This window comes from Micromonospora andamanensis (assembly GCF_016863495.1).
Taxonomy (GTDB): Bacteria; Actinomycetota; Actinomycetes; order Mycobacteriales; family Micromonosporaceae; genus Micromonospora; species Micromonospora andamanensis.
The window spans coordinates 57145-113774 of record NZ_BOOZ01000008.1 but is presented as its reverse complement, the minus strand read 5'-3'; the positions used below and the strand labels follow the sequence as shown (position 1 = coordinate 113774).

Annotated in this window: 52 protein-coding genes (1 of these 52 running past the window's edge); 24 read left to right on the top strand and 28 right to left on the bottom strand. The window is 71.8% G+C overall.

Annotated features, from left to right (window positions below):
• From Van01_RS10340 to Van01_RS10325, 4 genes are all read left to right on the top strand, one after another.
• Positions 1 to 126 carry the end of an ABC transporter permease gene (locus Van01_RS10340; RefSeq protein ID WP_204004962.1) on the top strand. 1155 nt of this gene lie to the left of the window's left edge, so only the last 126 of its 1281 coding nucleotides appear in the window; the start codon falls outside the window, past its left edge; the stop codon is at positions 124 to 126.
• A 15-nt stretch (positions 127 to 141) separates the two neighbouring features.
• Complete coding sequence (locus Van01_RS10335) at positions 142 to 846, top strand: cytidine deaminase (protein ID WP_204004960.1); 705 nt, start codon at positions 142 to 144, stop codon at positions 844 to 846.
• Positions 847 to 1022: 176 nt separating this feature from the next.
• Positions 1023 to 2303 (top strand): thymidine phosphorylase, encoded by a 1281-nt coding sequence (locus Van01_RS10330; RefSeq protein ID WP_204004958.1) that lies wholly within the window; start codon positions 1023 to 1025, stop codon positions 2301 to 2303.
• 106 nt (positions 2304 to 2409) lie between these two features.
• Positions 2410 to 3090, top strand: coding sequence for a DUF4272 domain-containing protein (locus tag Van01_RS10325; protein WP_204004955.1), 681 nt, complete (start codon positions 2410 to 2412; stop codon positions 3088 to 3090).
• On the opposite strand, the gene Van01_RS10320 is transcribed toward Van01_RS10325, so the two are convergent.
• The gene (locus Van01_RS10320) at positions 3087 to 3947 is read right to left on the bottom strand and encodes a putative RNA methyltransferase (protein WP_204004952.1); all 861 of its coding nucleotides are present in this window, start codon (positions 3945 to 3947) and stop codon (positions 3087 to 3089) included. The genes Van01_RS10325 and Van01_RS10320 overlap by 4 nt on opposite strands.
• A gap of 58 nt (positions 3948 to 4005) precedes the next feature.
• Here Van01_RS10320 and Van01_RS10315 point away from each other — a divergent pair, with 58 nt between their 5' ends.
• Positions 4006 to 5085: an adenosine deaminase gene (locus Van01_RS10315; RefSeq protein ID WP_204004948.1), complete on the top strand. Its 1080-nt coding sequence runs from the start codon at positions 4006 to 4008 to the stop codon at positions 5083 to 5085.
• A gap of 18 nt (positions 5086 to 5103) precedes the next feature.
• On the opposite strand, the gene Van01_RS32945 is transcribed toward Van01_RS10315, so the two are convergent.
• Positions 5104 to 5475, bottom strand: coding sequence for a hypothetical protein (locus tag Van01_RS32945; RefSeq protein WP_239098972.1), 372 nt, complete (start codon positions 5473 to 5475; stop codon positions 5104 to 5106).
• A 433-nt stretch (positions 5476 to 5908) separates the two neighbouring features.
• On the opposite strand from Van01_RS32945, the gene Van01_RS10305 reads away from it, so the two are divergent.
• The 4 genes from Van01_RS10305 to Van01_RS10290 all read left to right on the top strand — a co-directional run bounded on the left by Van01_RS10305 (position 5909) and on the right by Van01_RS10290 (position 10853).
• On the top strand, positions 5909 to 9379 hold the full coding sequence (locus Van01_RS10305) for a sensor histidine kinase (RefSeq protein ID WP_204004942.1): 3471 nt from the start codon (positions 5909 to 5911) through the stop codon (positions 9377 to 9379).
• Positions 9376 to 9780, top strand: coding sequence for a roadblock/LC7 domain-containing protein (locus Van01_RS10300; RefSeq protein WP_013731521.1), 405 nt, complete (start codon positions 9376 to 9378; stop codon positions 9778 to 9780). Before Van01_RS10305 ends, Van01_RS10300 begins: the two co-directional genes overlap by 4 nt.
• A 100-nt stretch (positions 9781 to 9880) precedes the next feature.
• Positions 9881 to 10258: a DUF742 domain-containing protein gene (locus Van01_RS10295; RefSeq protein WP_091634396.1), complete on the top strand. Its 378-nt coding sequence runs from the start codon at positions 9881 to 9883 to the stop codon at positions 10256 to 10258.
• A gap of 1 nt (position 10259) precedes the next feature.
• On the top strand, positions 10260 to 10853 hold the full coding sequence (locus Van01_RS10290; RefSeq protein WP_155215169.1) for a GTP-binding protein: 594 nt from the start codon (positions 10260 to 10262) through the stop codon (positions 10851 to 10853).
• A 95-nt stretch (positions 10854 to 10948) separates the two neighbouring features.
• Here Van01_RS10290 and Van01_RS10285 read toward each other — a convergent pair whose 3' ends face one another.
• The 3 genes from Van01_RS10285 to Van01_RS10275 form a co-directional block, all read right to left on the bottom strand.
• Positions 10949 to 12169, bottom strand: coding sequence for an ABC transporter substrate-binding protein (locus Van01_RS10285; RefSeq protein WP_204004939.1), 1221 nt, complete (start codon positions 12167 to 12169; stop codon positions 10949 to 10951).
• Between the two features lie 171 nt (positions 12170 to 12340).
• A complete protein-coding gene (locus tag Van01_RS10280) occupies positions 12341 to 14689 on the bottom strand; it encodes a transposase (RefSeq protein WP_204004937.1) in 2349 nt (782 codons plus the stop codon).
• Between the two features lie 40 nt (positions 14690 to 14729).
• Positions 14730 to 15743 carry a SatS C-terminal domain-containing protein gene (locus Van01_RS10275; RefSeq protein WP_204004933.1) on the bottom strand — a complete coding sequence of 338 codons (1014 nt, stop codon included), beginning with the start codon at positions 15741 to 15743 and terminating at the stop codon, positions 14730 to 14732.
• Between the two features lie 79 nt (positions 15744 to 15822).
• Here Van01_RS10275 and Van01_RS10270 point away from each other — a divergent pair, with 79 nt between their 5' ends.
• The gene (locus Van01_RS10270) at positions 15823 to 16164 is read left to right on the top strand and encodes a PadR family transcriptional regulator (RefSeq protein WP_204004930.1); all 342 of its coding nucleotides are present in this window, start codon (positions 15823 to 15825) and stop codon (positions 16162 to 16164) included.
• Positions 16165 to 16167: 3 nt separating this feature from the next.
• On the opposite strand, the gene Van01_RS10265 is transcribed toward Van01_RS10270, so the two are convergent.
• The 10 genes from Van01_RS10265 to deoC all read right to left on the bottom strand — a co-directional run bounded on the left by Van01_RS10265 (position 16168) and on the right by deoC (position 27866).
• Positions 16168 to 16839 (bottom strand): permease prefix domain 1-containing protein, encoded by a 672-nt coding sequence (locus Van01_RS10265; RefSeq protein ID WP_204004927.1) that lies wholly within the window; start codon positions 16837 to 16839, stop codon positions 16168 to 16170.
• Between the two features lie 66 nt (positions 16840 to 16905).
• The gene (gene cydC / locus Van01_RS10260) at positions 16906 to 18693 is read right to left on the bottom strand and encodes a thiol reductant ABC exporter subunit CydC (protein ID WP_204004912.1); all 1788 of its coding nucleotides are present in this window, start codon (positions 18691 to 18693) and stop codon (positions 16906 to 16908) included.
• A 58-nt stretch (positions 18694 to 18751) separates the two neighbouring features.
• The gene (gene cydD, locus Van01_RS10255; protein WP_204004896.1) at positions 18752 to 20428 is read right to left on the bottom strand and encodes a thiol reductant ABC exporter subunit CydD; all 1677 of its coding nucleotides are present in this window, start codon (positions 20426 to 20428) and stop codon (positions 18752 to 18754) included.
• A complete protein-coding gene (gene cydB, locus Van01_RS10250; RefSeq protein WP_204004880.1) occupies positions 20425 to 21432 on the bottom strand; it encodes a cytochrome d ubiquinol oxidase subunit II in 1008 nt (335 codons plus the stop codon). The genes cydD and cydB overlap by 4 nt, the downstream gene beginning before the upstream one ends.
• A 10-nt stretch (positions 21433 to 21442) precedes the next feature.
• A complete protein-coding gene (locus tag Van01_RS10245; RefSeq protein WP_204004877.1) occupies positions 21443 to 22699 on the bottom strand; it encodes a cytochrome ubiquinol oxidase subunit I in 1257 nt (418 codons plus the stop codon).
• A gap of 115 nt (positions 22700 to 22814) precedes the next feature.
• Positions 22815 to 23720, bottom strand: a complete 906-nt coding sequence (locus Van01_RS10240; protein WP_204004874.1) for a M56 family metallopeptidase — start codon at positions 23718 to 23720, stop codon at positions 22815 to 22817.
• Between the two features lie 9 nt (positions 23721 to 23729).
• Complete coding sequence (locus tag Van01_RS10235) at positions 23730 to 24215, bottom strand: BlaI/MecI/CopY family transcriptional regulator (RefSeq protein WP_204004871.1); 486 nt, start codon at positions 24213 to 24215, stop codon at positions 23730 to 23732.
• A 411-nt stretch (positions 24216 to 24626) separates the two neighbouring features.
• The gene (locus Van01_RS10230) at positions 24627 to 25451 is read right to left on the bottom strand and encodes an aldehyde dehydrogenase family protein (protein ID WP_204004868.1); all 825 of its coding nucleotides are present in this window, start codon (positions 25449 to 25451) and stop codon (positions 24627 to 24629) included.
• Positions 25444 to 26901, bottom strand: a complete 1458-nt coding sequence (locus tag Van01_RS10225; RefSeq protein ID WP_204004865.1) for an aldehyde dehydrogenase family protein — start codon at positions 26899 to 26901, stop codon at positions 25444 to 25446. The genes Van01_RS10230 and Van01_RS10225 overlap by 8 nt, the downstream gene beginning before the upstream one ends.
• A 5-nt stretch (positions 26902 to 26906) precedes the next feature.
• Positions 26907 to 27866: a deoxyribose-phosphate aldolase gene (gene deoC / locus Van01_RS10220; RefSeq protein ID WP_204004862.1), complete on the bottom strand. Its 960-nt coding sequence runs from the start codon at positions 27864 to 27866 to the stop codon at positions 26907 to 26909.
• Between the two features lie 134 nt (positions 27867 to 28000).
• Here deoC and upp point away from each other — a divergent pair, with 134 nt between their 5' ends.
• Complete coding sequence (gene upp, locus Van01_RS10215) at positions 28001 to 28633, top strand: uracil phosphoribosyltransferase (protein ID WP_204004858.1); 633 nt, start codon at positions 28001 to 28003, stop codon at positions 28631 to 28633.
• Positions 28634 to 28811: 178 nt separating this feature from the next.
• Entirely contained in the window at positions 28812 to 29486 is a 675-nt protein-coding gene (locus tag Van01_RS10210) for a GOLPH3/VPS74 family protein (protein ID WP_099847592.1), read from the top strand.
• Positions 29487 to 29564: 78 nt separating this feature from the next.
• On the opposite strand, the gene Van01_RS10205 is transcribed toward Van01_RS10210, so the two are convergent.
• Positions 29565 to 31253 (bottom strand): phospho-sugar mutase, encoded by a 1689-nt coding sequence (locus tag Van01_RS10205; protein ID WP_204004855.1) that lies wholly within the window; start codon positions 31251 to 31253, stop codon positions 29565 to 29567.
• Between the two features lie 48 nt (positions 31254 to 31301).
• Positions 31302 to 33431 (bottom strand): serine/threonine-protein kinase, encoded by a 2130-nt coding sequence (locus tag Van01_RS10200; RefSeq protein WP_204004852.1) that lies wholly within the window; start codon positions 33429 to 33431, stop codon positions 31302 to 31304.
• A 204-nt stretch (positions 33432 to 33635) separates the two neighbouring features.
• Between Van01_RS10200 and Van01_RS10195 the strand changes: the two genes are divergently transcribed.
• Together Van01_RS10195 and Van01_RS10190 are read left to right on the top strand one after the other, a co-directional pair.
• Positions 33636 to 35219: an acyl-CoA mutase large subunit family protein gene (locus Van01_RS10195; RefSeq protein WP_204004834.1), complete on the top strand. Its 1584-nt coding sequence runs from the start codon at positions 33636 to 33638 to the stop codon at positions 35217 to 35219.
• Positions 35220 to 35752: 533 nt separating this feature from the next.
• Positions 35753 to 37012, top strand: a complete 1260-nt coding sequence (locus Van01_RS10190) for an amidohydrolase (RefSeq protein WP_099847589.1) — start codon at positions 35753 to 35755, stop codon at positions 37010 to 37012.
• Here Van01_RS10190 and Van01_RS10185 read toward each other — a convergent pair.
• Entirely contained in the window at positions 36969 to 37940 is a 972-nt protein-coding gene (locus Van01_RS10185) for a DUF4349 domain-containing protein (protein ID WP_204004831.1), read from the bottom strand. The genes Van01_RS10190 and Van01_RS10185 overlap by 44 nt on opposite strands.
• A 120-nt stretch (positions 37941 to 38060) precedes the next feature.
• Here Van01_RS10185 and Van01_RS10180 point away from each other — a divergent pair, with 120 nt between their 5' ends.
• From Van01_RS10180 to Van01_RS10170, 3 genes are all read left to right on the top strand, one after another.
• Entirely contained in the window at positions 38061 to 38693 is a 633-nt protein-coding gene (locus Van01_RS10180; RefSeq protein ID WP_099852291.1) for an MBL fold metallo-hydrolase, read from the top strand.
• A gap of 4 nt (positions 38694 to 38697) precedes the next feature.
• Positions 38698 to 39621 carry a serine/threonine-protein kinase gene (locus Van01_RS10175; protein WP_204004828.1) on the top strand — a complete coding sequence of 308 codons (924 nt, stop codon included), beginning with the start codon at positions 38698 to 38700 and terminating at the stop codon, positions 39619 to 39621.
• A 98-nt stretch (positions 39622 to 39719) separates the two neighbouring features.
• Positions 39720 to 40457, top strand: coding sequence for an SCO6745 family protein (locus Van01_RS10170; RefSeq protein ID WP_204004825.1), 738 nt, complete (start codon positions 39720 to 39722; stop codon positions 40455 to 40457).
• Between the two features lie 93 nt (positions 40458 to 40550).
• Here Van01_RS10170 and Van01_RS10165 read toward each other — a convergent pair whose 3' ends face one another.
• Complete coding sequence (locus tag Van01_RS10165; protein ID WP_093406228.1) at positions 40551 to 41006, bottom strand: gamma-glutamylcyclotransferase; 456 nt, start codon at positions 41004 to 41006, stop codon at positions 40551 to 40553.
• Between the two features lie 106 nt (positions 41007 to 41112).
• On the opposite strand from Van01_RS10165, the gene Van01_RS10160 reads away from it, so the two are divergent.
• Positions 41113 to 42516: an NAD(P)H-quinone dehydrogenase gene (locus Van01_RS10160; RefSeq protein WP_204004822.1), complete on the top strand. Its 1404-nt coding sequence runs from the start codon at positions 41113 to 41115 to the stop codon at positions 42514 to 42516.
• On the opposite strand, the gene Van01_RS10155 is transcribed toward Van01_RS10160, so the two are convergent.
• Positions 42450 to 43118 (bottom strand): DUF998 domain-containing protein, encoded by a 669-nt coding sequence (locus Van01_RS10155; protein WP_204004819.1) that lies wholly within the window; start codon positions 43116 to 43118, stop codon positions 42450 to 42452. The two genes, Van01_RS10160 and Van01_RS10155, sit on opposite strands and share 67 nt — an antisense overlap.
• Positions 43119 to 43245: 127 nt before the next feature.
• On the bottom strand, positions 43246 to 43854 hold the full coding sequence (locus tag Van01_RS10150) for a DedA family protein (RefSeq protein ID WP_204004806.1): 609 nt from the start codon (positions 43852 to 43854) through the stop codon (positions 43246 to 43248).
• 497 nt (positions 43855 to 44351) lie between these two features.
• Here Van01_RS10150 and thrS point away from each other — a divergent pair, with 497 nt between their 5' ends.
• A complete protein-coding gene (gene thrS / locus Van01_RS10145; RefSeq protein ID WP_204004790.1) occupies positions 44352 to 45572 on the top strand; it encodes a threonine--tRNA ligase in 1221 nt (406 codons plus the stop codon).
• Between the two features lie 59 nt (positions 45573 to 45631).
• Here the strand turns inward: thrS and Van01_RS10140 are convergent, their stop codons facing one another.
• On the bottom strand, positions 45632 to 46078 hold the full coding sequence (locus tag Van01_RS10140) for a DoxX family protein (RefSeq protein WP_204004787.1): 447 nt from the start codon (positions 46076 to 46078) through the stop codon (positions 45632 to 45634).
• 86 nt (positions 46079 to 46164) lie between these two features.
• Between Van01_RS10140 and Van01_RS10135 the strand changes: the two genes are divergently transcribed.
• Positions 46165 to 46749 carry a TetR/AcrR family transcriptional regulator gene (locus tag Van01_RS10135; RefSeq protein WP_204004784.1) on the top strand — a complete coding sequence of 195 codons (585 nt, stop codon included), beginning with the start codon at positions 46165 to 46167 and terminating at the stop codon, positions 46747 to 46749.
• A 25-nt stretch (positions 46750 to 46774) separates the two neighbouring features.
• Here the strand turns inward: Van01_RS10135 and Van01_RS10130 are convergent, their stop codons facing one another.
• Entirely contained in the window at positions 46775 to 48214 is a 1440-nt protein-coding gene (locus Van01_RS10130) for a GuaB1 family IMP dehydrogenase-related protein (RefSeq protein WP_204004781.1), read from the bottom strand.
• Between the two features lie 14 nt (positions 48215 to 48228).
• Complete coding sequence (locus Van01_RS10125; RefSeq protein WP_204004777.1) at positions 48229 to 48825, bottom strand: LysE/ArgO family amino acid transporter; 597 nt, start codon at positions 48823 to 48825, stop codon at positions 48229 to 48231.
• A 71-nt stretch (positions 48826 to 48896) separates the two neighbouring features.
• Between Van01_RS10125 and Van01_RS10120 the strand changes: the two genes are divergently transcribed.
• Positions 48897 to 49793, top strand: a complete 897-nt coding sequence (locus Van01_RS10120; RefSeq protein ID WP_204004774.1) for a LysR family transcriptional regulator ArgP — start codon at positions 48897 to 48899, stop codon at positions 49791 to 49793.
• Positions 49794 to 49808: 15 nt separating this feature from the next.
• Here the strand turns inward: Van01_RS10120 and Van01_RS10115 are convergent, their stop codons facing one another.
• Positions 49809 to 51560 carry an acetyl/propionyl/methylcrotonyl-CoA carboxylase subunit alpha gene (locus tag Van01_RS10115; protein ID WP_204004759.1) on the bottom strand — a complete coding sequence of 584 codons (1752 nt, stop codon included), beginning with the start codon at positions 51558 to 51560 and terminating at the stop codon, positions 49809 to 49811.
• A 187-nt stretch (positions 51561 to 51747) separates the two neighbouring features.
• On the opposite strand from Van01_RS10115, the gene Van01_RS10110 reads away from it, so the two are divergent.
• The gene (locus tag Van01_RS10110) at positions 51748 to 52707 is read left to right on the top strand and encodes an ATP-binding cassette domain-containing protein (protein WP_204004756.1); all 960 of its coding nucleotides are present in this window, start codon (positions 51748 to 51750) and stop codon (positions 52705 to 52707) included.
• A 17-nt stretch (positions 52708 to 52724) separates the two neighbouring features.
• Positions 52725 to 53480: an ABC transporter permease gene (locus Van01_RS10105; protein WP_204004740.1), complete on the top strand. Its 756-nt coding sequence runs from the start codon at positions 52725 to 52727 to the stop codon at positions 53478 to 53480.
• A 192-nt stretch (positions 53481 to 53672) separates the two neighbouring features.
• Here Van01_RS10105 and Van01_RS10100 read toward each other — a convergent pair whose 3' ends face one another.
• The 3 genes from Van01_RS10100 to Van01_RS10090 all read right to left on the bottom strand — a co-directional run bounded on the left by Van01_RS10100 (position 53673) and on the right by Van01_RS10090 (position 56079).
• On the bottom strand, positions 53673 to 54326 hold the full coding sequence (locus Van01_RS10100) for an O-methyltransferase (protein ID WP_204004736.1): 654 nt from the start codon (positions 54324 to 54326) through the stop codon (positions 53673 to 53675).
• Positions 54327 to 54336: 10 nt separating this feature from the next.
• Positions 54337 to 54993, bottom strand: a complete 657-nt coding sequence (locus Van01_RS10095; RefSeq protein WP_204004733.1) for a Maf family protein — start codon at positions 54991 to 54993, stop codon at positions 54337 to 54339.
• Between the two features lie 84 nt (positions 54994 to 55077).
• The gene (locus tag Van01_RS10090; RefSeq protein WP_239098977.1) at positions 55078 to 56079 is read right to left on the bottom strand and encodes a S8 family serine peptidase; all 1002 of its coding nucleotides are present in this window, start codon (positions 56077 to 56079) and stop codon (positions 55078 to 55080) included.
• Between Van01_RS10090 and Van01_RS32940 the strand changes: the two genes are divergently transcribed.
• The gene (locus tag Van01_RS32940) at positions 56029 to 56190 is read left to right on the top strand and encodes a hypothetical protein (protein WP_239098980.1); all 162 of its coding nucleotides are present in this window, start codon (positions 56029 to 56031) and stop codon (positions 56188 to 56190) included. The two genes, Van01_RS10090 and Van01_RS32940, sit on opposite strands and share 51 nt — an antisense overlap.
• Positions 56191 to 56630 lie beyond the last annotated feature (440 nt).

The following is a 56630-nucleotide window of genomic DNA, read 5'->3' as shown; positions in this document are numbered from 1 at the left end:
AACAGTGTGATCCCCGGCCAGTTCCTGGCCATGCTGCCCTACCTGGCGACGATTCTGGCCGTGGCCGGGCTGGTCGGCCGGGTACGGGCACCGGCCGCCGACGGCAAGCCGTACATCAAGGGCTGACCCAGGGAGCGGACCATGGAAATCGACTGGGAGCGGCTGCGGACCGCCGCCACCGAGGTGATGCGGCACGCGTACGTGCCGTACTCGAAGTTTCCGGTCGGCGCGGCGGCGCTCGTCGACGACGGCCGGGTCGTGGTCGGCTGCAACGTCGAGAACGCCGCGTACGGCGTGGTGCTCTGCGCCGAGTGCGGCGTGGTCTCCTCGCTGCACGCCACCGGCGGCGGTCGGATCGTCGCGCTGTCCTGCGTCGACGCCACCGGCGAACCGCTGATGCCGTGCGGACGCTGCCGGCAGTTGCTGTGGGAGCAGGGCGGACCGGAATGCCTCGTCGAGGCCAAGGGCGGCCCGCTGCGGATGGCCGAACTGTTGCCGCACGCCTTCGACGTGGCCGACATCGAGGCGGTCACCGGGGAGCGGCCGGTACCTGTGGTGCCCGACCGGCTGGCCGCCTGGCGGGGCCGGGGCACCGTCTTCGTGCACCCCGATCTTTCCGACGGCCAGCAGGTCTGGACGGCCTACTGGGAGCGCTCGGCCGGTGACGACGCGGGCGCCGAGACCGGGGTGCTGGAGGAGGGCCCGAGCTGGGACGACCCGGCGGAGGCGATCGGCTGGGGGTTGGCGCGGACGCCCCGGGTGGTGGTGGTCGACGCGTCCGGCACGATCTTCTGGGCGGGTGAGGGTGAGCCGCCTACGGAGATTCCGGTTCGGTGGTCTTCTTGATCTTTGGTTGCGGTTGGGGCCGGGGCCGACCGTACCCGGCTCCGGGCGGTCAGGCTTGATCCCTCCGCCGGGCACGGTCGGCCCCGGCCCGTCGTGGTCACCGGCCGCGCGACGGTCACGGCGGGATGGGCGCGACGTACGACTTTGCATTGCAGACGACTAGGGAAGATCTTCTGATGAGTGGGTTTGCGGCTGTTGATGTCATTCGGGTCAAGCGTGACGGGGGGGTGTTGTCGGACGGGCAGATCGACTGGGTGGTGGACGCGTACACCCGGGGGGTGGTGGCCGACGAGCAGATGTCGGCGCTGGCCATGGCGATCCTGCTCAACGGCATGACCGGCCCCGAGATCGCCCGCTGGACGGCCGCGATGATCGCCAGTGGCGAACGGCTCGACCTGTCCGCGGTGACCCGGCCGACTGTCGACAAGCACTCGACAGGCGGGGTCGGTGACAAGATCACTCTGCCGCTCACCCCACTCGTCGCGGCCTGCGGGGCCGCGGTCCCGCAGCTGTCCGGGCGCGGGCTCGGGCACACCGGCGGCACGCTGGACAAGCTGGAGTCGATACCGGGTTGGCGGGCGGCGCTGAGCAACGAGGAGTTCACCGCGCAACTGCGTGACGTCGGCGCGGTGATCTGCGCTGCCGGCTCGGGGCTCGCCCCGGCCGACCGCAAGCTGTACGCGCTGCGTGACGTCACCGGAACCGTCGAGGCCATCCCGCTGATCGCCAGCTCGATCATGAGCAAGAAGATCGCCGAGGGCACCGGCGCGCTGGTGCTTGACGTGAAGGTGGGCTCCGGCGCGTTCATGAAGTCGGTCGACGACGCCCGGGAGCTGGCCCGGACCATGGTGGAGCTGGGCGGTGCACACGGGGTGAAGACAGTCGCCCTGCTCACCGACATGTCCACCCCGCTGGGACGGGCCATCGGCAACGGCATCGAGGTGACCGAGTCGGTGGAGGTGCTCGCCGGTGGTGGGCCGGCCGACGTGGTGGAGCTGACCCTGGCGCTGGCCCGGGAGATGCTCGACGCGGCCGGCCTGCCGGACGCCGACCCCGCCGCCGCGCTGCGCGACGGTCGCGCGATGGATGTCTGGCGGTCGATGATCCGGGCGCAGGGCGGCAACCCTGACGCGCCGATGCCGGAGGCGACCGAGGTCGAGGTGGTCCGGGCCGACACGGACGGTCACGTCGCGGCTGTCGACGCGTACGCCATGGGGGTGGCCGCGTGGCGGCTCGGCGCGGGTCGGGCGCGCAAGGAGGACCGGGTCAGCGTGCCGGCCGGCGTGCTGCTGCACAAGCGTCCGGGTGACCCGGTGCGTGCCGGGGATCCCCTCTACGAACTGCGGGCCGAGCGGGCGGAGCTGATCCCGGCGGCGCTGGCGGAGGCGGCTCGGGCGGTGACCGTCGCGGCCCGACCGCCGGCCGCGACGCCGTTGGTGATCGAACGCGTCGAGTGACGAAACCCCGGTCCCGCCCATGGTGTCGGAGCGTGAGGGCCGCTATTCTCGCAGGCCAGGGGGGACCGTCGGCGTCGAGCCAATGTGACCAGACAGGGATGTTGCCGTGATCGTGCCTGCCCCTGACCCCCGCGAGGTGCGTGAGGCGAGCCTGGACGAACTGTCCCGGTTGCGGCTGCCGCTGCCGCCACCGCAGTTCCCGCTGGTCTGGGAGCCGGGTGATGACATCGAGTTGCGGCCGACGGCGGAGATCGAGGCGCGGATCGCGGTGCTGCACCTGATCCTGGCCCGGTGCTTCGGCATGCCGCCCCAGGCCGCGATGAGCTGGCTGCTCGCCTCGCATCTGGTGGAGATGGTCACGCCGCCGGAGTTCCAGTTCGTCACCGGGGCCAAGGGCGACCACCGCTCCTTCGTGCTGCACCATGACGCGCTGTTCTCCCTGGCCTGGGTGCTCGGCCTGACCAAGCAGCTGGATCCCACGATGCCGGCCGACGACCGGCTGGTGGAGCGGCTGCCGCACATCGCCGAGGGGGAGACCTTCCGGCAGTGGCGGTCCCGGATCCTGGCCGCGCCGCAGCACCCGGCGGACGCGGCGGCCCTGCTGGACCTGCACTACTGCCTGGACTGGTCGTACCTGGAGGTGAGCCGCGCCGGCCGGTCCCTGCCGGGTCTGGTGGACGCCAACGCGATAGGTCAGCGGCGGTGGGCGCTTGAGTGGGCGGTGATCCTGCGCGGGCCGTACCACGACGAGCCCCCCGGTTGGGAAGAGGTCGACCTCTCCACCTAGGCCGGGCGGTACGTGCCGAGCCGGACCGCCACTGTCACCCGGGCCGGCTCGCCGAGGGTGTGGATCCGGGCGGCCAACCCCGCCGGGTCGGTGTGCCAGGCGCTCGGACCCATGCCGACCAGGGTGGCCACCTCGCTGCCGGAGAGCGCCAGCTCCTGCCGGTGCACTGTCGTCGACTCCTCGGTGAAGTGCCCGGCCAGGCTGGCCGCCACCCGGTCCGCCTTGGCCGGATCAACCCGGAGCAGGCCGAGTGCGGCGACAAGTTCGGTGAGATGGTCGGTGGCCGGGGTCACCACCAGCAGCCGCCCGTCGGGGGCGAGCACCCGGCGGAACTCGGCACCGTTACGGGGTGCGAAGACGTTGAGCACCAGCGCAGCCGAGGCGTCCGCCAGCGGTAGTCGCTGCCAGGTGTCGGCAAGCGCGGCGGTGACCCGTGGGTGGGCGCGGGCGGCCCGACGTAGCGCGGGTTTGGCGATGTCCAGCGCGAGACCCACGGCCGTGGGCACGGCCGTCAGCACCGCCGCGAGGTGCCGGCCGGTGCCCGCGCCCGCGTCCACCACCAGGGGGTACGCGTCGTCGGACGCCGGGGCGGCGTCGGCGAGGGCGGTGGAGATGACGTCGTAGTGACCGGCAGCCAGGAAGTCCGCCCGGGCGGCGACCATCTCGGCGGTGTCGCCGCTGTGCGGGGCACGACCGGTGAGCAGGTTGACGTAGCCCTGCCGGGCGATGTCGAAGCTGTGCCGACGCGGGCAGCGCAATGCGTGGCTGGTGCCGGCCGGGGCGAGGTGGAGCCCTTCGCCGCAGACCGGGCACCGCAGCCGTTCGACCACCCGTGGGTCCGGTCCTGCTGCGTTCACCTGGCCATTGTCCCTACCGGTCAGGTGCCGGCGCAGTGGCGGGGACTAGGGTCGACCCATGACCACGAGTCTGCGGTACGAGGACATCGTCAGGGCACCGAAGGCATTGCTGCATGATCACCTGGACGGCGGCCTGCGCCCCGCGACGATCATCGACCTGGCCGCGGAGGTCGGTCACGAGCTGCCCACCACCGACCCGGCGGAGCTGGGGCGCTGGTTCGTGGCGGCGGCCGACTCGGGTTCGCTGGAGCGGTACCTGGAGACCTTCGCGCACACGGTCGCCGTCATGCAGACCGCCCCCGCGCTGCGCCGGGTGGCCCGGGAGTGTGCTCTCGACCTGGCCGCCGACGGGGTGGTCTACGCCGAGGTGCGGTTCGCCCCGGAGCAGCACCTGGAGCAGGACCTCACCCTCGACGAGGTGGTGGAGGCGGTGCTGGCCGGCTTCGTCGAGGGCAGCACGCTCGCGGCCGAGGCCGGCACGCCGATCCGGGTCGGCACGCTGCTCACCGCGATGCGGCACGCGGCCCGTTCGCAGGAGATCGCCGAGCTGGCCGTACGACACCGTGATCGCGGTGTGGTGGGCTTCGACATCGCCGGTGCGGAGGCGGGTTTCCCGCCCACCCGCCACCTGGACGCCTTCGAATACCTCCAGCGGGAGAACTTCCACTTCACCATCCACGCTGGTGAGGCGTTCGGGTTGCCCTCCATCTGGCAGGCGATCCAGTGGTGCGGCGCCGACCGCCTCGGCCACGGCGTACGCATCGTCGACGACATCACCCCGGGCTCGCCGTCGCAGCTCGGCCGGCTGGCCGCGTACGTACGGGACAAGCGGATCCCGCTGGAGCTGTGCCCGTCTTCGAACGTGCAGACCGGCGCGGCCCCGTCGATCGCGGAGCATCCGATCGGGCTGCTGCGGGACCTGCGCTTCCGGGTGACCGTCAACACCGACAACCGGTTGATGAGCGGCACCTCGATGTCCCGGGAGATGGCACTGCTCGTCGACGCGTTCGGCTACGGCTGGCGCGAGATGCAGTGGTTCACGATCAACGCGATGAAGTCCGCCTTCATCCCGTTCGACGAGCGACTGCGGATCATCGACGACGTGATCAAGCCGGCGTACGCGAAGCTGCTGGGCTGACCCACGCGCGGCCGGTGGTCAGCCGGTCTGCGGCGGATGGCCGGCGGCGAGCAACCGGGCCACCCGGCGCAGCACGTCCCGGCCACGGGCGGCCTCCGCGCCGAGCCCGGTCTGCCGACGCAGCACGGCCGGCTCGGCGCGCAGCAGAGCGACCCCGCGCAGCAGCAGCACCCGTGGGCCCTTGCGCTGCTCGGCGAGGTCCCGGGCCAGTCGGCGGAGGAATGTCGCGCTACGCGGTCGACGCAGGGCGTACGCCCCGGCGAGAAGTCCGCGACGCCGACACTCCTCGGCTATCTCGGCAGCGAAAATCCCTTCGGCCACGAAAAGTGGCGAACTGGCCAGCTCGAAGCACCGAGTGGCCACCCGCCGGTCCTCGTTGATGGCATACACGGGCACATCCGCCCGGCCGTGCCGGACCAATTGGTCAATAACCTCCACCGCCGCCTCGGCGTCCCACGAATCGGGCGACTCCCAATCGATCTGACCGTTCCGTCTCGGTAACGTTGGGTCATCGCCGTCCTTGTAGAAATCGTCCAAACAGAGCACTGGCAGCCCGGTTTGCTGGGCTATGTACGACTTTCCGGAGCCGGATGGGCCAGCCAGGAGGACGACTTGGTGCGGATGAATCATTACTTCCAGTAACTCCGAACAGACGGTCCGCGATCAAATTGCATCAACATCTCATCACACCTCCGGCTGGGGCCAACCTGGGCTTTCTCTTTCCGTGGCGGCGTGATGGAATCTCGGATGGTCCGACCCGCCGGGTCGGCTGCTGGGCGTTGTCCGGGGGCAACGCGGACGCTGCAATCACGAGGGCGGTGACGTGAGCAAACGGCCGAAGACGGCAGGTTCTCTCCTGTCGCGTCTACGCCGGCCGGCAGGTCGGCTCCGCGACATGCCGATCTGGTCCAAGCTCGGTCTCATCATGATCGTGCCGACCATCGCCACGGTCGTCGTGGGCACCAGCGGTCTGGTCGACCACCTGGACGCGCTCAACGACGCGAACCGGGCCGGTGACCTGGCCGAGCTCATCGGCCACTCCGGCGAGCTGGTGGACGGCCTTCAGGATGAGCGGACCGCGGCCGTGCTGCTGCTGGGCCTGGACCCGCAGCGCAGCACCGCGGCGCAGAAGGAGGCGGCGGCCAACCGCTACAACGAGGTCTCAGCGCGGGTCGACCAGGACAAGGCCCCCTACTCGCAGCAGCGGTCCGACCTCAGCGATCTGCCCGTCAGCCTGAACGGGCTGCTCGGCCAGATCGATCAGGGTCTCGGCGACCTGCCCGGCGCCCGCAGCCAGGTGCTCAACGGAAAATTCCGGATCACCGACGCGCTCCAGTCCTACGACGAGCTGATCAACCAGCTGCTCACCGTCCGGGACTCGGCCAGCCAGCTGGCCGGTGACAACGACCTGAGCGACCGGATGCGAGCTGCCGCGGCGGTGGCGCGGGAGAAGGAGTGGCTCTCCGTCCGCCGGGTGGTCGTGCACCGGGCGCTGATCCTGGGTGGCATGAGCTCGACCGTGCGGACCGACTACATCTCCAGCGAGACCGGTCAGCAGCAGGCGCAGCAGAGCTTCGACGCGGTGGCCACCGAGGCGGAGGCGGAGTTCCACGCCCAGACCATCGGCGGCGGCGACCGCCGACAGGCGACGATCTACATCAGCCAGGTCAACGCCGACAACTCCCAGAACCTCGCCGGCATCTCGTTCACCCCTCAGCAGTGGGACGAAGCGCTCGTCGCCAACGGCAAACTGATCCGCTCGGTCGAGTCGAAGTTCGACTCCGACGTGGTGGAACAGGCCGGCGACCTCCGCTCCGAGGTGCAGCGCACGGTGTTCCTGGAGACCGGCCTGCTGCTCACGATGCTGCTGCTGGCCATCTTCCTGGCGTTCCTGGTGGCCCGCTCGATGGCCCGCTCACTGCGTGAGCTGCGTCAGGGTGCCCTCTCCATCGCCCAGTACGGGCTGCCCCAGGCGGTGGCCAGGCTGCGCGACCCGCAGGTCACCGGGCAGCTCTCGCCGGTGCAGCTGGCCAACCAGATCGCCGAACCACTGCCGGTCCGCAGCAAGGACGAGTTCGGCCAGGTGACCGAGGCGTTCAACGCGGTCCACCTGGAAGCCGTCCGTACCGCCGCCGAGCAGGCCGCGCTGCGGTCGTCGGTCGCGACGATGTTCGTCAACCTGGCCCGCCGGTCCCAGATCCTGGTCGACCGGCTGATCGGCCACCTCGACCGGCTGGAGCGCGGCGAAGAGGACCCGGACCGGCTGGCGGAACTGTTCCAGCTGGACCACCTCGCCACCCGGATGCGTCGTAACGACGAGAACCTACTGGTTCTCGCCGGTGCCGACTCGACCCGTGTGCAGCGCGAGCCGGCCGCACTCATCGACGTGCTGCGGGCCGCCCAGTCCGAGGTCGAGCACTACACCCGGATCGAGTTCGGGGTGATCGACCGGGACATCGAGGTCGCCGCGCACGCGGTGAACGACCTTGTCCATCTCGTCGCCGAGCTGTTCGACAACGCGACAGCCTTCTCGCCGCCGGACTCGCAGGTGCTCGTCGAGGCCCGCCGGGTCGGTGACCGTGCCTCGCTGTACGTGGAGGACCGGGGCATCGGCATCAGCGGCGAGCAGTTGGCCGACCTGAACGAGCGGCTGGCCACGCCGCCCCAGGTGGACGTCGCAGTCTCCCGGATGATGGGCCTGGTCGTGGTCGCCCGCCTGGCCTCCCGGCACGGCGTCAAGGTGGAGCTGCGACCGGGTAGCGACCGCGGCACGGTCGCCGAGGTCACGCTGCCGCCCACCGTGCTGGTGCCCCGGGCACTGTCCGGCCGTGGGCAGCAGCACCCCGCGCTGCCGGCGGCGGCCAGCCCCTCGTCCGGGCCGAGCCCGGCGTTCGGCGCGCTGGCCGCGCTCGGCAACGGCGCGCACCCGCCTGCCCCGCCCGCCGCGCGCACTCCTGGCGGTTCGGGCAACCAGGTGACCCTGGGTGGTCGGCCCTTCGACCCGGCCAGCCGTAACGGTTCCGGTACGCCGACGACCGTGGGCAGCGGCGGCAACCTGCCCGCCTGGTCGGACCTGACCGGTGCCAGCGGCACCACGGGTGGCAACGGCAACGGCTTCGCGCCACTCAGCTCCAACGGTCACCCGATCGACCCGCTGCCGCAGCGCCGGTCCACCGACGAGCCGGGCGGCCAGCCGCCGGCGATCCCGCGTCAGCTGCCGAGCAGCCCCGAGGCCGGGCCGTACGCTCCGCCTGCGGTGTCCGCTCCGCCGGTGCCCCCGGTGTCGTCGCCTCCGGTGTCCGGTACGCCGTACTCCGCTCCGCCGGTCTCGGCGGCCCCGGTCTCCGGTCACCCCGTGTCGGCCTCGCCTGTCTCGGGCTCGCCCGTCTCGACGCCGCCCGGTGGGCAACTGCCGCAGCGGCCCGTGTCGGCACCGAGCGCGGGTGCTGCCTCAGCACCCCCGGCCTGGCCACCGGTGGCTGGCGAGCCGGCCGCCCCGGCGGTGCCCGAGCGGCTGGCCGCCGCGCTGGACATGACCACGGAACTGCCTCGGGTGCAGCGTCAGACCCCGGCCCCGCGGCCGGCGCAGAACCAGCCGACCGCCCCGACGCCGCCGCAGGCCCAGAGCCGGCAGCGGTACGCGGACGAGACGATGGAGCTGCCGATCTTCCGCGAGCTGGAGTCGGCGTGGTTCCGTACCCGTCGCCCGGGCCCGGAGGAGTCGGCCGGTGCGCGTCAGCCGGCCACGGCCGGTGCGACGACCCAGCGGCTCTCCACTGTCGATGTCGGCAAACGGCCAGCCCAGCAGACCCAGACCGGGACGACAGGTAACGCACCGATGGCACAGACTCCGACGGGGGCGGGCGCGTCCGGCGGGAACGGCGCGGCAGCGAGCGGCGGGCCCCGGCCCGGCGCTGCCGAGAGCGCGCCCTCGCACCGCCCCACACCGCAGGAGAACATCTGGCGGACCGCGGCCGACGACGGTTGGCGGGCGGCCAGCGCCGCCAGCCAGGCGCCGCCGGCCGGCACCACCGAGACCGGGCTGCCGAAGCGTACGCCGATGGCACAGCTCGTGCCGGGCGCTGTGGAGAAGCCGACCACCTCGGTGCAGCGCCGTAACCCGGAATCGGTACGCGGTCTGCTCTCCGCGTACCACCGGGGTGTCCAGCGGGGACGCAGTCACCCCTCGGACAGCAACCCGACCGGCCCGGAGGGAACTCCGGGCGGGCAGCAATCCTCGCAGTCTGGCTCTGGCCCGGTGGCCGGGAGCGGGCAGAAGGAGCAAGAAGGATGACTAGTACGCAGGATCTCGGTTGGCTGCTGGCCAACTTCGCCGATCGGGTACCCGGTGTCGCGCATGCGGTCGCCGTCTCCGCGGACGGCCTGCTCCTGGCGTCGTCACGAGACCTTCCGCGGGACCGGGCGGACCAGTTGGCGGCGATCGCCTCCGGCCTGGTCAGCCTGACCCAGGGCGCGGCCCGCTGCTTCGAGGGAGGCGCCGTGCTGCAGACCGTGGTCGAGATGGACAATGGCTTCCTGTTCCTGATGTCGATTTCCGACGGCTCGTCGTTCGCGGTGCTCGCCGCGCGTAGTTGCGACGTGGGACAGGTCGGTTACGAAATGGCCCTGCTCGTTGACCGGGTGGGCGACGCCCTGACCCCGCAGCCGCGTACGGCTGTGGGGATGATGGGCTGATCGTCGCGCCGGCCGGTGGGGGCAGGCGGGGCGACAACATTGCATACGACGGGTAGCACCGGTCCAACCGGTGCCGGGTACGAAGGAGGTGAGCGGCAACATGGCTGATCGTGACGAGCCGACCGGCGCGCTGGTCCGTCCATACGCCGTGACCCGCGGTCGTACCCGTCCCCGCCTCGACATCGCCCTGGAGGCGCTTGTCGAGACGACGGTGCGCGGTCGGGCCGCTGCCACTGGCAACGGTGGCCAAGGCCGTGAGCACCAGTACATCGCCGCGCTGTGTGACGGACGCGTGCAGTCGCTCGCGGAGATCGCGGCGCGGATGCAGCTTCCGCTCGGCGTGGCCCGGGTGCTCATCGCCGACATGGCGACGGACGGCCTGGTCGCGGTCCACGAGCCGACCATCCTGGACGACTCGGACGACGCGGTGGGCACTGAACTGCTGGAGAGGGTGCTGAGTGGACTTCGCAGGCTCTGACATGTCGCACCGGCCGCCGGCCCCGAGCGGGCGCGTGACGTCGGCGAAGATCGTTATCGCCGGTGGATTCGGCGTCGGCAAGACGACGCTGGTCGGCTCGGTCTCGGAGATCACGCCGCTGACCACCGAGGCCATCATGACCTCCGCCGGAGTCGGCGTCGACGACACCCGGCAGGTGCCGGGCAAGACGACGACCACGGTGGCCATGGACTTCGGCCGTATCTCGATCGATCGTGACCTGATCCTGTACCTGTTCGGTACGCCGGGTCAGACCCGTTTCTGGTTCATGTGGGATGAGCTGGTGCGGGGCGCGATCGGTGCGGTCGTGCTGGTGGACACCCGCCGGCTGGCCGACTGCTTCGCGGCGATCGACTTCTTCGAGCACCGACGGCTGCCGTACCTGGTGGCCATCAACTGCTTCGACGGGATGCAGTACCACGACCCGCAGGACGTTCGGGAGGCGCTCGCCATCTCCAGCGACGTGCCGGTGGTGGCCTGCGACGCCCGGAACCGGGAGTCGACGAAGCACGTGCTGATCTCGCTTGTCGAGTACGTGCTTACGATGCGTCGCTCCCGGGCCGTCGCGCCCGCCTGACGATCGGCACCAGCGCCCGGTGACGGCTCCGCCGACACCGGGCGCTGGTTGGTGACCGGGTCCACTCGGTGGGCACCTGAGGGTGCCCACCGACGTCAGCTGAGCCGGTTCCAGGCACCGCCGTCGACGCGGTAGACCCCGAGGGAGTGGCGGTCCATGCCGCTGTGCCGGATCGGGGTGAACGAGTACATCCCGGCCATCCCATCGGTGACCTGGTTCTGCAGGTACGCCCGCAGCCGGCCACGGTCCACGCTGTCGGCCATCCGGGCCGCCGTGCTGATCAGCAGCAGGGCGTCCGAGGCGTACGGGGCGAACCCCCGGTAGGCGCCGTGCGTGCGGATGTACGCCGAGACGAGGTCGCGGTAGGCGCGCCCGGCGGCGCTGCTGTTGTTGGCGATTGTGGAGCCGCCCAGCGAGGACGGGTGGACCGCGTAGGAACCCTCGACGGCGGGCAGGTTCGGGGCGTCCAGGGTGTCGTCGGCCACCGCCCCGGCGTCGAAGAACAACTCGCCGTCGTGCCCGGCAGCGCGCAGCGCCCGCGCGGCGGCACCGGAGTTCGGCGCGGTGGCCCACACCACCACACCGTCCGCGCCGGCCGCGACAGCCCGTTCTGCGGCGCGGGCCACGCCGTCCTTACCGGTGGGCAGCCGTACGGTGCGGGCCAGACCTACCTCGGCGGTGCGCAGCGCACCCCGCATGGCCCGTACGCCCGAGTCGCCGTGCAGCCCGTCCTCGGCCAGCAGCACCACCCGGCGCAGCCCTTCGGCGCTCATCAGTTGGGCGAGCCGCCGGGCCACGTCCCCGGCGTCCGGGGTGACCTTGTAGATGAAGGCCCGCTGCGCCAGCGGCACCGCGATGGAGTCGCCGAAGGCCAGTGACACGAACGGCAGCCGAAGCTTCTGTGCCACCCCGATGACCGACATCGAGGTCTCCGCCAGGGTGGCACCGAGCAGGGCGTGCACGTCGTCGCGGCGGCCGAGCTCGGTTGCCTGTCGGGCGGCCAGCCGGGGATCGCTGCGGTTGTCCAGGACCTCGACGCGTACCGAGCGGCGTTGGTTGCCCACCGCCACGCCCTTCTCGTTGAGGGCTGCGACGCTGATGTCCAGCGCCCGCTGCTGGAGCACGCCCAGCGCCGCACCGGGGCCGGTCAGCTCCAGCGTGGCGCCGACGACCAGCTCGTGACCGGGGGTGGGCCGGGTGACGACGTTCTCCCGCTCGCCGTCGCGCCCGCAGGCGCCCAGCAGAAGCGTGCCCGCCGCCGCGGCCAGCACGCCGCGTCGGGTGATCACGGATGGGCCGGTTACCGGTGTCGCCATGAGTCGCCTTCCCGCCCGGCGACCTGCCGCCGGCTGTTCCGCGGGTATGCTCCCGGCCCCGTCGACCCGGCGTCAAATTATCCGGGTGTGGGCATGAACACGCAGGTGAAAGGCGGTGCGGGACCGCCGGAGGGAGTGCTGGGCACCGCCCCTGCCGACGTCGTCCTCAGGTCAGGAGCGGTAGCCGGCGGAGCGGTACTCGTACTCCCGATCGTCGTCGCGATCGCCGGTGTCCCGGGTGAAGTCCCAGCCGCCGGCGGCCTCCCGCCCGGGGCGCCCACCGACCGCGAACCCACCGATCTCCTGCCCTCGGCGCCAGCCGCGGAAGTAGCCTGTGGTGTTCTCGGCCAGGCTGGCCGCGTCCCGCACTATCCGCAGTGGTCGCTCCTCGCGCAACGGCGAGCCGGGCACCAGGTTGGCCTGCGGCACACGCTTGGGCAGCCCGGCGTTCGTCTCGGCGCCCACCGCGGGACGGGCCGCCTGTTCGGCGGCCTGCCAGCCGCTGTCGGCAGTTGTCGACCAGTCCAGGTCGGCCTCTTCGCCGTGTCCCACGAACCAGGCGGAGCGGGCCTGCGCGAAGATCAGCAGGTCGCCGTCGCCCTCGTCGGAGACCGGCGGTGTCCGGTGCTCGATCGGCGGCTCGGCCGCACGGCGGGCCGGTGGCAGGTCCAACCGCTCGGGTGCCCGGTTGCCGCGTTCCGGGCCGCCCCGATCGACGAGCCGTAGCGGCGGCGTCTCCGGTGGCGGCTCCGTCCCGTTGCGCAGCGCACGGTCGGCCAGCGGTGGCGGCTCGACCAGCCGCAGCACCGGAGGCTCTGGCGGCAGGTCGTCGGCGAGCCACGGCGGGGTGACCCGGCGGTCGGCACTGTGCTCGGTCGGAGCCTGCGGAGCACTGCGCCGACCCCGGTCGTCGTACGAGCCGACGACGGGATTGCGGGGCGAGGTGTCCGCCGGGTTCTCCGGGTTGTTGACGAGCGGCCAGTTCGAGCGGGACCCGGGGGGAGCGGTCTTGTCCTGCTCCGGCCGGGGCGTCGGCACCGGGACGCTGAGGTCGGTGGCGCTGAAGCCGCCGGCAGGTGCCGGTGGTTCGCCGTTTGTCTTCGGCCGGGGCGGGATGACTGTGCGCTGCCGCTCGGCCCGCGCGTGGTTGATCGCCGCGGTGGTGAGCGTCGGTCGGAACGGCTCGCCCGCCTCGGCGGGCGGGATGGAACCGCGCTGCGTCGGCGCGATCGGGGTGATCCCGGGCGGCGGCGGAGGCGGCGCGGAGATCGGTCGGTTGGTCGGGCCGTCGCCGCGCGCGGGGAGCGACTCAGCGCGCGATGGCGAAGCGGGCGGGCCGGCAACGGCGGCTGGCGTCATCGGGGCCGGCGCGACAGGCGGCGGAGCGACAGGCGCGGGTGCCACGGGTGGTGGCCCGAGCGGACGCGGAGAGGGCGGTGGGGCAGCGCCCGGCACCGGCTCCGGCCGGCTGCGGCGGCCACCGGCCGGCTCGGGGCCGTTGGGACGTACCGAGCGCAGACCGGTAGTGGTGCCCGGGGTGCTTGCCGACAGTTCGCCGACCTGCTCGCCGCGTCGCGCGGCGGCTCGTCGACCGGACGCCTGCACGGGCCCGGCGGTGCGGGCACGCAGGGCACCGACAAGTGCCTCGCAGCCGGCGTCACAGGCCCGCACCGAGGCGACCGCCTGCCGGATGGTCTCGGCGGCGGCGGAGGTGAGGGCCCGGTTGACCGTGGCCCGTCGGGGGGTCTCGGAGATGGCGACGCGCAGCGCGGTGACCGCCTCGTCGATCGCCTCCGCGTCACCCGCCCCTTCGGTGGCGAGCTGGGCGGCGACCGCGTCCGCCGTGACCGCGGCATCGCGGCCACGGCCGGCCGCGTCGGTCAACATGCCCGGCTCGGGCAGCGCGTCCAGCACGGCCAGCGGAATCGACTCGGCCGGGTCGGGGTAGGCGCGCAACGCGGCCGGGTAGAGCTCGCGGAGCACCTCGCGCAACGCGACAGCGGCGGAGTGCCGGCCGCTGGCCAGCGCGGCGTGCGCGGCGAGGACCTGCTTGTACCCGGCGAGGTCACGGGGGGCGGGCAGGGTCACCGCCGACAGTGCCCCGGCCTGCAACGCCCGGGCGAGGCCGATGGCACGCCGAACGGCAGGCGGAGACTGCATCTCCTCGAGCGAGTCGTCGTCGGCGAACCGCTCGGCGAAGTCGTCGACCGAGTCGTCGTCGGCGATCGCCAGGGGGCGACCGGCGGCACTGAGCAGAGAAGTGATCGTGTGGTCGTCGCTGTCGGCGGCTATCGCCGCACCGCTCGGCCCGCCTGAGCGTTCCACGAGCAGCGTGACCAGCCGGGCGTAGCCCGTCGGGTCGTCGCCGATCTCGCAGACATGCAGCAGACGGCCTGCGTCGTCGACCACAGCGGACGTCAGCGCCGATCCGGCCGAGACCGGTCGGTCGGCCGGGTCCGCCGAGGTCAGACCGCAGTACACGCGCACGAGCGCCACGGCGTCGTCCTCCTCCCGGGACACAGGGCTTTCTCTGCCAGAGACTGATGCTCCCTGGTGTGGGTCAGTCGCGCCAGTCCACGGTCGCAGAGATCTTCCCGACAATGGTCCGCCAACCCAGACTTGCGGTTTGTGCCCCAATTTTCTTCAGCCTACGCCGTCCCATGAAGCCGCCGATGCCGCCGCCGACGGACGCCCGCAGCGCTTCGTCCAGGTCGTCGAGACTGGAGCCGGTGGAGAGCATGTCCAGCACCGCCGGCAACCGCAGGGCGTACGCCAGGTCGCGGGCCACCTCGCCGGCCTCGATGAGCAGCGTCGGGTCCCAGGTGTCGTGCCCGCCGCGGAGGTTCTCCACGACGAGATCCAGTTCGTAGACGTCATCGTCCAGTGGTGCGATGTCTGCCGGTTCCACCCGTTCGGACAGTTCAGCCCAACTGTCCAGCTGAGACAGGTCGTTGGGCGCGCCGGAACGGACGAAATTGACGAGGGACTCGGGCGTCTTGAACAGCAGCAACCGGCCCCGGTGGGTCAGGAAGATCGGCACCTCCTCGTCGCCCGCCTCGTCGGCGGCGACCTCGTCGGCCTCGTCCTTCCCGTCCTCGGCGTCGTCGTCGCCCTGTGCCCGCTTCTCCTCGTCCTCACTCTCGGCGAACTCCCGGGCGACGTCCTCGTCGAGGATCACGACGTCACCCTCCTCCTCGTCGTCGTCCGCAGCCGTGTCGACCTGCCGGCGGGCGAGGAAGGGGTCGTCGGCGTCGCGTTCGGCCACGTCGGTCGGGGTCAGCTCGCTTGCCGGCCGGTACGCCCGCAGGGTGAAACCGGTGCCGGCGGGCAGCGCGATCTCCACCGGATCGATCCGCAGCTCGTCCCAGAGCGCGCGGTTCGCGGTCTGCGCGGCGGCGACGTCGGGCTCGGCGTCGGCCGGCTCGGCGACGTCCGGCTCGCTGGTGCCGGTCGTGTCATCGAGCTCGGGCTCGTCGGCGTCCGGCCGTTGGGGCGACTGGCGGGCCACGGTGACCTCCGTGTGCGTCGGGCTACCACCCCCGGCGCTGATGCCGGCGAGTGACTCTGGGCACATACCCTAGTTGGCTGCGCTCGGTAACCGCTGGCCGCACCCCGGTGGCCCACCACCCGGATAACAAGTAGCGTGTCTACCTATGAATGCGCAGGCGCTGCACGGACACCTCGACGCCCTGCTCCTGGCGGTGCTGGAACGAGGGGCGCTGCACGGCTACGCCATCATCGAGGCCCTGCGGGCGCGCAGCGACGGCCACCTCGACCTGCCCACTGGCACCGTCTACCCGGCGCTGCGGCGGCTGGAGCGCGCCGGGCACGTGGTCAGCGCGTGGAGCACAGTCAGCGGGCGGGAACGGCGGACCTACGAGTTGACCGACACCGGCCGGCGGGCCCTGGCCGACCAGCGGTCCGGATGGCGAGAGTTCAGCGCGACGGTCGGCCGATTCCTGGACCCGGGCACCGCACCCACCGCGATGGGCTGAACGTCAGCGGGTGGCCAGCAGCCAGGTGCGGGCGGCGCTGCCCAGCCAGGCGTGGGCGGCAGCGCCGACGACCATGCCGATGATCATCGGTGGCCAGGTCAGGGCGGCGTCCCACAGCAGGATGGACCAGGCGAACAGCCCGACCCCGGCCACCGCGCCCAGCAGGGCGGCCCCGGTCAACGCGACACCGGAGCCGTGGGCCAGCACGGTCAGGGCGGGCCGCGCCGAGCGGGCGGTGGCCGTGACCAGCACCAGCCCGGCCAGGCCGAGCAGGAACGCCCCTGCCCAGATCCACTCCACCGCCTGTGACAACAGCAGGTAACCGGCAGGCGGTCGCGGGCCGCCGCTCCAACTCGACCCCTGCCAGGTGAGGTCACCGGCGATCGAGCCGGTCGCGGCGATGGCGACCACTCGCAGGGACAGCCCGCGCAACGCGGCCACCGCGAGTTCGGCCTGGTAGGCCGGGGCAAGCTGATCCGGCGTACCGAAGTCGGCGACCGCCTGGCGGGCCGCCTCACGCGGCGGCAGGCCGCTGTCCCGGTACGCCTCGACGGCGTCGAGCAGCCCGTGCCGGGCCTCGGTCATCAGGTCGGCTCGCAGCCGGCGCGGCCCTTGGAGCCGACTGCCGAGCTGCCGCAGGTGCTCCTCGACAAACACGTCGTCCCTGACCGGCATGGCCCCACCCTGCCATGTGGGTGGGCGTTCCGGCCTCGGGGACATCCCGGAGGCGCCCCCGACGGATCAGCCTGACACCGCGAGGTAGCCGTGCTCGGCGGCCTGCTGCAACACCCACTGTTCCCGGTACCAGCCGGGCGTCGCCACGAGCGCGGCGTGTCGACCCCGCTGCACGACCCGGCCGGCGTCCAGCACCACGATCTCGTCGACGTCGGCGAGCCCGCTGAGCCGGTGGGTGATCAGCAGCACCGAATGCCCGGGCGGGGTCGCGGCCAACGCGGTGCCCAGCACCTGGTCGGCGGCGACCGGGTCGAGGCCCTCGGTGGGCTCGTCGAGCACCAGTACCCCGGGCGCGGCGAGCAGGGCGCGGGCCAGCGCGAGCCGCTGCCGTTGGCCACCGGAGAGCTGGGCGCCCTCCTCGCCGACCACCGTGTCCCAGCCGTCCGGCTGCGCCCGGACCCAGTCCGCCAGCCCGGCGGCGGTGGCGGCGGCGGCAAGCGCGTCCTCGTCCGCACCCGGACGGCCGAGCAGCATGTTCTCCCGGACGGTGGCGTGAAAGACGTACGCCTCGGCGAGCAGCCCGCCGACCAGATGGGGCAGTTCCTCGGGCGGGTACGCCGACACGTCCCGCCCGTCCAGGGTGACCCGGCCGGCGGCGGGGGACACCGCACCGGTCAGGACGGCGGCCAGGGTGCTCTTGCCCGCGCCGCTCGGGCCGACGACCGCGACCCGCCGTCCGGGTGGCAGCTCGAGGTCGAACCCGTCGAGCGCGGCGGAAGCACCGACCCGGTACCGGACCGTCACCGCCTCGAACCGGACCGTCGCGGCCTGCCGCCCACCGGCGGCGTCACCCGTGTCGACCGGCCCGGCCACGCTCGTCTCGGCCGTCTCGGCCGTCTCGGTCCCGGCGCGGTCGGTGGTGAGCAGTTGGGCCACCCGGGTCAGCCCGGACCGCAGACCGGTCCACTGCCGGGCGGCACCGACGAGCGCGAGGGCGATCTCCACGGCGGCCAGGGTGCCGACGGCCAGGACGCCGACAAGTACCCCGTCCACACCGGCGTCGAGGGCCACGAGCACCACCGCACCGGCGGTGAGACCGGCCACCAGCACACCGGCCGCGTCGACGGCGAAGCCGAGCGCGGCGAGTCGCCGTTCCAGCCGAGCCAGCCGGCGGGCCCGGTGATCGGCTGCCGCCAGCGCGTCCGAGGTGGCACCGAAGGCGGCCAGGTCGGCAGCGCCGTGGGTGAGATCGATCGCGTCGGTGGCGAGCGCACCACGCAGCGGCGCCACCTCCGCACCGGCCCGTCGGGTCAGCGCGGTCGCCAACGCCGGCAGGGCCACGGCGGCCACCAGCAGCCCGGCGGCGAGAGCGAGCGCGGCCGGCGGCGAGACCAGCGCGGTCAGCCCGACGGCCAGTACGCTCACCAGCCCGGCCGCGGCTGCCGGCACGACCACCCGGAGCAGCAGGTCCTGTACCGCCTCCACATCGGAGACAAGTCGGCTCAGCGCGTCTCCGCTGCGGGGCGGGTCACCATGCCGGGTCGCCAGCGTGTCGAAGACCCGGGCCCGGACGTCGGTGACCAGGCGCAGCACGGCGTCGTGCCCGGCCAGGCGTTCGGTGTAGCGCAGTACGCCCCGGCTCACCGCCAGCGCCCGTACCGCGACGATCGCCACGGTGAGCCGATCCAGCGGAGGCTGACCGGCGGCGGTCATCAGCAGCCAGGTCGCGGTCGCCATCAGGGCGAGCCCGGCGAACTCGGTGGCGGAGGCGAGCAGCCCGGCGCCGATCAGGCGCTTCAGGTACGGCCGGGCCAGCCGCAGCACGACCAGCTCGGGCGAGTGTCCGCCGCTCATCGCGCCGCCTCGCTTCGCTCGGTGCGGCGACGAGATACCAGCGCGCTGGTGCGCCCGCTCATCGGCGCTCCCCGGCCGGTGCCGGAGTGAGTTCGGTGACCCGCCCGTCCTCGACCCGCAGGATCCGGTCGACGTCGGTGAGCAGCGCGGGCCGGTGAGCCACCAGGAGCGCGGTACGGCCGGCGACCAACTCACGGGTGGCCGACAGCACCGCCGCCTCGGCGGCGGCGTCGAGGCGCGCGGTCGGTTCGTCGAGCAGGACCACAGGTGCGTCCCGCAGGAACGCCCGGGCCAGGGCGACTCGTTGCCGCTGCCCGCTGGACAGACCGTGCCCCCGCTCGCCGAGCAGGGTGTCCAGCCCGTCGGGCAGGGCGGTGACCACCTCGTCCAGCGCGGCGGCGCGGACCGCGGCGGCGAGATCGGCGGCTGTGGCGTCGGGGGTGCCGAGCCGGATGTTGTCGGCCAGCGACGTGGCGAACAGGTGGGCCCGCTGGGGCACCCACGCCACCTGTCGTCGCCAGTCGTCGAGGTCGGCCTCGGCCAGGTCGACCCCGCCGACGGTGACCCGGCCGTCGGTCGGGCTCACGAAGCCGAGCAGCAGGTTGAGCAGGGTGCTTTTGCCGGCACCACTCGGCCCGATGATCGCGATGCGTTCGCCCGGCCGGATGGTCAACGACACGTCGCGCAACGCCGTGGTGCGCTCGTACGTGACGGTCACCGATTCGAAGCGGATCTCGGCGCGCCCGTCCGGTCGTGGGCCCGGCTGCCTCGCCGGTGCCGGGGGTGCCGAGCCGGAGAGGGTGAGCGCCTCGTCCAGCGCGGTGAGCCCTTCCATGCTCGCGTGGAACCGGCTGCCGGCCGCCCGCAGCGGCAGGTACGCCTCCGGGGTCAGCAGCAGCACCAGCAGCGCGGTCTGCAACGCCAAACCGCCGCCGAGCAGCCGGATGCCGACCGGGACGGCGACAAGCGCCACCGACAGGGTGGCGACGAGTTCCAGCACCAGCGCGGAGAGAAAGGCGATCCGCAGCGTCTTCATGGTGGCGATCCGGTGACCGTCGGCCATCCGTCGGACCGCGTCGGTCTGCGCCCGGGCCCGGCCGAACGCGCGCAGCGTGGGCAGACCGGCCACCATGTCCAGGAAGTGCCCGCCGAGCAGCGACAGCCGTCGCCACTGGCGCTCGGTGGCGGCCTGGGCCTGCCAGCCGAGCAACGCGCCGAAGATCGGGATGAGCGGTAGCGTCAGCGCGATGATCACCGCGGAGCTCCAGTCGGCGACGAGGACCCGGCCCAGCACCGCCACCGGCACGGTGATGCTGAGCACGAGTTGCGGCAGGTAGCCGGTGAAATAGGCGTCGAGCGCGTCCAGTCCCCGACCGGCGAGCGTGGCCAGCTGCCCGGCCCGCTGACCGGCGACCCAACCCGGCCCGTGTCGGGCGACCGCACCCAACAGGTCCGCCCGCAGTGCCGCCTTGACCGTCGCGGCCACCCGCGCGGACACCGCGCCCTGTGCCCAGACCACGAGCGAGCGGGCCGCGACGGCGGCCAGCAGACCGACGAGCGCGGCCCGGTCCAGTCGCCCGGTGAAGGCCGTGGCCAGCAGCACGGCCAGGGCGGTGGCCTGTGCCACGACCAGTCCGGCGGCGAGCACGCCGAGCAGCGCGAGCAGGGCTAGGTCGCGTCGGGCAGCGGGAACCCGACGCAGCAGCCGCGGGTCGAAGGGGCGGCGGCGGCTCACCAGTACACCGGTGCCCTGCCGTCGGCCCGTCCCCGGAAAATCCACAAGCACATCGCCTGGAAGCCTAGTAGGGCCGGCAGCAGCGGTACCGTCAGCCAGCCCAGCAGACGCAGGGTCGGCCCGCTGGCGGCCGCATCGGTCACCGTCAGTGACGCGCTCGGTTCCACGGTCGACACCAGCGCGTACGGCCAGAGGGTCGCCCCGATCAGCAGCACCGGGAGTGCGAGCGCCGTCGCGGTGGCCGCGAAGGCCAGCCCGGGCCGCCGCCGCCCGAGCGCCGCCCGCGCCGCCAGCAGGGCCGTCACCAGCAACACCGCCAGCAGTACGCCGACCGCGGGGCGCTGCGCGGCGGCGCGTACCCGGTCGGAGAGCAAGCCGGCGACGGTGGCCGCGCCGACCGCGACGATCGCGGTGAGGAGTAGCCGGCGGGCCAGTGGTCGGAGCCGGTCGCCCTCGACTGTGGGTAACTGGAGCGTGAGGAAAGTCGCACCGTGCGCCACGACCAGCGCCAGCACGGCCAGCCCGGTGGCGGCGGCGAACGGAGTGAACAGGTGCGTCACCCCGGCGACGTGTCCGTCGGCGCGCAGCGGTACGCCCTGGAGCAGTCCGGCGAGCACCACACCCCAGCCGAGCGCGGCGAGCAGGCTGCCGACCACGATCACCCGGTCCCAGGCGGCGCGGGCCCGCGCGCTGTCCGGCCGGCTGCGGAGCTGCACCCCGGCGGTCACCAGGATCACTCCGGCGAGCGCGGCGGCCACCGCCGGGTAGCTGCCGGCGAGCAGTTCCCCCTCCAGCACGGGAAACGCGCCGAACAGGATGCCGGCGGCGGCCACCAGCCACACCTCGTTGCCGAGGAAGAAAGGACCTACCGCGTTGAGGGCGGCGCGTCGGCGTGGCGCGTCAGCGCCACGGGCGAGCAGCAGGCCGACGCCGTAGTCGTAGCCGCCGAGCACCAGGTAGCCGGCGAAGAAGAGGCCGAGTAGGGCGTACCAGGCGAGTTCCATCTCCGGCTCCTCAGGCGAAAGCGGGTTCGGGGCGTGGGTCGTCGGCCGGCGGTTGGGCCGGCGGGCGGCCGAGAGCGGGGTCTGCGGCACCCCGGGCGGCGTACCGGGCGAGCAGCATCCAGTTGGTGACGGCGAGCGTGCCGAGCAGCAGGGTGAAGCCGACAAGCGAGGCCGCCATCAGCCAGGGGCTGATCGGCGAGACCGCCTGGTCCACAGGCAGCAGCCCGTACGCCACCCAGGGATGGCGGCCGACCTCGCGGGCGATCCAGCCGAGGATCAGCGCGACGAACGGCAGGGGCAGGGCGAGCATCAGCAGCCACAGTGGGAATCGGAGGCGGATGATCCAGTCCCGCCAGAGCAGCGGGACGAGCAGCCAGAGCAGGCCGAGGGCGAAACCGATAAGGATCATGAAGCCGAGGCCGACGTTCGACAGCGCGGGAGGCAGGTAGTCGCCGGGGCCGAACCGGCTGGTCCAGTCGGCGATCAGCACCTCGGCCTGCGGGCTGTCGCCGCCGAACTTGGTGGGTTGCACGCCGCCCACCGGCCCGAACTGGGCGAAGCCGAAACCCTGCACGAGGGTGATCGCCAGCGCGGCGGTGACCAGACCGATCCGCAGCGAGCTGCGGAACAGCGCAAGGTCCGGGGTGCGGCGGTTGAGGTGCCAGGCGCTTATCGCCGCCATCAGCAGGCCGCCGGTGAGCAGGGCGGCGGACACCACGTGCCCGAGAGCCATCCACAGGGCCGGGTTGGTCAGCAGCGCCGCGAAGTCGGTCAGGTGGGCTACGCCGTCGCGCACCTCGTAGCCGACCGGGTTCTGCAACCAGGAGTTGGCCACCATGATCCAGAACGCCGAGGCGTACGCGGTGATCGCGACTCCGTAGAGCAGCGCGAGGTGCGCGCCGCGCCGCAGCCGGTGCCAACCGAAGATCCACATACCGAGGAACGTCGACTCCAGGAAGAAGGCGACAAGGGTCTCGATCGCCAGTGGGGCGCCGAAGACGTTGCCGACGTAGCGCGACAGCCCGCTCCAGTTCAGCCCGAACTGGAACTCCATCACGACGCCCGTCGCGATGCCGAGCACGTAGTTGATCACGTAGAGCTGGCCCCAGAAGCGGGTCAGCCGCTCCCACCTGTGGTTGCCGGTGACCACCCAGGCGGTCTGCATCCCGACGAGCAGGGTGACCAGGCCGAGCGTGACGGCCACGAAGAGGAAGTGGACCGAGGCGGTGGTGGCGAACTGCAGGCGAGCGAGGAGCAGGGTGTCCATGGTGGGCTCTCCCGGGACAGGATTCATTGCGAATAGGGAGCCTACACGTAGAGACGCTACATATACTGTCGCGATGCGCGCCGGGTCGGCATGATCAGGGTTAGTTCAGGGTCGGTCAGCTGAGGAAGAGCGAGACCGGCAGGGCGGCCACCGTCACGGTCACGGTCAGGGCGGTGGCGCCGAGCAACCGAGCCGGCCGCTCGGTGACCAGCAACCGCTGCACCCGTACGTCCAGATCCCGGTCGCCCACGCCGAGCGCACCGGCCGGCGTGATCCGGTTTCCGGCGGCGGCGAACCGGCGCAACGCACCGGCCAGCGGAGCCTCGGCGTGCAACTCGCGGGCCTTGTCGTCGGCGCGCATCTCGACAAGCAGGGACACCCGCTCGTGGGCATCGCGGACCCAGCGGATCCAGGGCAACGCGCGACAGAGCGCGGTGAACGGCAGCAGCACCAGGTCGTGTCGCTCCTGCGCGTGCGCCCGCTCGTGGGTCAGCACCGCCGCCAGCTCAGCCCGGTCGAGCAGGCTGAGCGTGCCGGCGCTGACCACCACCCGGGGCTTCACCCCCGGAAGGCAGTACGCGGCCGCACCCGGGTGGTCGAGGACAAGTGCCCCGGGCACCGTCGGATCCCGCCGGGCGACCAGGGTGAGCAGGTCCCGGTGCCGACGCTGGGCGCGTACCGTGCCGTGGATGCTGCGTACCGTCGTGGTCAGCAGCACCGCCCCGACGCCGAGACCGACGCCGACCAGCCCCAGGTGCAGCGCACCGAGACCGGCGGGCAGGGTGCCGTGCCAGAGATCGTCGACCAGGGCCAGCAGGGCGCTGCCGGTGCCCCGCTGGTACGGGGCGAGGCCCAGCGCGATGGGTAGGCCCATCGCGGAGAGACCGACCCCCAGGCCGATCGCCTGCCAGCAGAGGATCGCCACCCGGGGGCTGCGCCACGTCCAGGTGGACCGGGCCAGCACCTGGGCGATCAGCCAGCACGCCACCATCGAGGCGGCGAAGTGCAGGGTGTGCGCCACGGCGTCGCCCTACCGCTCCGCGGCCTCGTCGGCCCGGCCGGCGCGCGACGCCGGGTCACCCTGCGGCGACTCGACCCGGTCGGTCAACCCGCGACCCGGGCCGTCCGCCTGCCCAGGTGCGTCGGCAGTCATCCCGGCCTCCGCCGCGAGCGCGGCGCGCAGCACGTCGGCCTCGGTGCCGGTGACCGAGTGGGCGAAGCGGACAAGCGCCGCGTCGCGGCTGCCACCCAGGTCGAGCGCGTCGAGCATGAGCTGGGCGATGTACGCCTCGCGGCTGGCCGCGGCACGGTAACGCCACGCCCGACCCTCCCGCTCGCGCTGCACCATGCCCTTACCGGCCAGTCGGTCCAGCACGGTCATCACCGTGGTGTAGGCCAGCTCCCGCCCGTCCAGGGCGTCGGCCACCTCGCGCACGGTGACACCGTCCGACGTGGCGGGCACCGAGTCCCACAGCACGTCCATCACCGCACGCTCAAGATCCCCCAGCCGAGTCACCCCTGAATCCTACCCCCCGTAGTAGACCCACCCCCACCCCGTCCACCCCGGCCCGTGCCAGCAACTTCGGGAACAGTGCTGCCTTACCCCGGGCCCGTGCCGGCAACTTCGGGGATAGTGCTGCCTTACCCCGGGCCCGTGCCGGCAACTTCGGGGATAGTGCTGCCTCAGCCCGAGCCGCCTCAGCAGGTGCGGGATGTTGTCGTCCGGCACCGGGGCCACGCCGTCGACCAGGAAGCCGACGCTGGGCAGCACCCCGCAAGCCGTGACCCACGGACGCCCCGCGCCCACGTCAGGGGTTTCCGGGGAGCCCCGCCCGCGCAGGGATCAAGCCTGACCGCCCGGAGCGGGCGGGGCTCCCCGGAAACCCCACCCAAGCGGGGCTCCCGGAAACCCCAAGAGCAAGGGAAGTCAAACCCCCTTGGGATGCCAGACCGTCTTCGTCTCCAACAGAGATGTCATCCGACCGAGCCCCGGATCCGCCGACCAGTCGTGGCCCTGCGGTGCCGGGCGGAGCACCCGCTTGAGGTTCTCCGCCGCCTTGACCTCCAGGTCCGCGGCCAGCTCCGGGTCGGTCACGCCGGTCAGGTCGATGGCGTTGACGTCCATGTGCGCGGCCAGCGTGGGTACGGTCTCCGGCAGGCGACCGGTGAGGATGTTGACCACCCCGCCCGGCAGGTCCGAGGTGGCCAGCACCTCGGCCAGGGTGACCGCGGCCAGCGGTGCCGCCGGCGAGGCGGCCACCACCACCGTGTTGCCGGTGACGATCGCCGGGGCGATCACACTGACCAGACCGAGCAGCGCCGGTGCCTCGGGGGCCACCACCGCCACCACCCCTGTCGGCTCGGGTGCCGACAGGTTGAAGTACGGCCCGGCGACCGGGTTCGCGCCGCCGTACACCTGCGGGAGCTTGTCCGACCAGCCGGCGTACCAGACCCAGCGGTCGGTCGCCGCGTCCACCTCGTCGGCCGGTACGCCGAGCGCGACGAACTGCTCGCGCCGGCCTTCGAGCATCTCGGCGACCCGGTAGAGGATCTGACCCCGGTTGTACGCGGTCGCCCCGGCCCAGCCCTTCACCGCCGCGCGGGCGGCCACCACGGCGTCCCGCGCGTCCTTGCGCGAGGCCAGCGACACGTTGGAGTCCTGCACGAGATACGACCGTCCCGACTCGCTACGCGGGAACTTCCCGCCGATGAAGAGCTTGTACGTCTTGCGTACCGCGACCCGCTCAGACATTGAGGTACGCCTCCAGCCCGTGCCGGCCGCCCTCGCGACCGTAGCCCGACTCCTTGTATCCGCCGAACGGCGAGGTCGGGTCGAACTTGTTGAACGTGTTGGCCCAGACCACTCCGGCGCGCAGCCGGTCGGCCATCCACAGGATCCGGGAGCCCTTCTCGGTCCAGATCCCGGCCGACAACCCGTACGGCGTGTTGTTGGCCTTTTCCACGGCCTCGGCCGGGGTGCGGAAGGTGAGTACGGACAGCACCGGGCCGAAGATCTCCTCGCGGGCGATCCGGTGGGCCTGGGTGACGCCGGTGAAGATGGTGGGCGCGAACCAGAAGCCCCGGTCGGGCAGCTCGCAGGGGGGTGACCACTGCTGCGCGCCCTCGGCGGCGCCGGCCTCGGTCAGCTCCCGGATGCGGGACAGCTGCGCGGCGGAGTTGATGGCACCGATGTCGGTGTTCTTGTCCAGCGGGTCACCGAGGCGCAGCTGGGCCATCCGCCGCTTGAGCGACTCCAGCACCTGCTCGGCGACGGACTCCTGGATCAGCAGCCGGGAACCGGCGCAGCAGACGTGCCCCTGGTTGAAGAAGATGCCGTTGACGATGCCCTCGACGGCCTGGTCGACCGGGGCGTCGTCGAAGACGATGTTGGCGGCCTTGCCGCCAAGTTCCAGGGTGAGCTTCTTGCGGCTGCCGGCGACCGCGCGGGCGATGGCCCGCCCGACGTCGGTGGAGCCGGTAAAGGCGACCTTGTCCACGCCGTCGTGCTCGATGAGCGCCCGGCCGGTCTCGCCGGCACCGGTGACGATGTTGACCACGCCGGCCGGCAGGTCGGCCTGCTGGCAGATCTCGGCGAAGAGCAGCGCGGTCAGCGGGGTGGTCTCGGCCGGCTTCAACACCACTGTGTTGCCGGCGGCAAGCGCCGGGGCGATCTTCCAGGCCAGCATCAGCAGCGGGAAGTTCCACGGGATGACCTGCGCCGCCACGCCGAGCGGCTGCGGGCTGGTGCCGCTCTGCTGGCTCGTCGGCCTCCGGCCGAACCCGGCGTACTCCAGCTTGTCGGCCCAGCCGGCGTAGTAGAAGAAGTGCGCGGCGACCAGCGGCAGGTCGACGTCCCGGGATTCCCTGATCGGCTTGCCGTTGTCGAGCGACTCCAGCACGGCGAGTTCGCGGGAGCGTTCCTGGATGATCCGGGCGATGCGGAACAGGTACTTGGCCCGGTCCCGGCCCGGCATCGGCCCCCAGACCTTCTCGTACGCCTTGCGGGCTGCCCGGACGGCGCGGTCAACGTCCTGCGCGCCGCCCTCGGCGACCTCGGCCAGCACCTCCTCGGAGGCCGGGTTGATCGACTTGAAGCTGGATCCGTCGGCCGGGTCGACGAACTTCCCGTCGATGAAGAGCCCGTACGAGGGCTTGAGGTCTACCACCGAGCGTGACTCGGGGGCGGGTGCGTATTCGAACATCGCGGTCAGTCCAGGGTGAAGTAGTCGGGACCGGCGTACACGCCGGTCGTCAGCTTGGTGCGCTGCATGAGCAGGTCGTTGAGGAGGCTGGAGGCGCCGAAGCGGAACCAGTCCGGGTGCAGCCAGTCCGGGCCGACGGTCTCGTTGACCATGACCAGGTACTTGATCGCGTCCTTGGTGGTCTTGATGCCGCCGGCCGGTTTCACGCCGACCTGCCGCCCGGTGGCGGCCCGGAAGTCGCGTACCGCCTCCAGCATCACCAGGGTCACCGGCAACGTGGCGGCGACCGGGACCTTGCCGGTGGAGGTCTTGATGAAGTCACCGCCGGCCAGCATCGCCAGCCACGAGGCGCGGCGCACGTTGTCGTAGGTGGCCAGCTCGCCGGTCTCCAGGATCACCTTGAGGTGGGCGTCCCCGCAGGCATGCTTGGTGGCGACGATCTCGTCGTACACCTCGGAGTAGCGGCCGGCCAGGAATGCGCCCCGGTTGATGACCATGTCGATCTCGTCGGCGCCCGCTTCGACGGCGGCGCGGGTGTCGGCGAGCTTGATCTCCAGCGGTGCCTGGCCCGACGGGAACGACGTCGCCACGCTGGCCAGATGAACTGCGCTGCCGCGCAACACCTCGGCCACGTACGGGACCATCGCCGGGTAGACGCATACCGCGCCGACGTGCGGGCAGGACGGGTCGGCCGGATCGGGTCGCAGCGCCTTGGCGGCGAGCGCCCGCACCTTGCCGGGCGTGTCCGCGCCCTCAAGGGTCGTCAGGTCGACCATCCGGATGGCGAGGTCGATCGCCTCAGCCTTGGCAGTGGTCTTGATGGATCGGGTGCCGAGTTGGGCTGCCCGCTGCTCCGCGCCGACCTGGTCCACGCCCGGTAGGCCGTGCAGGAAGGTCCGCAGAGCGGTCTCGGATCGTCCCAGCTCGGAGAGGTCCGAGCGGGCCGACGTCGCTGTCGCCGTCATGCCCCGAAGTCTACGCAGGTTCCGGTCGCATGATCTTGGTCACTGTGGTCGTCGGAGCGCTCCCGGGTGAGCGACGTCGCTGGTCGTGCCCGGGGCCCGCGCGCCGGTGTCCGGGGCGGGTAGGTTGAGCGATCGTGGACGTACTCGTCATTGACCACCCGCTCGCCCAGTCCCGGCTGACCGCCATGCGGGACGAACGCACCGACTCCGCCATGTTCCGGGCGGCGCTGCACGAACTCACCACCATGCTTGTGTACGAGGCGGCGCGCTCCTTCCCGGTGGAGACCTACCCGGTGCAGACGCCGGTGACCGGCACCGAGGGCACCCGGCTGGCCAATCCGCCGCTGCTGGTGCCGGTGCTGCGGGCGGGCCTCGGCATGGCCGACGCCGCGCTCGGGCTGCTGCCCGAGTCCTCGATGGGTTTCGTCGGGCTGGCCCGGGACGAGGAGACGTTCGAGCCGCGCGCCTACATGGAGTCGCTACCCCGGGATCTCGCCGGCCTGCCCGTGCTGGTCCTCGACCCGATGCTGGCCACCGGCGGCTCACTTGAGCACTGCTGCCGGCTGCTGGCCGAGCGGGGCTGCACCGACATCACAGTGCTCTGTGTGCTCGCCGCGCCGGCCGGCATCCAGCGGTTGGAGCGTTCCGGACTGCCGTTGCGCCTGGTCACCGCCGCTGTCGACGACGGCCTCAACGACAGCATGTTCATCGTGCCGGGCCTCGGTGACGCCGGTGACCGGCAGTTCGGCGGCATGCCCCGCTTCTGAGCGCCGGCAGCGCCGGGCGAACGACCGTGCCGATCGGCCGGCAGCGGGCCACAGCCGCCGGACAGCGGGCGTCGGCCGCCGGCAGTGGGCCACGGCCGCCGGCAGTGGGCCACGGCCGCTCATTCCGGCGGCGGTTTGTGCTGCGGGCAGTGGCGTCCAGCGGCTAGCGTCTCGGGCCATGACTGGTGTTCCGCTCGCCGAGGAACTGCTCCTGCTCGCCTACGACGACGAAACCGGCAAGGCGACCCTGCCGCGGATCAGCCTCGACCTGGGCATGGCCGCCGCAGTCCTGATCGAACTGGCCCTGGCTGGCCGGATCGCGTACGCCGACGGGGCCCTGACGGCTGTGGATCCGACGCCGACAGGTGAACCGGTCACCGACGCGGTGTTGGCCAAGATCGTGGCGGACACGCCGCACAGCCCGTCGTCGTGGGTACAGCGGCTGCGGCACGGCCTGCGCGACCGGATCCTCGGTGACCTCTGCGAGCAGGGCGTCGTCCGGGACGTCGACGAGACGGAACTGGGCTTCATCCACGTGCACAGGTACCCGGTGGTGGACCCGTCGGTGGAGGAGGAGACCCGGCAGCGGCTCGCCGTGGTGCTCACCGGCGCCGCTCCGGATGAGCGGACCGCCGCCCTCGCGACCCTGGTCGCCGTGCTCCGGATGGAATCCGCCCTCGGGGTCACCGGCGAGGACGCCGACGCCGCCCGCCAACGGCTGGAGGAGATCGCCAGCGGCGCCGGCTTCTCCGGCGAGGTCAGCCTGGAGGACTCGGTGATCCGCCCCTCGGTCGCCCTCGTGGTGGCCGCCCTGGGCCGCGCCGTAGAGCACGCCCTAGGCCCCCGCCGCTGACCCACCCACCCCCTTCTCCTCCGTTGATCATGAGGTTAGCGGCGGAGTTGATCTCCAAGACTGCCGCCAACCTCATGATCAACCAGGGATGCCCAGGGCGGTCGCGATCTCGGTGCGGAGGGTGGTGGTGGCGGACGCCGCGCGGGTGCGGGCGGCGGGGGTGTCGCCGTCGGTGACGGGTTCCACCACTTCCAGGTACGCCTTGAGCTTCGGTTCGGTGCCGGAGGGGCGGATCACCACCCGAGCCGTCTCGGTCCGCAGGATCACCACGTCGGCGTCGGGGAGCAGGTCCCGTGTCTCGGTGACCGGCTGGCCGAGCAGGGTGGTCGGGGTGTCAGCGCGGATCCGCGCCATCGCGTCGGCGATCAGGCGCAGGTCGTCGACGCGTACCGAGAGTTGGTCGGTCTGGTGCACACCGAACTCGGCGGCCAACTCGTCGAGCCGGTCGGTGAGCGTGCGGCCCTGCGCCTTGAGGCCGGCGGCCAACTCGGCCACGGTCAGCGCGGCGGTGATGCCGTCCTTGTCGCGTACGTGGTCCGGGGCGACGCAGTAGCCGAGCGCCTCCTCGTAACCGAACACCAGCGGTTCACCGCCGTCACCGGCCCGGACGATCCACTTGAACCCGGTGAGCGTCTCCCCGTACGGCAAGCCACGCGCTGCGCACATCGCCCGCAGCAACGACGACGAGACGATCGTGGTGGCGTACAGGCCGGTGACTCCGCGTCGCATCAGGTGGTCGGCGAGCAGCACGCCCACCTCGTCGCCGCGTAGCATCCGCCAACCCGATCCGTTGGAACCGCCGGCCGCGTCGCGGACCGCGACGGCACAGCGGTCGGCGTCGGGGTCGTTGGCGATGGCCAGGTCGGCGTCGGTACGTTCGGCGAGCGCGACCAGCCGGTCCACCGCGCCCGGCTCCTCGGGGTTGGGGAAGCTGACCGTCGGAAAGTCCGGGTCGGGCTCGGCCTGGTCCGGCACCACGCCGGGCACCGGGAAACCGGCGGCGGCGAACGCGGCGGTGAGCACCGCCGCCCCGACACCGTGCAGCGGGGTGTACGCCACGGTCAGCTCCCGTGGGCCACCCGGCGTGACCACCTCGACCGCCCGGCCCACGTACGCGGCGACCAGGTCGTCACCGAGCACCTGGCCGGCGGGGCCGAGCGGCACCTGGGCCAGCGGGCCCACCGCGCGGATGGCGGCCTCGATGCCGGCGTCGGCCGGCGGCACGATCTGCGCTCCGGTACCCAGGTCGCCGCCCAGCTCAGCGCCGAGATACACCTTGTAGCCGTTGTCCTGTGGCGGGTTGTGGCTGGCGGTCACCATCACCCCCGCTACCGCCGACAGGTGCCGCACCGCGTACGCGAGCACCGGGGTTGGCAGTGGGCGGGGCAGCAACAGCGCCGGTCGTCCCGCCCCGGTGGCCACCTGCGCGGTGCGCTCGGCAAACTCGCGGGAACCGCGCCGGGCGTCGTACCCGATCACCAGCGGACCGGTGCCGCCCTGGGCGGCGAGCCAGGCGACCAGCCCGGCGGCGGCCTGGGTGACCACCGCGAGGTTCATCCCGTTGGGTCCGGCACGCAGCGGCCCACGCAGCCCGGCGGTGCCGAAGGTCAACGGACCGGCGAACCGGTCCGCCAGCTCCGGCGCGCTCGCCGGCAGCCGGTCGAGCACCGCCCGCAGCTCCGCCCGACCGGCCGGGTCAGGGTCGTCGGCGAGCCAGCGTTCGGCCCGCTCGCGGATGGTGTCGAGGTCAGTGTGCTCCGCCGCCATGGCCTCTTGATAGCACGGCGGCGGATCTCCACGGGCGTGCGCCCCGGCTCAGCCGGCCGCAGTGAGCTGGAAAGACTTGAGCATCTCCGCGTAGATCGGCTTGCTCTCCTCGAAGCGGGCGTCGTTCGAGGTGAGGTAGAACGAGTAGAGCCGCCCGTCGTGCGCGACTCCGTGCCAGATGCCGTGCCGCATGGCGTCGCCGTCGCCGCAGGTGTACTCGAACTCTGCCGAGGGCTTGCCGGCGAGTTCCTTCTCGGCCATGGCGATCTGGGTGTACGGCTTGGCGCACGAGGTCGACCGGGTCTTCAGGCCGTTCTCGGCGACCTGCGCCCAACGGACCGAGGTGCCGCTCCACTTCTCGTTGAGGATGCGCACCCGACGGCCGCTGTCGTCCGGGTCGGTGTAGTCGATGTAGACGCCGCCAGTCGCGCGCTTCCAGCCCTTGGGCACCAGCACCTGTACCCCGCGTGCCGAGTGCTCCTGCATCTCGATGCCGGGGCCCTCGTCGGCCGAGTTGGACGGCTCGGCGACCGGGGTGGTGGGCGTCTCGTCGCCGCCGCTGGCGAAGGCCACGATGCCGATCAGCAGCAGCACCGCGAGGCCGCCGGCCGCCGCCAGCTGCATCCTGCGTGGCCAGCCCTTCACGGTGTCGACCACCCGGGTGCCGGCGGCCTTCGCCCGGTCGACCGGGCTGCTGCCGCCGCCCGGAGCGGGGGCCGGCGTGCCGTACGGCTGGTTCGGCGCGGCCGGCCACTGGGCACCGCCGTAGCTGCCGACCTGCTGGGTCGCGTCGGGCTGGGCACCGCCGTAGCCGCCGACCCGCTGGGTCGCGTCGGGCTGGGTACCGTACCCGCCGAGCTGCTGGGTGGCGTCGGGCCCGGCGCCGTAGCCGCCTACCCGCTGGGTCGCGTCGGCCGGCGCGCCGTAGCCGAACACCTCGGGCCCGACCCGCTGGGTGGCGTCCGCGCCGATGCGCTGGGTCGCCTCGGCACCACCGTAGGTGCGGCCGGCGGGCGGGGACATCGCCGCGCTCCGTTGCCCCGGTCGGGCCAGGGCGTCGGCGCTGGTGTCGTCCATCGCGGCGGCGCTGGCTGCGGCAGCCTGGCCGGGGCGCTCGCCCCGGCGCAGCGCGGCCAGCCGGTCGGTGAGCGACTCGCCGGGGCCGAGCATCGCCCGGCCGCCGATCTGCCCGGACGGGACCGGCTTCGCCGGGGCGGCCGGCGCGCTGATCGGGGTGGGCTGCGGCACCGGCATCACCGAGTACTGGTCGGTCATCGAGTTGACCCCGGCGGCACTGCTGCTCAGCGGGCCGGCCAGCAGCTCGCGCAGCATGGCGCGGGCGGTGTGCACGTCGAGCCGGCGGGCCGGGTCCTTCTCCAGCAGACCCATGAGCACCCGGGTCAACGGGCCGCTGCGCTGCGGCGGGGCGGGCGGATCCTCGACCACTGCGTGCATGGTCTCGATTGGGTCGCCCCGGTCGAAGGGCGGCCGGCCCTCCACCGCCGTGTACAGCGTCACGCCGAGCGAGAACAGGTCACTGGGCGGGCCGAACTCCTGCCCCATGGCCCGCTCGGGGGAGATGAAGTGTGGTGAGCCCAGCACCATGCCCGGGGTGGTGAGCTGCACGTCGGTCGGCATCCGGGCGACGCCGAAGTCGGTGAGCACGCAGCGGCCGTCCGAGCAGATCAGCACGTTTGCCGGCTTGACGTCGCGGTGCAGCACGCCTATCGCGTGCGCCACCTCGAGCGCGCCGAGCAGCGCAATGCCGATCTTGGCGACCACCCGCTGGGCGATCGGCCCGTCCTCGATCACCATGTCGGCGAGGCTGCGGGCGTCCAGCAGCTCCATCACGATCCACGGCCGGCCGGCCTCGGTGACCACGTCGTACACCTGGACCACAGCCGGGTGGGCGATGGCGGCGGCGGCGCGGGCCTCGCGCAGCGTGCGTTCGTACATCGCGTCGCGGTCGCTCGGTGCCAGGCCAGGCGGGAGGATGACCTCCTTGACCGCCACGTCGCGGCGCAGAAGTGTGTCTGTGGCCCGCCAGACCGTACCCATGCCACCATTGCCCACCGCCGAGCGCAGCGAGTACCGGTCACCGATGACGGTGCCGGGTGTCGCGCGTCCGTTGGTGGGAGTGCTGACTGGTCCGCCGCTCCACGTCGGGATCTGAGTCACAGAAAAGCCACCGGGGGAAGTCGAGAGGGCTGGGACACAACCCCCCTATCTTGCTGGTTCAGACGCCCGATGCGAAAGCCGGCGCGGCGGACGTTTCCAGTACTCGACGGTACGTGTGCAGCCACTCACCTCTTGTCGTGGCAGCCGACGCGGTGTGCGGTATCCCTCACCCGGCACCTGAACCGCGCGTCCTACCATCCGTGGATGAGCGAACCGCGGTCAAGCGAGTCCGGTTTCCCGATCAAGGGCGTCTACACGCCTGCTGATCTTCCCGGCGACCTGGACTCCCGGCTCGGCGCGCCGGGCGAGTTCCCGTACACCCGTGGGGTCTATCCCACCATGTACACCTCCCGGCCGTGGACCATGCGTCAGTATGCCGGCTTCGGTACCGCCACCGAGTCCAACGCGCGCTACCACCAGTTGTTGCGGGCCGGCACGATGGGCCTGTCGGTCGCCTTCGACCTGCCCACCCAGATGGGCTACGACTCCGACGACCCGATCGCGCACGGCGAGGTGGGCAAGGTGGGCGTGGCCATCGACTCCATCGAGGACATGCGGCTGCTCTTCGACGGCATCCCGCTGGACAAGGTCTCCACCTCGATGACGATCAACGCGCCCGGCTCGGTGCTGCTGCTGCTCTACCAACTCGTCGCCGAGGAGAACGGGGTGCCGGGCTCGGCGCTCAACGGCACCATCCAGAACGACATCCTCAAGGAGTACATCGCCCGGGGCACGTACATCTTCCCGCCGAAGCCTTCGCTGCGGCTGGTCGCCGACACCTTCGGCTACTGCCGCACCGAGGTGCCGAAGTGGAACACCATCTCCATCTCCGGCTACCACATGGCCGAGGCCGGTGCCTCGCCCGTGCAGGAGATCGCGTTCACGCTGGCCAACGGTGTGGAGTACGTCCGGGCGGCGATCGCCGCCGGGCTGGCCGTGGACGACTTCGCCCCTCGGCTGTCGTTCTTCTTCGTCGCGCGTACCACCCTGCTCGAAGAGGTGGCGAAGTTCCGGGCGGCCCGACGGATCTGGGCCCGCCTGATGCGCGACGAGTTCGGGGCGAAGAACCCGAAGTCGATGATGCTGCGCTTCCACACCCAGACCGCAGGCGTGCAGTTGACCGCCCAGCAGCCCGAGGTGAACCTGGTCCGGGTGGCGGTGCAGGGGCTCGGCGCGGTGCTCGGCGGCACCCAGTCGCTGCACACCAACAGCTTCGACGAGGCGATCGCGCTGCCCACCGAGAAGGCGGCCCGACTGGCGCTGCGCACCCAGCAGGTGCTGGCGTACGAGACGGATCTCACCGCCACCGTCGACCCGTTCGCCGGCTCGTACGTGGTGGAGGCGATGACCGAGGAGATCGAGACGGCGGCGGACGCGCTGATGGCCCGGGTCTTCGAGCACGGCTCGGCGGTGGACGCGATCGAGGTCGGCTTCCAGAAGCGGGAGATCGAGCAGTCCGCGTACCGGATCGCGCAGGAGATCGACTCGGGTGAGCGGGTGGTGGTCGGGCTCAACCGGTTCGCCATCGACGCCGAGGAGCCGTACGAGCCGCTGCGGGTCGATCCGTCGATCGAGGCGGCGCAGGCGGAGCGGCTGGCGAAGCTGCGGGCCGAGCGGGACTCCACGGCTGTGCAGCGGGCCCTCGTCGAGTTGCGGGAGACCGCCTCGGGCACCGGAAACGTGCTCCACCCGATGAAGGCGGCGCTGCGCGAGCGGGCCACCGTCGGCGAGGTGTGTGGCGCGCTCCGCGAGGTCTGGGGTCGCTACCAGCCCACCGACCGGTTCTGAGGGCGGTCCGCCGTCGGCCGCAGACGAACGGCCGACCCGCGCAGCCGGTAGGTCCGGCTGCCGCGCACCGGTCTCGCGGGCGGAGTGTCGACAGTTGCGCAGCGTGTCGAACGGCCCGCCCCCGGGTACTCCGCTTCCGGTGATCACACGGACGCACACGGTGTGCGGTCGGACGGCTTCCGTGCGTGTGAATGTCCACGGGTGCACGTTGCCGGGAGTGGTCGGGTAATTGTCGTACCGTCAGTTCATTGGCGCGACTAATGCGACAATTCGGAACGACGACGATGGTTCCGAGAAGATTCTCGGCGCCCGGGACGCGATTACGCGTTGTAGGAGGTGAGAGGTGGATGACGGCGTACGACCGCGATCTACCTGCTGTGCCGCTCACCTACGGACGCTCTCAGCAGGGCATACGTGACGCTGTGCTGTCCGATCATCACCGGAACGAGGTTGCGCAGAGTTACCGTCGTGGGTCTACGCTGTCTGCTGATCCCGATGATCCATCCATTTCTAGTGATCGAAGAGAATTCGACGTGACGAGTGCGTTGACGATGCCTACCGGTCACCAACTGGCGCCGTCCTGGCCGGAGGTGCCGACCGGTTCCCAGCCCCTGCCCTTCGAGTTGGATCACCTGCTCGCCCTCCGGGTACCGGGCCTGATCGCCACGCGCCGTCACATTCACTCGCACCCGGAGCTGTCCGGCGCGGAGTTCGAGACCGCCGCCCTGGTCGCCCGGGAACTCTCGCTGGCCGGGTTGCAGCCGCGGATGCTGCCCAAGGGCAACGGGGTGATCTGCGACATCAACGGCCGCCCGGACGGTCCCGTGATCGCGCTGCGGGCCGACATCGACGCGCTGCCGCTCACCGACGTCAAGGACGTGCCGTACCGCTCCACTGTCGACGGGGTCTGCCACGCCTGCGGTCACGACGTGCACACGACGATCATGTTGGGCGTCGGCATGCTGCTTGCGCAGCTGGCCGACCTGGGCGAGCTGCCCGGCCGGGTCAGGTTGATCTTTCAGCCCGCCGAGGAGATCCTGCCCTGCGGCTCGCTTGAGGTGATCGAGGCCGGCGGCCTCGACGACGTGGTGCAGATCTTCGCGCTGCACTGCGACCCGAACCTGCCGGTCGGCCAGGTTGGGCTGCGGGTCGGCCCGATCACCGCCGCCGCCGACAACGTCACGGTCCGCCTCACCGGCCCGGGCGGCCACACCGCCCGCCCGCACCTGACCGTGGACCTGGTCGACGCGCTCGGGCGGCTGATCACCGAGGTCCCGGCTCTGGTCAGCCGCCGGGTGCCGGCCAACAGCGGGCTGCTGCTGGTCTTCGGTCACGCCTCCGCCGGCACCCGGTACAACGTCATCCCGTCCGAGGCGTCCGCCTCCGGCACGCTGCGGGTGATGGACCGAGACGCCTGGGAGTCGGCTCCGAAGATTGTTTCGCAGGTGGTCCGGGACGTCATCGCACCGACCGGCGCCACTGTCGACCTGGAGTACCTGCGCGGTCGCCCGCCGGTCTGCAACGACGCGCGGGCCATCGGGGTGCTGAACGCGGCCACCGCCGCCGCGCTCGGCCCGGAGGGCGTCGCGGAGACCCCGCAGAGCATGGGCGGCGAGGACTTCTCCTGGTATCTGGAGTACGTCCCCGGTGCCCTGGCTCGGCTCGGGGTCGGCCGCTCCGGGCCGAACGTCGACCTGCACCGGGCGTCGTTCGACGTGGACGAACGGGCCATCCCGGCGGGCGTACGACTCATGGTGCAGACCGCGCTCCAGGCACTGGCGGCGGCGCGCTGACCCCGGGCGGTGGTGGCGCGCCGACCGGTGCGACGAGCGCCGGCACCGCCTGTCGGTTCCGGCGGCGACGGCGGGCCAGCCACCACAGCGCACCCACCGGTACGCCGAAGACCAGCAGCCACGGCAGGATCGCGCCCAGCACGGTGAGCAGGATGGTCATCGAGGACAGGAACACCTGCCAACCGCCCTTGAGACCCACCAGGAAGCCGATCTGATCCTCCTCATCGGCGACAGTGACACCCGGCCCCACCAGGGTGACGGTGATGGTGGACAGTGCGGTGAGGTCGGCCAGCCGCCGCTTCTTCGCCTCCAGCGAAGCCAGGTCGGCCTCCCGCCGGGCCAGTTCGTTCTCGATGCTCACGAGATCACTTATCGAGTCGGCCTGGGCGAGCAGCCGCCGGGCGCTCTCCACCCGGGCCCGCTGGCTGGCGATCCGGGCGTCGAGGTCGATTGTCTCCTCGGTGACGTCCTGCGTACCGATCTCTCGACGTTCCTGCCGGCCGAGGCCGGCTAGTTCCTCCACCACCGCGTAGAACCGCGGCGCCGGCACCCGCAGTTCGAGATCGGCCACCGCGTCGGCGTCGGAGCTGCGGCGCTGGTCCCCGCCGACGAAGCCGCCGGCCCGGGTGGCCGCGGCGGCGGCGTCCCGGGCGGCGACGTCCACATCGTCCACCTGCACCCTCATCGATCCGGTGTAGATGATGGACCGCTGATCGACCCGGGTGTCCGCCGCCGCGCCGGCACCGCCCTGCGCCTCGACGGCCCCACCCTGCGCCTCGGCCGGGGCCGCCGCGGGCGCCTCGGCCGCGGTGTCGGTGGCTCCCGAGTCATCGCTGCCGCCGCCGCTGCCGCAGCCGGCGAGCATCAGCAGCGCGGCAAGTGTCGCCACCGCCGTGGTCCCGTGAAAGCGGGCTCTTCCCATTCCCATTCCCATCCCCGTTCCCCTTTCAACTGCCCGAGCGGGCATTGGCTCGGACGCCACACACCACCGCGCAGGTTCCGGCAGACTGCGCTCAGGACGTCACGAATCGATATGGGAGGCATCACGATGCGGCTCACCAAGTACGCCCACTCGTGCCTGCGGGTCGAGCACGACGGGGGAGTGCTGGTCATCGACCCGGGGATGTTCAGTGAGCCGGCGCTGGCGTTGGACGGCGCCGACGCCGTGCTGGTCACCCACGAACACCCGGATCATCTCGACGTGGCCGCGGTGAACCGCCAGTTGGCCCGGCGTCCCTTCGTCATCCACGGTCCGGCGTCGCTGGCCGGCACCCTCGGCGACGCCGCCGACGTGCTGCACCCGGTGGCCCCCGGAGAGTCGTTCACCGCCGCCGGAGTCCCGGTACGCGCCCACGGCGGTCGGCACGCGGTGATCCATCCCGACATCCCGGTGATCGACAACCTCGGCTACCTGCTGAACGATGTCGTCTACCACCCTGGGGACGCTCTCTTCGTCCCGGACGACGTCCAGGTCGACACCCTCTTCGCGCCGATCCACGCGCCCTGGTCGAAGTTCTCCGAGGTGGTCGACTTCATCCGGGCGGTAGCCCCACGCCGGGTCTTCGCGCTGCACGACGCCCTGCTCAACGACAACGGCTACGCGGTGCTGGACCGGCAGTACACGGCGCTGTCCGGCAGCGAGTACCGGCGGTTGGAGCCGGGCAGTCGGATCGACGGCTGAGCCGATGCCCGAGCCCCCAGCCGACCTCGTCGAACAGCTGTACCGCACCCCACCGGACCGGTTCGTCGCCGCCCGGGACGACGCCGCCGCCCAGGCCCGCCGGTCCGGCGATCCACGAACCGCGCGGGAGATCGCCCGGTTGCGTCGGCCCACGGTGGCCGCCTGGCTGGTGAATCTGCTCGCACTGGAGCGACCGGAGCTGGTGTCCGAGCTGGCGCAGCTGGCCGAGGCGCTCCGGGAGGCCCAGCGCGAGCTGCGCGGCCCGCGCCTGCGGGAACTGTCCGCGCAGCGGCGGGCGGTGGTCGGCGCGCTGGTCACCGAGGTACGCCGACTCGCCGCCGGTGTCGAGGGTGCTCCGGCGGGCGGGAAGCTGCCGCTGGCCGAGGTCGAGGCGACCCTCAACGCCGCGCTTTCCGACGTCGAGGTGGCCGAGCAGGTGCGTTCCGGGCGGCTCCTGCGGCCGGCCCACTACGCGGGGTTCGGCGAGGTGCCCCGCCCACAGTTGCGTCTGGTCACCGGCGGGGAGGAACCGCCGCCCGCCGCCGGGGTGCGACAGCGTCCACCGGATCGGGGCGCGTTGCGGGCCGAGCAGGCGCAGCGGGCGGCCCGGGCCGAACGGACCCGTCGCCGCCAGGCGTTGGCGAAGGAACTGGACCGGGCGCGTACCGATCAGGAACGGGCCGAGACGGACCTGGCCGGCGCGGTGGCGGCCGAACGCGACGGGACGGCCGCGCTGGACGCAGTCGAGGCGGAACTTGCCGAACTGGAACGCCGTCGGGCCGTCGCCGAACAGGAACTCAGCCGCTCCCGGCTGGCCCGCCAGGCCGCCGAACGGACGCTGAGCACCGCCCGGCGGCGTGCCGGCGAGGTCGAGGCCGCGATGGAGGCGCTGGACGCCGAGGAGGGGGATGCCGACACCGACGGTTGACCGGCAGACTGGTCCCTCATGGACGGACCTTCGGGCGGATCCTTCACGTACGGACCGTCGGGTGGATCCCGCACGGGCGGACCCTCGGGCGGGGCGGGATGACGCCGGAGCAGGTCGCGGCGTTGAGCAAGCCGGCGGTGCTCGCCCTCGGTGAGGCGTACAGCAGGTGCCCCACCACGCTGCGCCGGGCTCGGCTGCTCGGCATCTCCGGATGGGCCTTCTACGTCACAGGTCGGGCCGGCGCGTTGGGTGAAGTACGGGCCGAGACCGTGGCGGCGGCGCTCGGCTTCATCGCCCCCGATGCGGTGGCCGACGGCTGGGACGCCGCCGCCCGCACGGTCCGGCCGTCCGAGGTGGCCGCTGCCAGCCTCGCCGAGTGTTGCCGGTGGGGCGAGGAGGTGCTCGGTGACCTGCCCCGCGTCGACCGACTCACGGTGCTCGTGGAACGGGCCGTCGCGGCGGCCGACGCCAGCGCGATGCCGCTCTTCGCGGCCTGGCGTGCCATGCCGCTGGACGCGACGACCCCGGGCGCCCGGCTCGCCGTCGGCCTACGCCTGCTGCGCGAGCACTTCACAGGCGCGCATCTGGTGGCCGTACGCGCCAGCGGGATGACGCCGTTGGAGGCGGTGCTGGCCGGGCCCGAGGGAGCCAGCGGCGCGATGGCCTGTGGCTGGCCGCCGCCCTACCCGCCGGTCGGACCACTGGTGCGGCGGCGGTTGTGGGCCGAGGCGATGACCGACCGGCTCGTCGCGCCGGCCTTCACCACGCTGGGGCCGACTGAGGGCGCGGAGCTGGTCGAGCTGTTGACAGTGGCGCGGACCCACACAGAGCGCTGAGAACCAGCCCATCCTGGGACGATTCTCCCCGGACCAGGGGTCGGCGCCCGGCGCCACGACGACCGGTAGCAGACTGAGCAGGTGGGAGACCCGCTACGCCGACGCGGTGCCGGTGGGCCGGGACCGCAGCTCGATGACGTAGTCGTCAGGCGCGCCGGCCTTCTCGGCGGCGTTCGCGATCTCCGAGAGGTACCAGGACGTGGGCAGGCCGCCCTCGTAGCCGTCGAAGACGTAGACCCAGGCCGTCACGTCGCCGTCGAGCGTCGAGACGCGCACCGTCAGCTTCCGGTACGTGCCGGAGGTGACGCCCTCGATCTCGTCCAACTGGGCCGCGTCGTACGGGTGGATGTCGTAGAGCGCCACGAAAACCCGGTCGCCTGGCGACTCGACAACTGTGCTGACCGCGCCCTCCCAGCCGATGACGTCCTCACCGGCGAAGGTGAGCCGCCAGCCTTCCAACCAGCCGATGCCCACCATCGGCGAGTGCGGGCAGTAGGCACGCATTCGAGCGGGGTCCAGGTTCGAGCCGTAGGCGGCGTAATGACGCACGGCGATGACGATAGCCCGGCCGGCGCGTGGGGGAGAATACGACGGTGCGTGTCGGACGCGTCGGGGAGAAGAAAGTCACTGTGAGCATGGAGGAAGGTCGATAGTGGTGAGCCGGATCGTGATCATCGGCGGGGGGCCGGCGGGCTACGAGGCGGCACTTGTGGCGGCTCAGCTGGACGCCGACGTCACAGTCGTGGAGGCCGAGGGCGCGGGGGGTGCCTGCGTGCTGTCCGACTGCGTGCCGTCGAAGACCTTCATCGCCAGCTCGGAGGTGGTGACCGGTTACCGGGACACCGAGGTGTTCGGGGTGCACTCCGACGGGTTGGAGGCGGTCACCGTCGACGCGCGGGCGGTGAACGACCGGGTCAAGCGGCTCGCCCTGGCGCAGTCCGGTGACATCCACGCGAAGCTGGTCAAGGCCGGGGTCACCTTCGTGTCCGGGCGTGCCCGTCTCGGCGAGGACACGCTCGGTCACACCCACCGGGTCATCGTCACGCCCGACGGTGAGGAGGCGGCGTACGCCATCGACGCCTCGACGGTGCTGATCGCCACCGGCGCCACGCCCCGCCAGCTACCCACCGCGCTGCCCGACGGCGAACGCATCCTGACCTGGCGGCAGGTCTACGACCTGCCCGAGCTGCCGGAGCACCTGATCGTCGTCGGTTCCGGCGTGACCGGCGCGGAGTTCGCCAGCGCCTACCTCGCGATGGGTGTCGAGGTGACCCTGGTCTCCAGCCGTGACCGGGTGATGCCGCACGAGGACGCCGACGCCGCGCAGGCGATCGAGCGGGTCTTCCGGACCCGGGGCATGAGCATCCTGAACAACTCCCGCGCCGAGAGCGTCCGGCGCGTCGGCGACGGCGTCGAGGTCGAGCTCTCCGACGGTCGTACGGTCTCCGGGTCCCACGCCCTCATCGCTGTCGGCTCCATCCCCAACACCGCCGAGCTGGGCCTGGCCGAGTACGGCGTCGAACTGGCCCGGGGCGGCTACGTGACGGTGGACCGGGTGTCCCGGACCAACGTGCCAGGCATCTACGCGGCCGGCGACTGCACCGGGGTGCTGCCGCTGGCCAGCGTCGCCGCGATGCAGGGGCGGATCGCGATGTGGCACGCGCTCGGTGAGGCGGTCCGACCGCTGCGGCTGCGTACCGTCTCCGCGAACGTCTTCACCGACCCGGAGCTGGCCACCGTCGGGGTCTCGCAGGACGAGGTGGACGCCGGGAAGGTGCCGGCGCGTCAGGTGATGCTCCCGCTCGGCGGCAACGCCCGGGCGAAGATGGACGAGATCCCGGACGGCTTCGTCAAGCTGTTCTGCCGCCCGGCCAGCGGCCAGGTGATCGGCGGCGTGGTGGTCGCCCCGAAGGCAAGTGAGCTGGTCATGCCGATCACGCTGGCGGTGGAGAACAACCTGACGGTCAACGAGCTGGCCCAGACCATCACCATCTACCCCAGCCTCTCCGGCTCGGTCACCGAAGCGGCCCGCCAGTTGATGCTCCACGAACTGGAGTAGGCGGCGACGACTGTGAGCAGGGCCACCTCGGCGAGGATGAGGGCCCGTTCGATCAGGCCGTAGTAGGCGCGGTCACCGGGGTAGGCGGACCAGGCCATCACGACGGCGAGCAGCAGGCTGGTCACGGTCAGGGCGCGCAGCCAGCGACCGGCACGGGCGCCGTTGGGCAGCCGGGCGGCGAGCAACCAGCCGGCGACCGGCAGCGCCAGGAAGGCGACCACCGAGGCGTACCTGTGCACGTAGGCGGCGGTACCCATGTCGGTGCCGGGCGGATTTGTCGGCACCAGGCCGGACACCAGCAGCCCGCCCGCCCAGACCGCCAGCAGCCACTCGGCCGACCGGCCCGGGTGCTCGACCGGGGCGGGCCCACCCGACTCCCGGTGATCCAGCCGACCCAGCGCCGGAATGAGCACTGCGGAAGCGCCGGCGAGCAGCAGCATCGCCACGTGGATGACACCGCCGGAGTCGGAGACGGCGTAGTCGCTGACGGTCAGACTGACCGGGTCCAGGTCGCTGACACCGGCATGACCGATGACGGTGAGCACCGCCGCGAGGACGATCCCACCGAGGGCCAGTGCACCGCTGTTCCGGATTCCAGGCATGTCTCAGCCTGTCGTCGTCGGCACCCCAGGCGGATCCGGGACGAGCACCGAATTCCGACCCCGGGACCACCCCGACGGGACATCCGGCTTTTCCCCCGGATGACCGACTCGACCGGGTGGTCGGCGGTCAGTCGACGGGAGCCTCCGCCGGGGTCAGCCGCGCGGTGACCGCGGCCAACGCCCAGCCGGTCAACGCGAAACCGGCGGCGGCCACCGCCGCGACGACGAGCATCCGCCAGGCGGACCCGGTCAACGCCGCGCCGCCCAGGTGGCCCACCAACCCGCCGTACGACGCCCAGCCCGCAGCCGCGACGCCGGCACAGGGCATGAAGAACCGCACCGGGTACCGGCTGCGGCCGGCGGCGAAGCAGGCGGCCATCCGGCCACCTGGCACGAACCGGCAGAGCAGGATCATCATCGGCCCGGGACGGCGCAGGCCCCGGGTGAGCCGGCCGGCCATCCGCCGGGCGGCACCGGTGCCCGGCGGTCGGGGCGGCCGGCGTCCCGACGCGTACCGGCCGAGCAGGTAACAGGCCAGATCCCCGGCGAGTACGCCGAGCGCGCCGACGGTGACTGTCGTTGGCAGGCTCAGCCCGCCGTACACGGTGAGTGCGCCGCCGGTGAGCATCAGGAGCTGGGTGGGCACCACCGGGACGAAGGCGTCCACGGCCAGCAGGGTGAACAACGCGAGGTACGCCAGGTCGGGCGATGCCACCTGGGTGAGCAGTTCAGGCACCGGGTCACCTCGCGGAGTTTCCGAACGAATACGTACCGAGCCTGACGCGGTGTCCGGCGTCACCCGCAACCGGCCCTGGCCGGCCGTGACCAGTGACACCTCGGCCCGGGCGGCGGAACAACGCCGGCACCGTCCGGTCCACCTGAGCATATCGATGAAGGTTGACGGCGAGGCGCGGTCGCCGAAATCTCCTCCGGCGGCGTACCGTTGTCGGCGCGCGGCCCGGCGAGCGTCGGGTCCCCCGTTCCTGATGCCCGGGCCGCCGCCGGGCCGCTGGCAGGTCCCGTGCCAGCGGCCCGGTTTTAACGAGGTGCGACGGTGCGCGGGACGGGCGTACCCTCCCCGCATGTGCAGTGTGGTGTTGACGACGACGCCGGGGAAGCCTGGCGCGCCGCACTGACGTCTTCGTCTACCGAGTGCCCCGGGCGATCCGCCCGGGGCACTCGTGCGTCGTGGGTGAAGGGTCGTGCCGGGGCCTCCCCGTCAAGGAGCCTGACATGATCGACCATCGCCGACTCGGCCGTGACCTGGACCTGTTCGCCACCGACCCGCTCTCCGGCGCCGGCCTGCCGATCTGGCTGCCGGCCGGCGCCGCCGCCCGGCACGCCGTCGAGGAGTACCTGCGCGAGCTGGAGCGCCGGGCCGGCTACCAGCAGGTGTACACCCCGCCGTTGGGCCGGCGGGAACTGTTCGAGGTCTCCGGGCATCTCGGCTACTTCGCCGCCGAGATGTTCCCTCCGATGCGGCCGGGGGAGGCAGACGACGAGCTGATGCTTCGCCCGGCGCTCTGCCCGCACCACGCGCTCGTCTACCGGTCCCGTGGTCGTTCGTACCGGGAACTGCCACTGCGGGTCTCAGAGATCGGGGGCATGTACCGGGCGGAACGCTCGGGGGTGCTCGGTGGGCTCTCCCGGGTACGCGCCATCACCCTCAACGACGCGCACAACTTCTGTGCCCTGGAACAGGTCGGCCAGGAGGTCTCGGAGATCCTGCGGCTGATCCGGGCCGCGCACGCCGCGTTGGGCGTACGGCCGGCGGGGGTACGGCTGTCGCTGCGCGGGCCGGGGGAGAAGTACGTAGGCGACGACGCGCAGTGGGCGCGGGCCGAGGATCTGCTCCGCGCCGCCCTCGACGGGGTGCCGTACACCGAGGCGTCAGGTGAGGCCGCGTTCTACGGCCCGAAGATCGACATTCAGGTGCGGGACGCGGCCGAGCGCGAGTACACCCTCTCCACCGTCCAGCTCGACTTCGACAAGCCGGAGCGGTTCGATCTGTCGTACACCGACACCGACGGTGCCCGACGGCGTCCGGTGATGGTGCATCGCAGCCTGGCCGGCAGCATGGAGCGGCTCTTCGCGTACCTGATCGAGGTGCACGCGGGGGCCTTCCCGCCCTGGTACGCCCCGGTGCACCTGGTCGTCCTGCCGGTCGGCGACGACCAGGCGGAGGCCGCTGTCGACCTGGCCCGCCGGGCCACCGAGGCGGGGCTGCGGGTCGAGGTCGACCACGGCGGGTCACTCGGTGCCCGGGTCCGCGACGCGGTACGCCGCCGGATTCCGTACGCCGCGGTGGTGGGTGCCCGGGAGGCGGCCGACGGCCGGGTGGCGTTGCGGCTGCGGGACGGACGCCTGCTGGAGCCGCGGCCGGTGCCGGAGGTGATCGGGCTGATCGACGCCGTGGTGGCCGCCCGCTCCGGCGACCTGCTGCCGGCCCGCTGAGAGGTTGTCGGGAAACCTCGCGGCGGCTGGACGCCGCCTCGCCCGCCCCGGGGTCCGGCTCACGGTCCGACCGCGACCGCGACGGCGGCGGCGAGAAACACGACCTGCAGCACGGTACGGATGCCGAGCGGTGTGACCGGTCGGCCGGCGAGGGTGAGTCGGCGGCGGGCGGCGGAGATGTTCGCGGGGAACATGGCCAGCAGCAGCAGGGCCAGTCCGACTGCGGCCCAGCGGGCGGTGGCCGGCACGAGCAGCCCGACCGCGCCCGCGAGTTCCAGCACCCCGGTCACCGTGACCAGCAGTTCCGGCCGGGGCAGCCGGGGCGGCACCATGGCGATCAGGTCCCGCCGACGAACGCCGACGAAGTGCACGATCCCGGTGGTGACGAACATGAGCGCCAGCCCGACGCGCAGCGCCGGATGCCATCCGTCGAGCGCGGTGAGCCCGGCCAGGCCGACGAGCCGGGCCAGCGCGGTGCCGGTGATCAGGGCGATCAGCGGAGCCATCGATACCTCCTCGAACCGCAAATCTTGTCGCTGTCAAGATTGCCGCCGGGGTGGGCATCTTGTCAATGGCAAGATAGGGTGTGGTGATGAGCGACACCCGCGGCTACCACCACGGAGACCTGCGCCGCACCCTGCTCACCGCAGCCGTGCAGGCGATCGAGGAGTCAGGTCCGGCGGCGCTGAGTCTGCGCGATCTGGCCCGCCGGGCCGGCGTCTCGCACGCCGCACCGGCACACCATTTCGGCGACCGCGCCGGACTGTTCACCGCGATCGCGGTGCAGGGCTTCGACACCCTCGCCGCGGCGCTCGCCGAGGCCGGCGACGAACTGCTGGATCTCGGCGTGGCCTACGTGGAGTTCGCCGTCAGGCATCGCGCGCACTTCGAGGTGATGTTCCATCCCGATCTCCACCGGGCCGACGACGCCGAGCTGCGGGCCGCCCGGGAACGGTCCGGTGCCGTCCTGCGCGCCGGGCTGGCGCACCGGTCCGCCCGCCCCGAGCCAGCCGCCGACGGGCCGCAGGGGGACGTCCTGGCGGCCTGGTCGATTGTGCACGGCTTCGCCACCCTCTGGCTGGCCGGCGCACTTCCCGCCGGGCTGGGCGAGGACCCGGGTGCCGCCGCCCGGTCGGTGATCCGGCATCTCTTCACCCCGGCGGCGGGCACCGACTGACCGTCAGCCGGTGCCCGCCCAGACCTCACCAACTGGTCGGCAGCGGCATCCCCTCGGTGTAACCGGCGGTGCTCTGCACACCGACAAGCACCCGCTCGTGGAACTCGTCAAGGCTGCGTGCACCGGCGTAGGTGAACGCGCTACGCACCCCCGAGATGATCTCGTCGATCAGGTCCTCCACGCCGGGGCGGGTCGGATCCAGGTACATCCGGGCCGACGAGATGCCCTCCTCGAAGATCGCCTTGCGGGCACGGTCGTAGGGGCTGTCGTCACCGGTACGCGCGCTCACCGCCCGCGCCGAGGCCATGCCGAAGCTCTCCTTGTAACGCCTGCCGTCCTCGTCGGTGTAGAGGTCACCGGGGGACTCGTAGGTGCCGGCGAACCAGGAGCCGATCATCACGTTCGACGCCCCGGCGGCCAGCGCCAGCGCCACGTCCCGGGGGTGCCGCACGCCGCCGTCGGCCCAGACGTGGCGGCCCAGGTCCCGGGCGGCAGCGGCACAGTCGAGTACCGCCGAGAACTGCGGCCTACCGACCCCGGTCATCATCCTGGTGGTGCACATCGCGCCCGGACCGACCCCGACCTTGATGATGTCGGCCCCCGCGTCGACCAGATCGCGTACCCCGTCGGCGGTGACCACGTTGCCGGCCGCCACCGGCACGCCCGGGTCGAGGCCACGCACCGTCCGCAGGGCCGAGATCATCCGTTCCTGGTGGCCGTGCGCGGTGTCCACGACAAGCGTGTCCACCCCGGCCTCCAGCAGGGCCTTCGCCTTGCCCGCCACGTCGCCGTTGATGCCCACCGCCGCCGCGATCCGCAGCCGGCCCTGGGCGTCCACCGCCGGCCTGTAGAGCGTCGCCCGCAACGCACCGGGACGGGTGAGCACGCCGACCAGCCGGCCCGCGTCGTCGACCACCGGAGCGAGTCGTCGCCGGCCCGCCGAGAGCCGGTCGAAGCCGGTACGCGGATCCGCGTCGACGGGCACCGTGTGCAGCTCGGTGGACATCACGTGCCGCAGCTGCGTGAACCGGTCCACGCTGACCGTGTCGGCCTCGGTCACCACGCCCATCGGCCGGCCGTCGTCGTCGACCACGATCACCGCACCGTACGCCCGCTTGGGCAGCAGGTGGATGGCGTCACCGACGGTGTCGTTGGGGCCCAGCGCGATAGCCGTGTCGTGCACCAGGTGCCGCTGCTTGACCCAGGCGACCACCTCCGCCACCACGTCGATCGGGATGTCCTGCGGGATCACCACGATGCCGCCGCGTCGGGCCACCGTCTCGGCCATCCGTCGGCCGGCGACCGCTGTCATGTTCGCCACCACCAGCGGGATGGTGGTACCGGTGCCGTCGCCGGTGGCCAGATCCACGTCGAGCCGCGACCCCACCTCCGAGCGGGCCGGGGCCATGAAGACGTCGTTGTAGGTCAGGTCGTATCCGGGCGTCGCGCCATTGAGGAACCGCACCCGGCCATCATGACTCAGCTCAGCACCAGGGCCACCGCCACTGCGACCATCACCACCGCGATCACGCCGTCGAGCACCTGCCAGACCCGCCGGCGCGCGAGCAGCGGAGCGAGGCGGTACGCGCCCGCGCCGAGCACCGTGAACCAGAGCACACTGGCCACCGTCGCACCGACGCCGAACAGCCAACGGTGCGGATGCTGCTGGGCGATGCCGCCGAGGAGCAACACCGTGTCGAGGTAGACGTGCGGGTTGAGGTAGGTGAAGGCGAGACAGGCCAGCAGGGTCGGGCCGAGCCGGGCCGGTGGCCGGTCGGCCGGCGTGAGTGCGGCGGGCCGCAACGCCCGACGGGCGGCGAGTGCCGCGTACCCGAGGAGGAAGGCCGCCCCGCCCCAGCGGATCGCGCTGAGCAGGACCGGGCGTCCGGCCACCACCGAGCCCACCCCGGCGATGCCCACACCGATCAGCAGCGCGTCGGAGAGCGCGCAGGTCAGCACCACCGGCACCACGTGTTCCCGGCGTAGGCCCTGGCGCAGCACGAAGGCGTTCTGCGCGCCGATGGCGACGATGAGGGCGATGGACAGGGAGAAGCCGGCGACGACGGAGGTGAGCATGACGGTGACGGTAGAAGTGCCGCTGCTGATGAGTCCAGCTAAAGATTCTTCATCTGGTTAAGCTCAGCTACGTGAGCGGTCTCGACTCCACCCAGCTCCGTACGCTCGCGGCGATCGTCAGCGAGGGCAGCTTCGAGGCGGCGGCCGGCCTGCTGCACGTCACGCCGTCGGCGGTCAGCCAACGGATCAAGGCGTTGGAGGAGACCGTCGGGCAGGTGCTCGTCCGCCGGCACCGACCCTGTGACGCCACCGAGGCCGGCCGACCGCTGCTCCGCCTCGCCGGGCAGCTCGCACTCCTCGAACGGGAGGCGCTGGCCGACGCCCGAGGACCGCTCGGCGGCGACCAGAGCCGTACCCGGGTCGCCATAGTGGTCAACGCCGACTCGCTGGCCACCTGGTTCCCGGCCGCCCTGGCCCGGCTGCCCGAGCAGCCGGAACTCTCCTTCGACATCCGGCAGGACGACCAGGACCACACCGCCGAGCTGCTGCGCGCGGGCACCGTCACCGCAGCGGTCACCGCCCAGCGGGAAGCGGTGCAGGGCTGCCGGGTACGCCGGCTCGGCGCAATGCGCTACCGGGCCCTGGCCACGCCCGCGCTTGCCGACCGATGGTTCGCCGACGGGCTTACCCGCACGTCGGCAGCTGCCGCGCCGGTGGTGGTCTTCGACCGCAAGGACCGCATCCAGCACCGCTTCCTGCGTACCGTGACCGGGCGCGCCCTCGACCCGCCCGTGCACTACGTGCCGTCGGTGCCGGCCTTCAACGAGTCGATCCGGCTCGGACTCGGCTGGGGGCTGATGGCCGAGCAACTCGCCGACGCCGACGTCGCCGCCGGCCGCTGCGTGGACATCGCACCCGGCCGGGTGCTCGACGTCCCGCTCTACTGGCAGCACTGGCGACTCGACTCGCAGGTGCTGACCGCGCTGACCGCAGCCGTCTGCGGCGTCGCCGCCGAAACCCTCCGCTGAACCCGGCGTCACACCTCAGACGATGGTGCAGATCGCCGCGCCAGCGGTGATCACCGCACCGACCTCGGCCGAGAGCCCGCTTACCGTGCCGGCCTTGTGCGCGTGCAGAGGCTGCTCCATCTTCATCGCCTCCAGCACCACGACCAGATCACCCTCGGCGACCGTGTCGCCGTCGGCCACCGCGATCTTCACGATGGTGCCCTGCATGGGCGAGGTCAGCGAATCACCGCTCGCCGCCGCGCCCACAGTGGTCCCGCCACCCCGGCGGGTGGGCTTTCGCGCGGCCGGCGCGGAACCGGCGGTGGCGGCGCCGAGCCCGGCGGGAAGGCTCACCTCCAGCCGCTTGCCGCCCACCTCCACCACGACTGTCTCGCGCTCGGCCGGGCCGGCGAGGGCCCCGGCGATGGCGGTGAACGGCGGCACGGTGTTGTCGAACTCTGTCTCGATCCACCGGGTGTGCACCTTGAACGGCTCGGCGGTGAACGCCGGATCGCGCACCACCAGCCGGTGGAACGGCAGCGCGGTGGCCATCCCGTCGACCACCATCTCGTCAAGCGCCCGGCGAGCCCGCTCCAACGCCTCGGTCCGGGTCTCACCGGTGACGATGACCTTGGCCAGCAGGGAGTCGAAGTTGCCGCCGATCACGTCACCGGCCGATATGCCGGTGTCCACCCGTACCCCGGGGCCGGTGGGCAGCCGCAGCGCGGTGACCGTGCCGGGGGCGGGCAGGAAGTTGCGGCCCGGATCCTCGCCGTTGATCCGGAACTCGATGGCGTGCCCGCGCGGGATCGGATCCTCGGTGAACCGCAGCTTCTCGCCGTCGGCGATGCGGAACTGCTCGCGGACCAGGTCGATGCCGGCGGTCTCCTCGGTGACCGGGTGCTCCACCTGGAGGCGGGTGTTGACCTCCAGGAAGGAGATGGTGCCGTCGTTGCCGACCAGGTACTCGACAGTGCCGGCACCGTGATAGCCGGCCTCCCGGCAGATCGCCTTGGCGCTGTCGTGGATCTGGGCCCGCTGCGCGGCGGTGAGGAACGGCGCCGGTGCCTCCTCGACAAGCTTCTGGTGGCGGCGCTGCAACGAGCAGTCCCGGGTGCCCACCACGATCACGTTGCCGTGCTGGTCGGCGAGGACCTGCGCCTCCACGTGGCGGGGCTGGTCGAGGTACCGCTCGACGAAGCACTCGCCCCGGCCGAACGCGGCCACCGCCTCCCGGGTGGCCGATTCGAACAGCTGCGGAATCTCCTCCATTGTGCGGGCCACCTTCAGCCCGCGCCCGCCGCCGCCGAAGGCCGCCTTGATCGCCACCGGCAGGCCGTGATCGATCGCGAAGGCCATCACCTCGTCGGGGCTGCCGACCGGGTCCGCGGTGCCGGGGACCAGCGGGGCGCCGGCCCGCTGGGCGATGTGCCGGGCGGTCACCTTGTCACCCAGGTCGCGGATCGCCTGCGGGGTGGGACCGATCCAGGTCAGACCGGCGTCGATGACCGCCTGGGCGAAGTCGGCGTTCTCGGAGAGGAATCCGTACCCGGGATGTACCGCGTCCGCGCCTGACCGGCCGGCGATGTCGATCAGCTTGTCGATGCGCAGGTAGGAATCCGCAGCGGTGTCACCACCCAGGGCGTACGCTTCGTCGGCGAGTGTGGCGTGCAGGGCGTCCCGGTCGGAGTCGGCGTACACCGCGACGCTGCCCAGGCCCGCGTCCCGGCAGGCGCGGATGACCCGGACGGCGATCTCGCCACGGTTGGCGATGAGTACCTTGCGCACCTTGGTGGCTCCTCCCGGCGGGTTACTGACCGGGAGTTTATCTGTCACCCCGACGGCCCTAACGATCGCTCAGTGTGGGATGGCGCACTGCCCGCCACAGTTAATTGAGCGGCGTGGTGTCGTACGGATGTGGTCGAGTGCCGGTGACGATGATGGCCGACACACGGCCACGAGCGGGGAGCAGGACATGATCGAGACCAGAGGGCTGCGGAAGTCGTTCCGCAGCCGGGCCGGTCGGGAGACGAAGACCGTCGAGGCGGTACGCGGCGTCGACCTGGACGTGCCGGCCGGTGAGATCTTCGGGTTCCTCGGCCCGAACGGTGCCGGCAAGACCACCACGCTGCGGATGCTGGCGACGCTTATCGAGCCCGACGGCGGCCAGGCCACTATCGCCGGCGCCGACCTGCTGAAGGACCCGGGCGAGGTACGTCGCCGGATCGGCTACGTCGCCCAGGGCGGGAGCACCTGGGACGAATCAACAGGCCGCGAGGAACTGGTGCTCCAGGCCCGGATGTACGGCATCGGCAAGGCCGAGGCGCACCGACGGGCCGCCCGCGCGCTGGAGGCGTTCCAGCTCGCCGAGTTCGCCGACCGCAAGTGCAAGACCTATTCAGGTGGGCAGCGGCGTCGGGTCGAGATCGCGCTCGGCATCATCCACGAGCCGAAGATCGTCTTCCTGGACGAGCCCACCACCGGGCTCGACCCGCAGAGCCGGGCCCACATGTGGGACGAGATCCGGCGGCTGCGCGCCGACGGGATGACGGTCTTCATCACCACCCACTACCTGGACGAGGCCGACGCGCTCTGCGACCGCATCGCGATCATGGATCATGGCGAGCTGGTCGCCGAGGGCACGCCGACCGACCTCAAGCGGGAGATCTCCGGCGATGTGGTGCAGGTCGGCCTGGATGTCACCGCCACCGGCGAGGCCGAGAAGCTGCTCGACGGCGAGGAGTACGTGAACCGGCTGGAACTGCTCGACGAGGGCGGCCTGCGGCTCTTCGTCGACGAGGGCGCCACAGCCATCCCGCGGATCCTGCGCCGGATCGACGCGGCAGGGCTCGACCTCAAGTCGATCGAGCTGCACCGCCCGAGCCTCGACGACGTCTTCCTCACCAAGACCGGCCGCTCGCTGCGCGAGTCCTGACCCGACCCGGAGATCTGATGAAGCTCGCTCGCGACACCTGGCTGATCTTTCAACGGCAGCTGCACCTGCTGCTGCGCAACCCCGTGTGGGTCTTCGTCGGCGTCTTCCAGCCGGTGATGTACCTGCTGCTCTTCGCCCCGCTGCTCAAGCCCGCGCTGGGCGCGCCCACCCAGGCCGAAGCGTACAAGATCTTCGTGCCCGGTCTGCTGGTCCTGCTGGCCATCTTCGGCGGTCTGTTCCAGGGCTTCGGCCTCATCGCCGAACTACGGGCCGGAGTCATCGAACGCTCCCGGGTCACCCCGGTCAGCCGACTCGCCCTGCTGCTCGGCCGGTCGCTGCGCGACGTGGTGTCGCTGATGACCCAGGCCGTCATCATCACGCTGCTCGCGCTCCTGTTCGACCTGCGCGTGTTCATCGGTGACCTGCTGCTGGCGTACCTGATGCTCGCCCTGATCGCGCTGATGACCTCGGCGGTCTCCTACGGCGTCGCGCTCAAGGTGAAGAGCGAGGACGCCCTGGCTCCGCTGATGAACACGGTGGCGCAGCCGGTGCTGCTGCTCTCCGGCATCCTGCTGCCGCTCGCCTTCGCGCCAGGCTGGTTGCAGGGAGTCGCCAAATGGAACCCGTTCTCCTGGGCGGTCGACGGCACCCGAGCCCTGTTCAACGGCGACATCGGCAACGACCGGGTCTGGCAGGGGCTGACCATCATCGCGATCCTCGCCGCCGCCGGCGTCTACTGGGCCGCCCGCCAGTTCGCCCGCAGCGTCCGCTGACGAGCCGCGCCAACCCGCCCCGGTGCAGGCCGGGGCCGGGTCGGGCCGGGACGGTTAGGCCGGGGCGATTGGCCGGGACCGGGCCGGGACCGGGTTGGGCCGGTCCCGGGTTGCGGCATGTTGGGGTTTCCCGTCGGCAGGATGCCGCGACATGCCGTAACCCGAGTGGATCGACGCCCCCGGCGACAGGCGTCAGTGCACGTGAGCGAGGGTCAGGCCGTCGGCGATCGGCAGCATCACGGCGTCGACCCGTACGTCGGCCAGCACGTCCTCGTTGAACGCCGCGATCGCCCGGTCGTCGGCGCTCTGCGGCGCCACCACCCGGCCGTTACGCAGCACGTTGTCGACCGCGATCACCCCACCGGGCCGCATCCGAGGCACCAACTCGGCCCAGTAGACCGGGTAGCCGGTCTTGTCCGCGTCGATGAAGGCAAAATCCAGGTAGCGCTCGTGCGGCAGTTCGCGCAGCGTGTCGCCAGCCGGCCCGATACGCAGGTCGATCCGGTCGTCGACACCCGCCCGCGCCCAGTACCGCCGGGCGACGCTCGTGTACTCCTCCGAGATGTCGAAGCAGGTCAACCGCCCACCCTCGGTCAACCCCCGGGCGATCGCCAGCGACGACAGCCCGGTGAAGGTGCCCACCTCCACCGCCTGCCGGGCACCGAGCAGCCGGGTCAGGAACGTCAGGAAGGCGGCCTGTTCCGGCGCGACCTGCATCGAGGCATGCTCGGGGAGCAGCGCCAACGTTTCCCGCGCCAGATCACTGACGATCTCGTCCGGCGGCGCGCCGTGCGCCACGAGGTAGCGGTGCAGATCGTCGGTGAGCGGAATCGACTTCAACGTCATGCTTCGGAACCTAACCGAGCGGTTCGACGATCTGGTTACCAGGCGCGACCTTCGTCCACAGATCGGTGATCCGTAGATCCAACTCGGCGAGCAGACTCCGCAACAATGGCAGGGAAAGCCCGACGACAGTGCCCGGGTCCCCCTCGATCCGCTCCACGAACGGCCCGCCCAACCCGTCGATGGTGAACGCACCGGCCACGGCCAGCGGTTCGCCTGTGGCGACATAGGTGGCAATCTCGTGGTCGCTGACGTCGGCGAAGTGCACCACAGTGGAGGCCACCGCCTCGGCACGCCGCCCAGCCACCATGTCGACGAGACAGTGCCCGCTGTGCAGCACCCCGCTACGCCCCCGCATCCGCTCCCACCTCCGGGTAGCGTCAGCCTCGTCGTCGGGCTTGCCGAGAATCTCCCCGTCGAAGGCGAGCACCGAGTCACAACCGAGCACGAGGGTGCGCTCATCGTCGGTCGGGCGCAGCCGACCCAGTACTGCCTGGGCCTTGAGCCGGGCCAGCTCCAGACAGAGATCCTCCGCCCGGTCGGTCACCACGAGCGATTCGTCAACCCCGCTGACCAGGACGTCCGGTTCGATGCCGGCAGACTGTAGAGACTTACGGCGGGCGGGGCTCGCCGAGGCGAGCACGAGGCGGAGCGGCAGGGCATCAGGCACCCCGCCGACGTTACCGCCTGCCCGGGTACGCCACGCCGCACGCCACCCACGCCCCCGCTCTGGGAGAGTAGCGCCGCCGATGCGTCAACGAGTGATCCGAGGGGGAGGGTCATCGGAGCGCCGTCGACGCCTGATGAACAGCACCCAAGTGACGCCCGCCGCCACCAGCACCCCCAACGTGACCAGGCCGCGGACCGTCGCCGCCCGTTCCCCGCCGCCGCGCGGCCCATCAGCCGCCGCCGTGGTCGGGCCAGTCCCATCCGGCCCGGCCGTCGACCCCGGCCCGAAACCCCTCGGCGGTACGTCTGCCGTCAGCGCCGCCACCAGATCGATGACCCCGTAGCCGTACTGGTCATCCCGTCCCGGCGGCCCCTTGTCGATAGCGGTCGCAGTCAACCGATGAACCACCTCATCCGCCGGCAGATACGGAAACTTCGCCCTCACCAGCGCAACTCCTCCGGCGACGATAGCGGTTGAGTTCGAGGTGCCGGTGCTACGGCGATAACCGGAACCGGAGTCGGTGCTATAGATCTCGACTGCGGGGGCTGCCAGGTCTATCTGTTGCCCTGAAATGGAAACACTCGAATGTTTTCCGTCGCGGTCGGTTCCCCCTACGGCGACGACGGTATCAAAGGCGGCAGGGTAGATAACGGCTGAATCGGTGGACGTATTCCCGGCCGCCGCAACGACGACTACGTTGGCTGCGTGGGCAGACTGTAAGGCGCGAATGAGGCGGGTATTATGCCCACCGCCGCCGGATACGCTAATTACATCTGCGCCTTCGCTGATCGCGTATTCGATTGCGAGAGCTAGTCTTTCGGCATCCCCCACGTTGTCGGGGGCTGAGGACCTGATTGGCAAAATCTTTGCTCTCGGCGCAATTCCAAGTGCGCCTTTTCGGCTCCCTCGACCATGCGCGCCGATGATTCCGGCCATGCTCGTCCCGTGTCCGTTTGGATCTCTGCGACCATTGCTTTCGCTACCTGGTAGGAAACTTCTTCCCGTTAGTAGGTTTCGTCGAAGGTCAGGATGAGGGTGGACGCCGGTATCGGGCACCGCGACGACCACGCCTTCTCCCTGGCTGATGCGATGCGCCTCGGCAACTTTAAGGTGACGGAGGTGCCATTGGTCGGCGCGCACCTGCTGTTCGGCGTCGGGCGCTGGCTTGACCGCACTTTGCAGGTCAGTTGGCCATAGGCTAACCGATGTTGCCACAATCAGGATGATGGTGAGGCCCCTGAAAAAGCAGACGATCACTTGGTGAATCCGATAGCTGGGCCTGGGTCCATCGGTCCTTGGTCCTCAGGCGGGAGCAGAACTGGCTCTACGCCTTGGATCGTCCTCCATGGTTGGTCCGGATCCCATTTCTCTGGGTCCTCCGTCTTGAGGGCCCGCGCGTTTCGATAACCGGCTGCGGTACCTGTCCAAAAGTTGCCGGAATGCCCGCCCGGCGCGGTACTGTGAGTCGCTCCTGGTAGACCTCGGTTCGCGGGACGAGATCCGGCTCCGCCTGTCGGTGCTGTGCCGGCGGGCCCGCCGCCGATCACTCCGCCGATCGGGTTTATGTGGCGCACCTGATTGCTCCCGGGAGTTGGTTGAGTCGGTCTTGCGCTCGGAATGCCGCCAATTACGCCGTT

What these genes read in the sequence shown, in the direction of transcription:
- Van01_RS10335 (WP_204004960.1), top strand. Translation starts at nt 142, where the DNA reads ATGGAAATCGACTGGGAGCGGCTGCGGACCGCCGCCACCGAGGTGATG.
- Van01_RS10330 (WP_204004958.1), top strand. Translation starts at nt 1,023, where the DNA reads ATGAGTGGGTTTGCGGCTGTTGATGTCATTCGGGTCAAGCGTGACGGG.
- Van01_RS10315 (WP_204004948.1), top strand. Translation starts at nt 4,006, where the DNA reads ATGACCACGAGTCTGCGGTACGAGGACATCGTCAGGGCACCGAAGGCA.
- Van01_RS10300 (WP_013731521.1), top strand. Translation starts at nt 9,376, where the DNA reads ATGACTAGTACGCAGGATCTCGGTTGGCTGCTGGCCAACTTCGCCGAT.
- Van01_RS10295 (WP_091634396.1), top strand. Translation starts at nt 9,881, where the DNA reads ATGGCTGATCGTGACGAGCCGACCGGCGCGCTGGTCCGTCCATACGCC.
- Van01_RS10290 (WP_155215169.1), top strand. Translation starts at nt 10,260, where the DNA reads ATGTCGCACCGGCCGCCGGCCCCGAGCGGGCGCGTGACGTCGGCGAAG.
- Van01_RS10285 (WP_204004939.1), bottom strand. Translation starts at nt 12,169, where the DNA reads ATGGCGACACCGGTAACCGGCCCATCCGTGATCACCCGACGCGGCGTG.
- Van01_RS10275 (WP_204004933.1), bottom strand. Translation starts at nt 15,743, where the DNA reads ATGTGCCCAGAGTCACTCGCCGGCATCAGCGCCGGGGGTGGTAGCCCG.
- Van01_RS10270 (WP_204004930.1), top strand. Translation starts at nt 15,823, where the DNA reads ATGAATGCGCAGGCGCTGCACGGACACCTCGACGCCCTGCTCCTGGCG.
- Van01_RS10265 (WP_204004927.1), bottom strand. Translation starts at nt 16,839, where the DNA reads ATGCCGGTCAGGGACGACGTGTTTGTCGAGGAGCACCTGCGGCAGCTC.
- cydC (WP_204004912.1), bottom strand. Translation starts at nt 18,693, where the DNA reads ATGAGCGGCGGACACTCGCCCGAGCTGGTCGTGCTGCGGCTGGCCCGG.
- cydB (WP_204004880.1), bottom strand. Translation starts at nt 21,432, where the DNA reads ATGGAACTCGCCTGGTACGCCCTACTCGGCCTCTTCTTCGCCGGCTAC.
- Van01_RS10245 (WP_204004877.1), bottom strand. Translation starts at nt 22,699, where the DNA reads ATGGACACCCTGCTCCTCGCTCGCCTGCAGTTCGCCACCACCGCCTCG.
- Van01_RS10230 (WP_204004868.1), bottom strand. Translation starts at nt 25,451, where the DNA reads ATGTCTGAGCGGGTCGCGGTACGCAAGACGTACAAGCTCTTCATCGGC.
- Van01_RS10225 (WP_204004865.1), bottom strand. Translation starts at nt 26,901, where the DNA reads ATGTTCGAATACGCACCCGCCCCCGAGTCACGCTCGGTGGTAGACCTC.
- deoC (WP_204004862.1), bottom strand. Translation starts at nt 27,866, where the DNA reads ATGACGGCGACAGCGACGTCGGCCCGCTCGGACCTCTCCGAGCTGGGA.
- Van01_RS10210 (WP_099847592.1), top strand. Translation starts at nt 28,812, where the DNA reads ATGACTGGTGTTCCGCTCGCCGAGGAACTGCTCCTGCTCGCCTACGAC.
- Van01_RS10205 (WP_204004855.1), bottom strand. Translation starts at nt 31,253, where the DNA reads ATGGCGGCGGAGCACACTGACCTCGACACCATCCGCGAGCGGGCCGAA.
- Van01_RS10195 (WP_204004834.1), top strand. Translation starts at nt 33,636, where the DNA reads ATGAGCGAACCGCGGTCAAGCGAGTCCGGTTTCCCGATCAAGGGCGTC.
- Van01_RS10185 (WP_204004831.1), bottom strand. Translation starts at nt 37,940, where the DNA reads ATGGGAATGGGAAGAGCCCGCTTTCACGGGACCACGGCGGTGGCGACA.
- Van01_RS10180 (WP_099852291.1), top strand. Translation starts at nt 38,061, where the DNA reads ATGCGGCTCACCAAGTACGCCCACTCGTGCCTGCGGGTCGAGCACGAC.
- Van01_RS10175 (WP_204004828.1), top strand. Translation starts at nt 38,698, where the DNA reads ATGCCCGAGCCCCCAGCCGACCTCGTCGAACAGCTGTACCGCACCCCA.
- Van01_RS10170 (WP_204004825.1), top strand. Translation starts at nt 39,720, where the DNA reads ATGACGCCGGAGCAGGTCGCGGCGTTGAGCAAGCCGGCGGTGCTCGCC.
- Van01_RS10155 (WP_204004819.1), bottom strand. Translation starts at nt 43,118, where the DNA reads ATGCCTGGAATCCGGAACAGCGGTGCACTGGCCCTCGGTGGGATCGTC.
- thrS (WP_204004790.1), top strand. Translation starts at nt 44,352, where the DNA reads ATGATCGACCATCGCCGACTCGGCCGTGACCTGGACCTGTTCGCCACC.
- Van01_RS10140 (WP_204004787.1), bottom strand. Translation starts at nt 46,078, where the DNA reads ATGGCTCCGCTGATCGCCCTGATCACCGGCACCGCGCTGGCCCGGCTC.
- Van01_RS10135 (WP_204004784.1), top strand. Translation starts at nt 46,165, where the DNA reads ATGAGCGACACCCGCGGCTACCACCACGGAGACCTGCGCCGCACCCTG.
- Van01_RS10125 (WP_204004777.1), bottom strand. Translation starts at nt 48,825, where the DNA reads ATGCTCACCTCCGTCGTCGCCGGCTTCTCCCTGTCCATCGCCCTCATC.
- Van01_RS10110 (WP_204004756.1), top strand. Translation starts at nt 51,748, where the DNA reads ATGATCGAGACCAGAGGGCTGCGGAAGTCGTTCCGCAGCCGGGCCGGT.
- Van01_RS10105 (WP_204004740.1), top strand. Translation starts at nt 52,725, where the DNA reads ATGAAGCTCGCTCGCGACACCTGGCTGATCTTTCAACGGCAGCTGCAC.
- Van01_RS10100 (WP_204004736.1), bottom strand. Translation starts at nt 54,326, where the DNA reads ATGACGTTGAAGTCGATTCCGCTCACCGACGATCTGCACCGCTACCTC.